Annotated in this window: 50 protein-coding genes and 1 tRNA gene (2 of these 51 only partly in view); 28 read left to right on the top strand and 23 right to left on the bottom strand. The window is 71.3% G+C overall.

What is annotated here, in order from left to right; translation table 11 throughout:
• Together OG285_RS24015 and OG285_RS24010 are read left to right on the top strand one after the other, a co-directional pair.
• Window positions 1-181 carry the final stretch of a hypothetical protein gene (locus OG285_RS24015; RefSeq protein ID WP_371792166.1) on the top strand. The gene continues 1,193 nt to the left of window position 1, outside the view, so 181 of the gene's 1,374 nt are visible here — the last part of the coding sequence; its start codon lies off the left edge, out of view; its stop codon occupies window positions 179-181.
• Entirely contained in the window at window positions 178-801 is a 624-nt protein-coding gene (locus OG285_RS24010; protein WP_371792165.1) for a hypothetical protein, read from the top strand. The genes OG285_RS24015 and OG285_RS24010 overlap by 4 nt, the downstream gene beginning before the upstream one ends.
• Window positions 802-859: 58 nt before the next feature.
• On the opposite strand, the gene OG285_RS24005 is transcribed toward OG285_RS24010, so the two are convergent.
• Entirely contained in the window at window positions 860-1,396 is a 537-nt protein-coding gene (locus OG285_RS24005; protein WP_164265239.1) for an HNH endonuclease, read from the bottom strand.
• A 339-nt stretch (window positions 1,397-1,735) separates the two neighbouring features.
• Between OG285_RS24005 and OG285_RS24000 the strand changes: the two genes are divergently transcribed.
• The 14 genes from OG285_RS24000 (at window position 1,736) to OG285_RS23935 (ending at window position 21,247) form a co-directional block, all read left to right on the top strand.
• Entirely contained in the window at window positions 1,736-2,788 is a 1,053-nt protein-coding gene (locus OG285_RS24000) for a mechanosensitive ion channel family protein (RefSeq protein ID WP_371793599.1), read from the top strand.
• 224 nt (window positions 2,789-3,012) lie between these two features.
• Entirely contained in the window at window positions 3,013-4,221 is a 1,209-nt protein-coding gene (locus tag OG285_RS23995; RefSeq protein WP_356826011.1) for an ROK family transcriptional regulator, read from the top strand.
• A 123-nt stretch (window positions 4,222-4,344) separates the two neighbouring features.
• Window positions 4,345-5,673: an ABC transporter substrate-binding protein gene (locus OG285_RS23990; protein WP_371792164.1), complete on the top strand. Its 1,329-nt coding sequence runs from the start codon at window positions 4,345-4,347 to the stop codon at window positions 5,671-5,673.
• Between the two features lie 7 nt (window positions 5,674-5,680).
• Window positions 5,681-6,622, top strand: a complete 942-nt coding sequence (locus OG285_RS23985) for a sugar ABC transporter permease (RefSeq protein ID WP_356825868.1) — start codon at window positions 5,681-5,683, stop codon at window positions 6,620-6,622.
• A gap of 5 nt (window positions 6,623-6,627) precedes the next feature.
• Window positions 6,628-7,527: a carbohydrate ABC transporter permease gene (locus tag OG285_RS23980; RefSeq protein ID WP_356825870.1), complete on the top strand. Its 900-nt coding sequence runs from the start codon at window positions 6,628-6,630 to the stop codon at window positions 7,525-7,527.
• A gap of 5 nt (window positions 7,528-7,532) precedes the next feature.
• Window positions 7,533-8,798 (top strand): 6-phospho-beta-glucosidase, encoded by a 1,266-nt coding sequence (locus tag OG285_RS23975; RefSeq protein WP_371792163.1) that lies wholly within the window; start codon window positions 7,533-7,535, stop codon window positions 8,796-8,798.
• Entirely contained in the window at window positions 8,789-9,844 is a 1,056-nt protein-coding gene (locus OG285_RS23970; protein WP_371792162.1) for an N-acetylglucosamine kinase, read from the top strand. Before OG285_RS23975 ends, OG285_RS23970 begins: the two co-directional genes overlap by 10 nt.
• A gap of 472 nt (window positions 9,845-10,316) precedes the next feature.
• Window positions 10,317-11,741 (top strand): hypothetical protein, encoded by a 1,425-nt coding sequence (locus OG285_RS23965; RefSeq protein ID WP_371792161.1) that lies wholly within the window; start codon window positions 10,317-10,319, stop codon window positions 11,739-11,741.
• A 92-nt stretch (window positions 11,742-11,833) separates the two neighbouring features.
• Entirely contained in the window at window positions 11,834-12,784 is a 951-nt protein-coding gene (locus tag OG285_RS23960; protein WP_356826013.1) for a glutamate ABC transporter substrate-binding protein, read from the top strand.
• 204 nt (window positions 12,785-12,988) lie between these two features.
• A complete protein-coding gene (locus tag OG285_RS23955; protein ID WP_371792160.1) occupies window positions 12,989-14,326 on the top strand; it encodes a hypothetical protein in 1,338 nt (445 codons plus the stop codon).
• A gap of 10 nt (window positions 14,327-14,336) precedes the next feature.
• On the top strand, window positions 14,337-17,084 hold the full coding sequence (locus OG285_RS23950) for a tetratricopeptide repeat protein (RefSeq protein ID WP_371792159.1): 2,748 nt from the start codon (window positions 14,337-14,339) through the stop codon (window positions 17,082-17,084).
• A 4-nt stretch (window positions 17,085-17,088) separates the two neighbouring features.
• Window positions 17,089-18,429 carry a protein phosphatase 2C domain-containing protein gene (locus OG285_RS23945; protein WP_371792158.1) on the top strand — a complete coding sequence of 447 codons (1,341 nt, stop codon included), beginning with the start codon at window positions 17,089-17,091 and terminating at the stop codon, window positions 18,427-18,429.
• 75 nt (window positions 18,430-18,504) lie between these two features.
• Entirely contained in the window at window positions 18,505-19,878 is a 1,374-nt protein-coding gene (locus tag OG285_RS23940) for a VWA domain-containing protein (RefSeq protein ID WP_356825884.1), read from the top strand.
• A gap of 76 nt (window positions 19,879-19,954) precedes the next feature.
• Window positions 19,955-21,247: an FHA domain-containing protein gene (locus OG285_RS23935; protein WP_371792157.1), complete on the top strand. Its 1,293-nt coding sequence runs from the start codon at window positions 19,955-19,957 to the stop codon at window positions 21,245-21,247.
• Here the strand turns inward: OG285_RS23935 and OG285_RS23930 are convergent.
• On the bottom strand, window positions 21,225-22,211 hold the full coding sequence (locus OG285_RS23930) for a methyltransferase domain-containing protein (RefSeq protein ID WP_371792156.1): 987 nt from the start codon (window positions 22,209-22,211) through the stop codon (window positions 21,225-21,227). The genes OG285_RS23935 and OG285_RS23930 overlap by 23 nt on opposite strands.
• Before the next feature lie 91 nt (window positions 22,212-22,302).
• On the bottom strand, window positions 22,303-23,733 hold the full coding sequence (locus OG285_RS23925) for a hypothetical protein (RefSeq protein WP_371793598.1): 1,431 nt from the start codon (window positions 23,731-23,733) through the stop codon (window positions 22,303-22,305).
• Window positions 23,734-24,085: 352 nt separating this feature from the next.
• On the opposite strand from OG285_RS23925, the gene OG285_RS23920 reads away from it, so the two are divergent.
• Window positions 24,086-24,490, top strand: a complete 405-nt coding sequence (locus tag OG285_RS23920; protein WP_356825890.1) for a globin — start codon at window positions 24,086-24,088, stop codon at window positions 24,488-24,490.
• A 106-nt stretch (window positions 24,491-24,596) separates the two neighbouring features.
• Here OG285_RS23920 and OG285_RS23915 read toward each other — a convergent pair whose 3' ends face one another.
• The 8 genes from OG285_RS23915 to OG285_RS23880 form a co-directional block, all read right to left on the bottom strand.
• On the bottom strand, window positions 24,597-25,331 hold the full coding sequence (locus tag OG285_RS23915) for a hypothetical protein (protein ID WP_371792155.1): 735 nt from the start codon (window positions 25,329-25,331) through the stop codon (window positions 24,597-24,599).
• On the bottom strand, window positions 25,328-25,750 hold the full coding sequence (locus OG285_RS23910) for a thioesterase family protein (RefSeq protein ID WP_356825894.1): 423 nt from the start codon (window positions 25,748-25,750) through the stop codon (window positions 25,328-25,330). Before OG285_RS23910 ends, OG285_RS23915 begins: the two co-directional genes overlap by 4 nt.
• 2 nt (window positions 25,751-25,752) lie before the next feature.
• Window positions 25,753-27,417 carry an energy-dependent translational throttle protein EttA gene (gene ettA, locus OG285_RS23905; protein WP_356825896.1) on the bottom strand — a complete coding sequence of 555 codons (1,665 nt, stop codon included), beginning with the start codon at window positions 27,415-27,417 and terminating at the stop codon, window positions 25,753-25,755.
• A gap of 287 nt (window positions 27,418-27,704) precedes the next feature.
• Window positions 27,705-28,283, bottom strand: a complete 579-nt coding sequence (locus tag OG285_RS23900; protein ID WP_356825898.1) for a Type-2Aa cytolytic delta-endotoxin — start codon at window positions 28,281-28,283, stop codon at window positions 27,705-27,707.
• Between the two features lie 275 nt (window positions 28,284-28,558).
• Window positions 28,559-29,932: a Cys-Gln thioester bond-forming surface protein gene (locus OG285_RS23895; protein WP_371793597.1), complete on the bottom strand. Its 1,374-nt coding sequence runs from the start codon at window positions 29,930-29,932 to the stop codon at window positions 28,559-28,561.
• Window positions 29,933-30,236: 304 nt separating this feature from the next.
• Window positions 30,237-30,638, bottom strand: coding sequence for a single-stranded DNA-binding protein (locus OG285_RS23890; RefSeq protein WP_356825902.1), 402 nt, complete (start codon window positions 30,636-30,638; stop codon window positions 30,237-30,239).
• Between the two features lie 196 nt (window positions 30,639-30,834).
• A complete protein-coding gene (locus tag OG285_RS23885) occupies window positions 30,835-32,583 on the bottom strand; it encodes a GTPase (protein ID WP_356825904.1) in 1,749 nt (582 codons plus the stop codon).
• A 326-nt stretch (window positions 32,584-32,909) separates the two neighbouring features.
• Window positions 32,910-34,511, bottom strand: coding sequence for a dynamin family protein (locus tag OG285_RS23880; RefSeq protein WP_356826017.1), 1,602 nt, complete (start codon window positions 34,509-34,511; stop codon window positions 32,910-32,912).
• Between the two features lie 337 nt (window positions 34,512-34,848).
• On the opposite strand from OG285_RS23880, the gene OG285_RS23875 reads away from it, so the two are divergent.
• From OG285_RS23875 to OG285_RS23860, 4 genes are all read left to right on the top strand, one after another.
• Window positions 34,849-34,921 (top strand) — tRNA-Arg (locus OG285_RS23875).
• A gap of 345 nt (window positions 34,922-35,266) precedes the next feature.
• Window positions 35,267-35,497 carry a hypothetical protein gene (locus OG285_RS23870; RefSeq protein WP_371792154.1) on the top strand — a complete coding sequence of 77 codons (231 nt, stop codon included), beginning with the start codon at window positions 35,267-35,269 and terminating at the stop codon, window positions 35,495-35,497.
• Window positions 35,498-35,610: 113 nt separating this feature from the next.
• Window positions 35,611-35,868: a hypothetical protein gene (locus OG285_RS23865; protein ID WP_371792153.1), complete on the top strand. Its 258-nt coding sequence runs from the start codon at window positions 35,611-35,613 to the stop codon at window positions 35,866-35,868.
• Window positions 35,844-36,278 (top strand): SPASM domain-containing protein, encoded by a 435-nt coding sequence (locus OG285_RS23860; RefSeq protein ID WP_371792152.1) that lies wholly within the window; start codon window positions 35,844-35,846, stop codon window positions 36,276-36,278. The genes OG285_RS23865 and OG285_RS23860 overlap by 25 nt, the downstream gene beginning before the upstream one ends.
• Before the next feature lie 83 nt (window positions 36,279-36,361).
• On the opposite strand, the gene OG285_RS23855 is transcribed toward OG285_RS23860, so the two are convergent.
• On the bottom strand, window positions 36,362-36,667 hold the full coding sequence (locus OG285_RS23855; protein ID WP_371792151.1) for a hypothetical protein: 306 nt from the start codon (window positions 36,665-36,667) through the stop codon (window positions 36,362-36,364).
• Window positions 36,668-36,981: 314 nt separating this feature from the next.
• Here OG285_RS23855 and OG285_RS23850 point away from each other — a divergent pair, with 314 nt between their 5' ends.
• On the top strand, window positions 36,982-38,439 hold the full coding sequence (locus OG285_RS23850; RefSeq protein ID WP_371792150.1) for an NF041680 family putative transposase: 1,458 nt from the start codon (window positions 36,982-36,984) through the stop codon (window positions 38,437-38,439).
• Window positions 38,440-38,601: 162 nt separating this feature from the next.
• On the opposite strand, the gene OG285_RS23845 is transcribed toward OG285_RS23850, so the two are convergent.
• A complete protein-coding gene (locus tag OG285_RS23845) occupies window positions 38,602-39,012 on the bottom strand; it encodes a hypothetical protein (RefSeq protein ID WP_371792149.1) in 411 nt (136 codons plus the stop codon).
• A 331-nt stretch (window positions 39,013-39,343) separates the two neighbouring features.
• On the bottom strand, window positions 39,344-40,540 hold the full coding sequence (locus OG285_RS23840; protein WP_371792148.1) for an acyl-CoA dehydrogenase family protein: 1,197 nt from the start codon (window positions 40,538-40,540) through the stop codon (window positions 39,344-39,346).
• 115 nt (window positions 40,541-40,655) lie between these two features.
• On the opposite strand from OG285_RS23840, the gene OG285_RS23835 reads away from it, so the two are divergent.
• Window positions 40,656-41,315, top strand: coding sequence for a TetR/AcrR family transcriptional regulator (locus tag OG285_RS23835; RefSeq protein WP_371792147.1), 660 nt, complete (start codon window positions 40,656-40,658; stop codon window positions 41,313-41,315).
• A 349-nt stretch (window positions 41,316-41,664) separates the two neighbouring features.
• A complete protein-coding gene (locus OG285_RS23830) occupies window positions 41,665-41,952 on the top strand; it encodes a hypothetical protein (protein WP_356833909.1) in 288 nt (95 codons plus the stop codon).
• A gap of 55 nt (window positions 41,953-42,007) precedes the next feature.
• On the opposite strand, the gene OG285_RS23825 is transcribed toward OG285_RS23830, so the two are convergent.
• Window positions 42,008-42,496 carry a MarR family winged helix-turn-helix transcriptional regulator gene (locus tag OG285_RS23825; protein ID WP_371792146.1) on the bottom strand — a complete coding sequence of 163 codons (489 nt, stop codon included), beginning with the start codon at window positions 42,494-42,496 and terminating at the stop codon, window positions 42,008-42,010.
• Window positions 42,497-42,698: 202 nt separating this feature from the next.
• On the opposite strand from OG285_RS23825, the gene lgt reads away from it, so the two are divergent.
• Window positions 42,699-43,598: a prolipoprotein diacylglyceryl transferase gene (gene lgt / locus OG285_RS23820; RefSeq protein ID WP_371792145.1), complete on the top strand. Its 900-nt coding sequence runs from the start codon at window positions 42,699-42,701 to the stop codon at window positions 43,596-43,598.
• A 56-nt stretch (window positions 43,599-43,654) separates the two neighbouring features.
• Here the strand turns inward: lgt and OG285_RS23815 are convergent, their stop codons facing one another.
• The 4 genes from OG285_RS23815 to OG285_RS23800 all read right to left on the bottom strand — a co-directional run bounded on the left by OG285_RS23815 (window position 43,655) and on the right by OG285_RS23800 (window position 49,787).
• A complete protein-coding gene (locus OG285_RS23815) occupies window positions 43,655-45,049 on the bottom strand; it encodes an MFS transporter (RefSeq protein WP_371793596.1) in 1,395 nt (464 codons plus the stop codon).
• 268 nt (window positions 45,050-45,317) lie between these two features.
• Window positions 45,318-46,787, bottom strand: a complete 1,470-nt coding sequence (locus OG285_RS23810) for a cytosine permease (RefSeq protein ID WP_371792144.1) — start codon at window positions 46,785-46,787, stop codon at window positions 45,318-45,320.
• Window positions 46,788-46,897: 110 nt separating this feature from the next.
• Entirely contained in the window at window positions 46,898-48,565 is a 1,668-nt protein-coding gene (locus OG285_RS23805; RefSeq protein WP_371792143.1) for an amidohydrolase, read from the bottom strand.
• Window positions 48,566-48,887: 322 nt separating this feature from the next.
• Complete coding sequence (locus tag OG285_RS23800; protein ID WP_371792142.1) at window positions 48,888-49,787, bottom strand: Lrp/AsnC family transcriptional regulator; 900 nt, start codon at window positions 49,785-49,787, stop codon at window positions 48,888-48,890.
• A gap of 170 nt (window positions 49,788-49,957) precedes the next feature.
• Between OG285_RS23800 and OG285_RS23795 the strand changes: the two genes are divergently transcribed.
• On the top strand, window positions 49,958-50,602 hold the full coding sequence (locus tag OG285_RS23795) for an HAD family hydrolase (RefSeq protein ID WP_371792141.1): 645 nt from the start codon (window positions 49,958-49,960) through the stop codon (window positions 50,600-50,602).
• Window positions 50,603-50,701: 99 nt separating this feature from the next.
• A complete protein-coding gene (locus OG285_RS23790) occupies window positions 50,702-51,157 on the top strand; it encodes a TerB family tellurite resistance protein (RefSeq protein WP_356833895.1) in 456 nt (151 codons plus the stop codon).
• A gap of 67 nt (window positions 51,158-51,224) precedes the next feature.
• Here the strand turns inward: OG285_RS23790 and OG285_RS23785 are convergent, their stop codons facing one another.
• Complete coding sequence (locus tag OG285_RS23785; protein WP_371792140.1) at window positions 51,225-52,340, bottom strand: DUF1152 domain-containing protein; 1,116 nt, start codon at window positions 52,338-52,340, stop codon at window positions 51,225-51,227.
• Between the two features lie 265 nt (window positions 52,341-52,605).
• Here OG285_RS23785 and OG285_RS23780 point away from each other — a divergent pair, with 265 nt between their 5' ends.
• Window positions 52,606-53,988, top strand: a complete 1,383-nt coding sequence (locus OG285_RS23780; protein ID WP_371792139.1) for an STM4012 family radical SAM protein — start codon at window positions 52,606-52,608, stop codon at window positions 53,986-53,988.
• Window positions 53,989-54,013: 25 nt separating this feature from the next.
• On the opposite strand, the gene OG285_RS23775 is transcribed toward OG285_RS23780, so the two are convergent.
• From OG285_RS23775 to OG285_RS23765, 3 genes are all read right to left on the bottom strand, one after another.
• Complete coding sequence (locus OG285_RS23775) at window positions 54,014-55,075, bottom strand: EamA family transporter (protein ID WP_356833890.1); 1,062 nt, start codon at window positions 55,073-55,075, stop codon at window positions 54,014-54,016.
• Window positions 55,076-55,499: 424 nt separating this feature from the next.
• Entirely contained in the window at window positions 55,500-56,390 is an 891-nt protein-coding gene (locus tag OG285_RS23770; protein WP_356833888.1) for an ABC transporter permease subunit, read from the bottom strand.
• Window positions 56,387-57,395: the final stretch of an alpha/beta fold hydrolase gene (locus tag OG285_RS23765; protein WP_371792138.1), read on the bottom strand. 1,604 nt of this gene lie beyond the right edge of the window; only the last 1,009 of its 2,613 coding nucleotides appear in the window; the start codon falls outside the window, past its right edge; the stop codon is at window positions 56,387-56,389. Before OG285_RS23765 ends, OG285_RS23770 begins: the two co-directional genes overlap by 4 nt.

Raw genomic sequence — 57,395 nt, 5'->3', positions numbered from 1 at the left:
CTCGGACGAGTCGGCCGCGCGCCGGCGGGGCACGGCGGCCGATGTGGCCCGCGACAAGAAGGACCGTGCGGCTCTCGGCCGGCTGACGTCCATGGAGCCCGGGGCACGGCGCGGCTGGCTCGCCCGCTACTTCGCGGCCACCCAGGGGGCCTGCGACAGGAACGGGGTGCCCGCACTGTGAGCGGCACACCGCACGACCTCGACCCCAGGGCCCTGTACGCCCGTTCGCACGGGCTGCCGCTCACCGCGTACACGCTCGCTGGTACGGCCGTGCTCGCCGCCTGGGCCGCGCACGCGCTGCACGCCTACCTCGGCCCCGGCCGTCTGGTGCCCGTCGTGGCGCTGGCGCCGATGCTCGCGGCCGCCGCGATCGGCACCGCACTGCACGAGCACTCGGCCGAGCTCAACCGCACGGCCGTGCGCCTCTGGTGGCCGCGGCGGCTGGCCGTCCTGCTGGCCCTGACCGCGCTCGCGGCCGGCTCGCTGGCACTCGCCGTGCCGGGAGGTGCCCAGGAGTTCGGCGCCCCGGCCGTCGTCCGCAATCTCCTGGGCGCCGAGGGCATCGCGGCAGCGTCCGCCGCCGTGATCGGCGCCCGGCTCAGCTGGCTGCCCGTGATCGCCTTCCTCAGCTCGGCGTATCTGGCGGGCGGGGGCCCTGCGGGGCGGGCGGTCCTGGTGTGGGACTGGCCGGTGCGGCCCGGGGCACAGCCGGGCGCCTGGGTGACGGCCTCGCTGCTGTTCCTGGGCGGCGCCACGCTGTACACGGTGCGCGGCGCCCGCCGGGACGACTCCGACGGCTGACGCGGCGGATCTCCGGGGGCGGCACCCGCGTCCGCCCCCGGCGCCACCGCCCGGGCCGTCAGGCCGATACGCCGTCGATCCGTGCCATCGCGTCCTCCGCGCCGAACGGCTGCAGATACGGCAGCCAGCGCGGGTCCCGGTGTCCGGTGCCGATGATGCGCCAGGCGAGGCCGCTCGGCGGGGCCGGCTGGTGGCGCAGGCGCCAGCCCAGTTCCAGCAGGTGCCGGTCGGCCTTGACGTGGTTGCAGCGGCGGCACGCGGCCACCACATTGTCCCAGCGGTGCTGCCCGCCGCGGCTGCGCGGAATGACATGGTCGACGCTGGTTGCGACGCCACCGCAGTACATACAGCGGCCGCCGTCACGCGCGAAGAGCGCACGGCGGGTGAGCGGGACGGGCCCCCGGTAGGGGACGCGCACGAACCGCTTCAGCCGGACGACACTGGGCGCGGGGACGATGCGGGTGGCACTGTGCATGAAGGCGCCGGATTCCTCCAGGGAGACTGCCTTGTTCTCCAGGACGAGGACGAGCGCGCGACGGAGCGGTACGACGCCGAGCGGCTCGTACGACGCGTTGAGGACCAGGACGTGCGGCACGGTGGATGCCTCCTTGTACGCCGGCGGCGCGTGGCTCGCGCCGGGACGATCTGCTCTCAGTCTCTCCTCATGCCTGGTGGAAGCGCCACCAACGTCAGGTAACGGGCTCGGAGTGTTTTCGTCCACACCTGACCGTTCCTGAGCGTTCGCGCGCCGTTCCCGCCAGTTTTCAGCGGCTGCGAGCGGTTCCCAGCCGTTCACGCCGGTTCCCCGCGTGGGATACATCTCTCCGCCGAACAGGTCGGCGGATGCAGCCGTGATGCGCCGTTAGTGTGGAGGTTCTGCCCGCTTCTCCTGGAGGTTTCCGCTGTGAACGCCGTGCATGCTGTCACCTGGTCCCTGGCGACGGGCGGCAGCTCTCGGCCCGGTACGGCCGACACGCTCGACGACGCTCAGAAGTCCGCGACGAATGCAGCCGACTGGGTGCAGCAGAACTGGTCCACCTGGCTGTCGATCGGACTGCGGATCATCCTCATCCTGGTCATCGCCACCGTGCTGCGCGCCCTCGTCCGGCGCGCGCTCACCCGGCTGATAGAGCACATGAACCGCAGCGCGACGGCCGTCGAAGGCACCGCGCTCGGCGGCCTGCTGGTCAACCAGGAGCGCCGCCGCCAGCGCTCCGAGGCGATCGGTTCGGTGCTGCGCTCGGTGGCGTCCTTCGTGATCCTCGGCACCGCGGCACTGATGGTGCTCTCCACCCTCAAGATCGATCTGGCGCCGCTGCTCGCGTCGGCCGGTGTCGCGGGTGTCGCGATCGGGTTCGGTGCGCGCAATCTGGTCACCGACTTCCTCTCCGGTGTCTTCATGATCATGGAGGACCAGTACGGCGTGGGGGACAACATCGACGCGGGGGTGGCGACCGGCGAGGTCATCGAGGTCGGCCTGCGGGTGACCAAGCTCCGCGGCGACAACGGCGCGATCTGGTACGTGCGCAACGGTGAGATCAAACGGATCGGCAACCTCAGCCAGGGCTGGGCGACGGCCGCCGTGGACGTCCAGGTGAAGCCGACCGAGAACCTGGAGCGGCTGCGCGAGGTCATCAGCGTGGTCGCGCAGGACCTGGCCAAGTCCGAACCGTGGAACGAACAGCTCTGGGGCCCGGTCGAGATCCTCGGCCTGGACTCGGTGCTCCTGGACTCGATGGTCATCAGGGTCACCGCCAAGACGATGCCGGGCAAGGCCCTGGGCATCGAGCGGGAGCTGCGCTGGCGGCTCAAGATCGCACTCGACGAGGCGGGCATCCTGGTCGTGGGCGGCCCGGTCACGGTCGACACGGAGGAACCGCCGGTCGATTCGGCGGCCTCCATGTCGGCCCCTTCCGCCCTGGCCAGCCCGACATCCCCGCAGTCGCTCGCCGCGTCGCCGATCCCGCCGCAGAACCTCTCGAAGTAGCGGCCGGGAGGGGCGGGACGCCCGGAGCCCGTACCACCGCCGTTCACCCTCCGTACGCACGAGCGCCCCGCAGGACACGCGGGGCGCTCATTTCGTGTGCCCAGGTAACGCTTTGGTTGCCGGACCGGGACAGACCATTGACGCCCGGCTGACCTGCGGCCTACGTTCCTCACACCGAATTGGAAACTTTCCTAACAGTGGCGCGAGGGGCAGGTGCGTACGACGTGGCCGGTGGCACGACTCCAGGAACCCCGCGCGTGCTGCGGGCGATGAACGACCGCGCCGCACTCGACCTGCTGCTTGAGCACGGTCCGCTCTCCCGCACGAAGATCGGCAAACTGACCGGTCTCTCCAAGCCGACCGCCTCCCAACTGCTGGCGCGCCTGGAGGCCGCCGGGCTCGTGGTGGCGACCGGCACCAGTGAGGGCCGCCCCGGACCGAGCGCACAGCTCTACGCGGTCAACGCCGGGGCCGGCCACGCCGCCGGGATCGACGTGAACCCGCAGCGCATCCGGGCCGCCGTCGCGGACCTCACCGGCCGCACCGTCGGCGAGTTCCGCCTCGCGACCCCCGGCAGGCGCGGCACCGGCGTCGTCCAGCAGGTGACCGACGCCCTGGACGGCGCCACGAAGGCCGCAGGACTGGTGCGGGCCGATCTGCGGCGCGTGGTGGTGGGCACCCCGGGCGCCTTCGACCCGAACACCGGCCGGCTGCGGTACGCCTCCCACCTGCCCGGCTGGCACTCCCCCACGCTGCTCGACGAGCTGGCGGCGGCGCTGCCGATGCCCGTCGAGTACGAGAACGACGTCAATCTGGCCGCCGTCGCCGAGCAGCGGCTGGGCGCCGCCCGCGGCCACGAGGACTTCGTACTGCTCTGGAACGAGGAGGGTGTCGGTGCCGCCGTCGTCCTCGGCGGCCGGCTGCACCGCGGCTTCACCGGCGGCGCGGGCGAGGTCGGCTTCATGCCGGTGCCCGGCGCCCCGCTGGTGCGTCAGGTGACCAAGGCCAACGCGGGCGGCTTCCAGGAGCTCGCCGGCTCCCAGGCGCTGGCCAGGCTGGCCAGGGAGCTGGGCGTCGAGGGCGTCGGCAGCGGTTCGCACACCGAGGTCGCGAGCGCGCTGATCGCCGAGGCCGCGCGGGCCGACGGAGGCCCGTACCGCCGTCTCCTGGAGGTCTTCGCCACCGCGGTGGCCACCGGCCTCGCCTCGCTGGTGGCCGTGCTCGACCCCGAACTCCTGGTGCTCTCCGGCGATCTGATCGTCGCGGGCGGCGAACCGCTGCGTGAACTCGTACAGCGCGAGCTGGCCGAGCTGGCAGCTTCCCGGCCCCGGCTCGTCCTCGGCTCCGTACGCGAACAGCCCGTCCTGCGCGGGGCGCTGGAGAGCGCACTCGCCACCACCCGCGACGAGGTCTTCGACACCTCGGCCCACTGACCCCCCGCTTCCCCCAGCAGCGCCCGGCCCCGTCCCGTACCCCTTCGCTTCCCCCCAGCGCCCCCGCAAGCAGCTCCGCGAGTACCCCCGTACTGCCCAGATCCGCCAGAGGGAGATTCCGTCATGCCCAGAAAACGCCGACTGGCCGCGGCCGCCGTCGCATCCATGTCCCTGCTCGCCTCGGCCTGTACGGGCCAGAGCTCGGGCGGCGCGAACGACGACGTGAACGCGCGGACCACCATCACCTTCTGGCACGGCTGGAGCGCCGCGAGCGAGGTCAAGGCGATGCAGGCGGACGTCGACCGCTTCGAGAAGATCCACCCGAACATCAAGGTGAAGGTCGTCGGCAACATGACCGACGACAAGATCAACCAGGCGCTGCGCGGCGGCGGTTCGGACGCCCCCGACGTGGTCTCCTCCTTCACCACCGACAACGTCGGCAAGTTCTGCTCGTCCGGTGCCTTCGCGGATCTGAAGCCGTTCCTCGCCAAGTCGAAGATCGATCTGGACAAGACCTTCTCCAAGCCGCTCCAGGACTACACGCAGTTCGACGGGGTGCGCTGCACCCTGCCGCTGCTCAGCGACGCGTACGCGCTCTACTACAACAAGGACGCCTTCAAAGCCGCGGGGATCACCTCACCGCCGAAGACCTGGACCGAGTTCGACCGGGACGCCGTCAAGCTGACGAAGCCCGAGGGCGACTCGTACCGCCAGCTCGGCTTCATGCCGACCTTCCACGGCTACGAGTCGACGCCGAGCCACATGGTGGCGCAGTGGAGCCCGGCCTACGTCGGCGAGGACGGCAAGTCCGACGTCGCCAGGGACCCGGCCTTCGCGAAGATGTTCACCTGGCAGCAGGGCCTGGTGAACAAGCTGGGCGGCTTCGGCAAGCTGGAGAAGTTCCGGGCCACGTTCGGCGACGAGTGGGGCGCCAAGCACCCCTTCCAGACCGGCCAGGTCGCCATGCAGGTCGACGGCGAGTGGCGGCTCGGGATGGCCCAGGACGCCAAGTCGAAGGTGGACATCGGCATCGCGCCGCTGCCGGTCCCCGACGACCAGGCCGCCTCGTACGGCAAGGGCTACATCACCGGCACGATCGCCGGTATCGCGTCGACCAGCAAGAAGCAGAACGCCTCCTGGGAGTTCGTGAAGTACATCACCACCGACACCGACGCTGTCGTGGACTTCGCCAACGACATCCACAACATCCCGTCCACGCTGGCCGCGCTGAAGTCGCCGAAGCTGAAGTTCGACCCGCGGCTGAAGACGTTCCTGGACATCGCGCGGAACCCGGCTTCCAGCACCACGCCCCCGTCGGTCAACGGCGGCACCTACCAGGTGACCCTCCAGGACTTCGGATACGACTTCGAGTCCGGCAGGACGAAGGATCTGAAGGCCGGTCTGCGCAGGACCGCGTCGCAGATCGACAAGGACAACGAGAAGGCGAAGTAGCCTCGCCATGACCACGTACACCCCGCGTTCGAAGCGCCGCCGGGCGGCGGTGCGCACGGCGGCCTTCATGTCGCCCTGGCTCATCGGCTTCTGCGTCTTCTTCGTGTACCCGCTGGTCTCGACCGTCTACTTCTCCTTCACGAAGTACGACGGCTTCAGGGCCCCGGCGTTCAACGGCCTGACGAACTGGACGTACGTCTTCACCGAGTACCCGGACTTCTGGCCCGCGATGCGCAACACGCTCTGGCTCGTGGTCGTGATGGTCGCCTGCCGGGTGGTCTTCGGACTCGGCATCGGGATGCTGATCACCAGGATCAAGACGGGTGCCGGGATCTTCCGGACCCTGTTCTACCTGCCGTACCTCGCACCGCCGGTCGCCGCGACGCTGGCCTTCGTCTTCCTGCTCAACCCGGGAACAGGGCCGGTCAACTCGATCCTCGGCGGCATCGGACTGCCGACGCCCGGCTGGTTCACCGACGCCACCTGGTCGAAGCCCGCGCTCACGATGCTCGCGGTGTGGGGCATCGGCGACCTGATGGTGATCTTCATGGCCGCGCTCCTCGACGTACCGAAGGAGCAGTACGAGGCGGCGGAGCTGGACGGCGCGTCCGCGGTGCAGCGCTTCCGGTTCGTGACGCTGCCGAACATCTCGCCGATCATCATGTTCGCCGTGGTCACCGGGATCATCCAGGCGATGCAGTACTACACCCAGCCACTGGTGGCCGGGAAGGTCGCATCGGGCATCATCGGCGGCTCCGGGCAGCAGTTCTCGCCCGGCTTCCCCGACAAATCCACGCTGACCCTGCCCCAGCTCGTCTACACACTGGGCTTCCAGCGCTTCGACTACGGCTCCGCGTGCGTGGTCGCGCTCGTCCTCTTCGCCCTGGCCATGGCGTTCACCGCACTGCTGATGCGGCGCCGCAGCGGGCTCGTACAGGCAGGTGACTGACCGTCATGACACAGCTCACCCAGGTCGCCGACAACCCACCGGCCCGGATCGTGGCCGACGGCGCCCGGCGGACCGCCCGCCGCAGGACCCTGCTGCACTGGATCGCGGTGCACGCGCTGGGCGTGGCCGCCGCGCTCTTCTTCGTGCTGCCGTTCGTCTTCGTGATCCTCACCTCGCTGATGAGCGACCAGCAGGCACTCACCCGCGACCTGTGGCCGCACACCTTCGAGTGGTCCAACTACCGCAAGGTCTTCGACACCCCGGGCTTCCTGTCCTGGTGGCGGAACACCCTGCTGTACGCGGGTCTCGGCACCGTACTGACCGTGGTGTCCTCGCTGCCCGTGGCGTACGCGCTCGCCAAGTTCCGCTTCCGCGGCCGGCATCTGTCGCTGATGCTCGTCATCTCGATGATGATGCTGCCGCCGCAGGTCGTCATCATCCCGATGTACCTGTTCTGGGCGAAGCAGCTGGACCTGTCGGGCACGCTCTGGCCGCTGATCATCCCGATGGCGTTCGGCGACGCGTTCTCCATCTTCCTGCTGCGGCAGTTCCTGCTGACCATCCCCGACGAGTACATCGACGCGGCCAAGGTCGACGGCTGCGGCGAATTCCGCACGCTGCTGAAGGTCATCGTCCCGATGGCCAGGCCGGGGATCGCCGCCGTCGCGCTCTTCCAGTTCTTCTACGCCTGGAACGACTACTTCGGCCCGCAGATCTACACCTCGGAGAACCCGGCCGCCTGGACGCTCTCCTACGGCCTGGAGTCCTTCAAGGGCGCACACCACACCGACTGGAATCTGACCATGGCCGCGACCGTCCTGGTCATGGCCCCCGTGATCCTCGTCTTCTTCTTCGCACAGAAGGCATTCGTCGAGGGCGTCACACTGACCGGAGTGAAGGGTTAGCTGAAATGAAGCTCGCAGTAGTGGGGGGCGGGTCCACCTACACGCCCGAACTCATCGACGGTTTCGCACGGTTGCGGGACACACTGCCGATCAGTGAGCTGGTGCTCGTCGACCCGGCGGCGGACCGTCTTGAACTGGTGGGCGGTCTCGCCCGCCGGATCTTCGCCAGGCAGGGGCACCCGGGCACCATCACGACGACGTCGGACCTCGACGCGGGCGTCGAAGGCGCCGACGCGGTCCTGCTCCAGCTGCGCGTCGGCGGCCAGGCCGCCCGGCAGCAGGACGAGACCTGGCCGCTGGAGTGCGGTTGCGTCGGGCAGGAGACGACGGGCGCGGGCGGCCTCGCCAAAGCCATGCGCACGGTGCCGGTGGTACTGGACATCGCCGAGCGCGTACGGCGCACCAACCCCGACGCCTGGATCATCGACTTCACCAACCCGGTGGGCATCGTCACCCGGGCGCTGCTCCAGGCCGGGCACAAGGCCGTAGGGCTCTGCAACGTCGCCATCGGCTTCCAGCGGAAGTTCGCCGCGCACCTCGATGTCGCACCGTCGGACGTGTTCCTCAACCATGTCGGGCTCAACCACCTCAGCTGGGAGCTGGGTGTCCGCCTGGGCGGCCCCGACGGTGCGGACGTCCTGCCGAAGCTGCTCGGCGAGCACGGCGACGCGATAGCCGACGACCTGCGTCTGCCGCGCTCGGTCGTGGACCGGCTCGGCGTGGTGCCCTCGTACTACCTGCGCTACTTCTACGCACACGACGAGGTGGTCCGGGAGCTGGGCAGCAAGCAGTCGCGGGCCGCGGAGGTCGCCGCGATGGAGAAGGAACTGCTCACCATGTACGGCGACCCGAAGCTGGACGAGAAGCCCGCGCTGCTCGCCAAGCGCGGCGGCGCCTTCTACTCGGAGGCGGCCGTCGATCTGGCGTCCTCGCTGCTGGGGTCGGGAGGCTCCCGCTACCAGGTGGTCAACACGTACAACAACGGCACGCTGCCCTTCCTCCCCGACGACGCCGTGATCGAGGTGCAGGCGACGGTGGACGGCAACGGCGCGACGCCACTGGCCGCGCCCGCGCTCGACCCGCTGTACGCCGGTCTGGTCGCGAACGTCACGGCGTACGAGGACCTCGCCCTGGAAGCCGCGCTGCGCGGCGGCCGGGACCGGGTGTTCCGGGCGCTCCTGGCGCACCCGCTGATCGGGCAGTACGCGTACGCCGACGAGCTGACGGACAAGCTCGTCGCGCACAACCGGGAGCACCTCGCGTGGGCCTGACAGCAGGTGTGCTGGCGATCGACGCCGGTAACAGCAAGACGGACGTGGCCGTCATCGCGGCGGACGGCACCGTCCTGGGCCGGGGCCGCTCCGGCGGTTTCCAACCGTCGGTGGTGGGGGTCGGGGCGGCGGTGGACGTACTGGCCGTCGCGGTCGGGGCGGCGGTCGCGGAGGCGGCGGCCGCGGCACCCGCCGCGGCCTGTGCTGGTGTTGGTGCTGGCGGGGTCGGTGCTGGTGCTCGTGGCGGTGCTGATGGGGCCGGTGTTCCGCCGTACGCCTCGTTCGTCTCGGCCTGTCTGGCCAACGCCGATCTCCCGGTCGAGGAGCGGGACCTGACCGTCGCCATCGAGGCACGCGGCTGGGGCCGGGCGGTCGAGGTCCGCAACGACACCTTCGCCATCCTGCGCGCGGGCGTGGACGAGCCGCGCGGGGTGGCCGTCGTGTGCGGGGCCGGCATCAACTGTGTCGGGATGACGCCCGACGGGCGGACCGCCCGCTTCCCCGCGATCGGCCGCATCTCCGGCGACTGGGGAGGCGGCGGCGGCCTGGCCGACGAGGCGCTGTGGCATGCGGCGCGCGCCGAGGACGGACGCGGGGGGCGCACCGAGCTGATGCGGACGGTGCCCGCGCACTTCGGGCTGCCGACGATGTACGCCGTGATCGAGGCGCTCCACCTGGGCCGGATCCCGGCGGAGCGCAAGCACGAGCTGACGCCGGTCCTCTTCGCGACGGCGGCGGCCGGTGACCCGGTCGCCCGCTCGGTCGTCGACCGGCAGGCGGAGGAGGTCGTCGCGCTCGCCGCGGTGGCCCTCGGCCGGCTCGGCCTGCTCGACGAGGAGACCCCGGTGCTGCTGGGCGGGAGCGTACTGGCCGCCCGGCACCCACAGTTGGACGGCCGCGTACGGCAGCTGCTGGCCGACCGTGCGCCGAAGGCCGTGCCCCGGGTGGTGTCGGCCTCTCCGGTGCTCGGCGCCGCCCTGCTGGGTCTTGACCGGATCGCGGCCCCCCCGGAGTCGTATGCGTGGGTGCGGGAGCAGTACGCCTGAGGGGCGGCGTCCGCGGGGCCGAGGGGCCCGAGGGGGGTTGTGGTCCGCGTGGAGCGGAGCACAACCCCCTTTCCGTACGCCCCTGATGTGCGGATTCCGCCTGGATGGGGCCCTGGTGACACTCGAACGGCAGGGCGTGAAGGGGAACCGAATGGGGCCGGGCGGCGTATTCAAGGTGGGGGCGGATCGGGGCGGACGCGGGGAGGGGCATGCGACAGATCGATCAAGATCCGGCCAATCCTGGTGTGCGTACCGGGCCCCGGCGGCCATACTGCTGGCCGGGCATTGGTCTTCCTGTTCCCGGACGTTCATGAACGTCCGGGGAGTTCGTGAACGGTCAGGGGGTTCATGAACGGGTCAGGCGGACCATGAACTCCAGGCGGTTCACGGACGCCAGGCGGTTCGTGGCAAGGAAGTTCATGGCGGCATCGTGACAGCGTGAAGGACAGCGTGAAGGACAGGGGGAGGTCGAGTGGTACACCCGCCGAACGGGGGCACAGCGCAGGGTCCACCGCCCGCGCAGACGCCTCCGCCCGCGTCACCCGTGCGAGTGCGCGTGCCCGCGCAGGGTCCCGTTCCACCGGCGCGAGGCAGCGCCTGGGAGGGGTCCCGGGACCGGTTGCGCGCCGCAGCGACCACGGAGCCGGGCCGACTGTGGATCATGGGAACGCTGGTGGCCGCGCTGGTCGTGGTCTTCGGAGCGGTGACCGCCTTCGAGATCTCGGACCGGGCGGCGTCCGCCGACGACGTGGTCAGCCGCAGTCAGCCGCTCAGCGCGGACGCCGCGAACATCTACCGCTCGCTGGCCGATGCGGACACCGCGGCGGCGAGCGGCTTCCTCGCGGGCTCCGTGGAGCCGGCGGACGTGCACGCACGGTACGACAGCGACATCGCGACGGCGTCCCGGCTGCTGGTGAAGGCCGCTTCCCACACCGACGGTTCGTCCGAGTCCGGACGCCAGATCGCCGAGCTCAACGAGCAGCTCCCGCGCTACACGGGGCTGGTGGAGCGTGCCCGCGCGAACAACCGGCAGGGGCTGCCGCTCGGCGGCGCCTATCTGCGGTACGCCAACCAGCAGATGAGCACGCGGCTGCTGCCCGCAGCGGAGAAGCTCTACGAGGCGGAGACGGGCCGGCTGTACGACGACTACGACTCGGCCACGCTCTGGCCGTACTTCGGCACCGCCGTGGGGGTCCTGGCCCTTGTCGGCCTCGGCTACGTCCAGCGGCGCAACTACCTGCGGACCAACCGGGTGTTCAACCACGGCCTGCTGGCCGCGTCGGCCGCCTCCGTCGCGGTGCTGCTGTGGCTGGTGACCGGACACCTGGTCGCGGCCTCTGATCTGCACACGTCGCGTACACACGGCCAGGAGTCGCTGAAGGTGCTCAACGACGCGCGCATCAGTTCTCTGAAGGCCCGTTCCAACGAGAACCTCACCCTCGTCTCGCGCGGTTCCGTGCTGACCAAGGACGGCAAGCACGACCAGTACGAGTCCGACTACACCAAGGACATGGCCGCCCTGGTCAGCGGGCTCGGCAGGGCGAAGAGCCTGGCCGGTGACGACGAGGCGGGCAGCGGTCCGGTGAAAGCAGCCCAGGACGACGTGACCACCTGGAAGCACCGGCATGCCGCGGCACGCCGTACCGACGACAGCGGCGACTACGAGGGCGCGCTCACGGAGGTCATCGGCAGGAAGGGCTCGACCGGCCAGTCCTTCGACCAGGTGGACAAGGCGCTGGACCGGGCGCTCGGCCATGAGCAGCAGATGTTCACCCGGGCCGCGTCGGACGGACGGGGCGCGCTGACCGGGCTTCCGGTGGGCGCCGCGGCGCTGGCCGTGCTGGGTGCGGCGGGCGCCGGTCTGGGCATCAGCCGCAGGCTTTCGGAGTACAGGTGAGCGGGGGCCAGGTGAGCGGGGGCCAGGTGAGGAGCGGCAGCGTGCTGAAACCGAGGACCGGCAGGCTCCGCGGCTGGGGCGGCGTCACGGCGATGGCCGTGGCATGCGCGCTGACCGCGGCCGCGACCGTGCTCCCGCTCGTCCTGGACAGCGGCTCCGGCGGCGGCGCGCCGTCCGGCGGGCAGCGGGTGGCGCAGGCCGCGCCCGCGAAGGCCGAGACCTGTACCGACCCGGAGGCGAGCCTCACACCGTCCGGCGCCGACGGACCCACCATCGACCGGATCAAGAAGGCCGGCCACCTGGTCGTCGGTGTCGACCAGAACAGTTACCGCTGGGGCTACCGCGACCCGGCCAACGGCGACAGGCTGGACGGCTTCGACATCGCTCTCGTCCGGGCCATAGCGAAGAACATCCTGGGCAGCGAGAACAAGGTCACCTACCGCGCCATCCCCACCAACGAGCGGATCGAGGCGCTGCAGGAGAACAAGGTCGACATCGTCGTACGGACGATGACGATCAACTGCGAGCGGGTCAGGCAAGTCGCCTTCTCCACGGCCTACTTCCAGGCCGGCCAGCAGGTACTGGCGCCCAGGGGCTCCACGATCACCGGATACAACGACACGCTCAAGGGCAAGAAGGTCTGCACGGCGACCGGCTCGACGGCGTACGACGCCCTGAAGGCCAAGTCGTACGGCGCGGTCTTCGCGGACACGGCGACCGAGCAGCGGACGGTACCCAACCAGCTGGACTGTCTGGTCAAGCTCCAACTGGGCCTGGTCGACGCGGTGGTCACGGACAACGCGCTGGCGGCCGGCCAGGCGGCGCAGGACCCGGCCGTCGACCTCAAGGGCCATCCGTTCACCACCGAGTACTACGGCGTGGCAACGAAACTGGGGAACGACGATCTGGTGCGCCGGATCAACCAGGTGCTCGTCGACTACCGCAGGGGCGGCGACGAAAGCCCCTGGATGAAGGCGTACAGGACGTGGCTCGCGGCGGATCTGAAGGGAATCGAGGGGCCTCCCGCACCGAAGTACCGGTAGCCGGCCGCGTACCGGAAGAGCCGAGTACCGGTAGAACAGCACGGTCATGGGCAGAACTTGACACTGTAGGCAGCACAGAACAGCGGCACAGCACACCAGCACTGGACAGCGGCACAGGACAGCGCTGGACAGGACAGCACGGCACAGGACAGCGCGGCACAGAACGACAACACCGCACAGACCGGTGGAGCGGAGAGGTGATCGATGGGCGTCACGGGTTCCGTCCCCAGCCCCGGCGGGCCGGGAAGCGCCCCCGGACCGGTGATGGACCGGGACGAGGTCGACCGTGCGCTGGCACGGCTCGGCGCCGAGCACGAGGCCATCGAGACCTCGCTCCTCGCTCTGCAGGACCATGCCGGACGCCGGCTCCTCGAAGGCGCCGAGCTGACGGGGGTCACCAAGGACCGCTGGGCCGCCACCGAGCAGTCGATCACCGTGCTCTGGACGTACTTCGACGCGTACGCGAAGGCGCTGGAGGAGGCCCGTACGCTGCGTTCCCGGCGGCGCTGGCCGGGCCGGGAGGACCTGGTCGAGCTCACCGACGTACTGCGCGGCCGGGGTGTCACCCTGGCGAGCACCGCGGCCCAGCTCCCGGCCGCCCTCACCGGACCGGCCGGGCTCACCGAGCGGTTCTCGCTCGAAGAGCTGGTGACCCGGATGAACGGGCTGTACGCGCAGTCGCTGGACATGGTCGTCGCGTCGGACTCGGTGTGGTCGGCGCTGCCCGCCCGGATCGACCTGCTCGCGGCGGAGCTGGCGCGCACCCGTTCGCTGGCGCACTCGGTCGGCGTACGCCCCGGTGAACACCCGGCGGGCGACGACCTGGAATCGATCACCCAGGAGCTGGCCGCGCTGCGCGCCGGGGTGATATCCGACCCGCTGGCGTACTGGGTTCCCGCGCAGGGGAGTTCGGCCCCCGGCGGCGGGCGGGCCGACACCGGGCGCTACGACCGGGCCGCCCGCGCCCTGGAGGAGATCCGCCGCGAGATCGACGCGGTGCTCACCGTCCGGCAGGACGCCGAGCAGCGGCTGCTGCGGCTGCGGGACGTGCTGACCCGCGCGGACCGCACCCTCACCGAGGCCAGATCGGCGCGCGGTGAGGTGCTGGCGAAGATCGCCGCGTCCGAGGTGCCCGCGGTGAGCGGCCCTTCGACGGGGCTCCAGGAGCAGCTGCGGGCCGCCGCCGAGTACCGCAGGCACGCCCAGTGGCACCGGCTATCCCCGCTCCTGGAATCCCTCGAACGGGAGGCCGACGACGAGCTGCACCGCGCCCGTGACTCGCTGTCCGCGGTGACCGCGCCGCTCGCCGTCCGCGCGGAGCTGCGCGGCCGGCTGGACGCGTACCGGGCGAAGGTCGCCCGGCACGGGATGGCGGAGGATCCCCTGCTGATCGAGCGGTACGACGCGGCCCGCAGAATGCTGTGGAGCGCGCCGTGCGATCTGCGTGTCGCCGAACAGGCGGTGCTCCGCTATCAGCAGGCCACGGCGGAGGTCCTGGTCCCGAGACAGTCCGGGCCCACCGACCACAGGGGGAACGCGTGAGGGATGCGGGATGAGCGAACAGCAGGAGTGCCAGCGGCCCGGGTGCGAGGGCAGCTATGAGGACATGGGCGGCGGCGAGCTGTACTGCGGCACCTGCGGCCTGGCGCCGGTGGTGTCGCCCACCGGCCTGGTGAGTTCGCCGCCGACGGGAATCGCGGGCGGTGGCCGCGGGAGCGGCAGCGGTCGCTCCGGCAGCGCTTCGGTGCGCGGCGGTTCCGGATCGTCCTCGCGGTCGTCGCATGCGTCGTCGCGTTCGTCGTCCCGGTCGTCGTCCCGGTCGTCGACGTCGCGCAGGTCGGTCTCCGGGCGGCTGTCGCGCGCTCTGTCGGGAGAGGGGTCGGGGCGTTCCGTCTCGGTACGCAGCTCCGGGGCTTCGGCGAGTTCGTCGAGCCGCAACCGGCTGGGCGCGGGTCTGGTGTCGATCCCCGATGTGCCGCGCCCCGATCCGCAGTCCGCGGTGATGGCCAATCCTGAGGTGCCCGAACGGAAGCGGTTCTGCTCGCGTTCCGACTGCGGTGCCCAGGTGGGCCGTTCGCGCGGTGCGCGGGCCGGGCGCACGGAGGGGTTCTGCACCAAGTGCGGCCACCCCTACTCGTTCGTACCGAAGCTGACCACCGGCGACGTCGTGCACGGGCAGTACGAGGTGGTCGGCTGTCTGGCCCACGGCGGTCTGGGCTGGGTCTATCTCGCCGTCGACCGTGCGGTCTCCGACCGGTGGGTGGTGCTCAAGGGCCTGCTCGACACCGGCGACCAGGACGCGATGGCCGCGGCGATCTCGGAACGGCGCTTCCTCGCCGAGATCGAGCACTCCAACATCGTGCGCATCTACAACTTCGTGGAGCACCTCGACCAGCGCACCGGCTCCACGGACGGCTACATCGTCATGGAGTACGTCGGCGGCAAATCGCTCAAGGAGATCGCCAACGAGCGGCGCGGGCCGTCGGGCAGGCGGGACCCGCTGCCGGTGGAGCAGGCCTGTGCGTACGGGATCGAGGCCCTGGAGGCACTCGGCCATCTGCACAGCCGGGCGCTGCTGTACTGCGACTTCAAGGTCGACAACGCGATACAGCAGCAGGACCAGCTGAAGCTCATCGACATGGGCGCGGTGCGCCGGATGGACGACGCCGAGTCGGCCATCTACGGCACGGTCGGCTACCAGGCGCCCGAGGTCGCCGAGGTCGGGCCGTCGGTCGCCTCCGATCTGTACACGGTGGCGCGGACCCTCGCGGTGCTGACCTTCGACTTCCAGGGCTACACGAATGTGTTCGCGGACAGCCTCCCGGACCCGGACAACATCGAGGTGTTCCGGCGGTACGAGTCGTTCTACCGGCTGCTCGTACGGGCCACGGACCCCGATCCGGCCCGGAGGTTCGCGTCGGCCGCGGAGATGGCGGAGCAGCTCACCGGTGTGCTGCGGGAGGTCGTCGCCGTCCAGACGGGGCGCCCGCGGCCCGCGCTGTCGACGCTGTTCGGGCCCGAGGTACGGGTCACCGACACCGCGCTCTTCGCCGAGCTGACCGGGGACGCGTCCCTGCTCGGTGCACGCGAACTGCCCGTCGGCCGCCGGGGAACCAAGGGGATCCGGAGCAGCCGGGGCAGCGGGGCCGGCCGGGGCCCCGGCGAGAACAACCGGGGCGCCGGGTCCGGCGTCCACGGCTCCGCACCCGCCGTCGCGCCGAGTACCCCGCCCACCACCGCGTATGTGCCCGCCCAGGCAGGCGTTCCCGCACCGCGTCCGCCGGAGCCGCCCGCGCCGCCTGCCGCAGACCCGGCAGGGCACCCGGCAGGAGGGCCGCCGGGGGGCCCGTCGGCGGGCGGGTCCGGCGGGTACCTCGCCGGGCTTGAGACGGGTGCCACCGCGCTGGCACTGCCCGTGCCGCGCATCGACCCCCACGACCCGAACGCGGGTCTCCTGGCAGGTCTGATGGCCGCGGCGCCCGGCGAGCTGATCATCGCGCTGGAGTCCGCGACCACCCCCTCGCTCGAACACAGTCTCCGCCGGGCGCGGGCCCTGCTCGACAACCGTGATGCGTACACCGCGGCCGAGCTGATCACGGCGCTGGAGACCGAGTACCCCTACGACTGGCGGGTCGTCTGGTACCGCGGTCTGGCTTCGCTGGTCACCGGCGACCGGGAGACGGCCGCGCTCTCCTTCGACGCGATCTACGACGCGTTCCCCGGCGAGCCGGCGCCGAAGCTGGCGCTCGGCGTCTGCGCGGAGGTGCTCGGCCAGCTGGACAACGCGGCGGAGTACTACCGCCTCGTGTGGACGACCGACCCCAGCTACGTGAGCGCGGCGTTCGGTCTCGCCAGGGTGCAGCTCGCGGCCGGTGACCGTATGGCGGCCGCACACACCCTGGAGTCGGTCCCCGAGGCGTCGATCCACTACACGGCGGCGCGCGTCGCCGCGGTGCGCGCCCGGCTGCGCCGCCGGGCCCCGACCGACCCCCTGGCGGACGACCTGCGCTCGGCCGCGGACCAGGTGGCTGCGCTCCAGCAGTTCGGCCTAGACGCCGTACGGCGGGAGCAGCTCACCACCGAAGTACTGGGCACCGCCCTGGACTGGGTACTCTCCGGAGGCCGGGGCGGCCAGGTGGTGCAGTCCACCACCCTGCTCGGCAGTCCACTCGACGAGCGTGGCCTGCGCTTCGGACTCGAACGCTCGTACCGGGTACTCGCCCGGCTCGCCCAGCGCGGCGAGGAGAGGATCGACCTGGTGGAACGGGCCAACCGTTTCCGCCCCCGGACGTGGGTGTGAATTGATGTCCCAGACGAATCTGACCGTGTGCCCCAGCTGCGAGGAGCCGCTGGAGCCCGGCGACTTGTTCTGCGGCGTGTGCGGGCACGACCTGTCGGCGGTGCCCGAGCCGCCGGACGACCGCCCGGCGAACGCCGTCGGCGGCACGAACCCGGCGGGTGCCCCGCACGCCGCCTGGCCGGCCGCCGCCGACCAGGACAGCTCCGGCCGCCCCGCCCCCGTCCAGGCGGGGTCCGACCTGCCGGGTGTCGCGTCGGACGGCGGTGAACTGCCCGCGGGCGTACGGCTCGACGGTCCGCAGGCGCCCGACGAGTACGCACTGTCGGCGCCGGACCCGCGGGCCGCTGAGGCCGTTCCGCAGGCCTCCGCAGTGGCGGGCACGGCCGAGACCACGGCCGGGGGCACGAAGGTCTGCGTCGCCTGCCGTACCGGCCGGATCGACGGCGACGGCTACTGCGAGAACTGCGGCCACGCCCAGCCACGCGAGCGTGACCACATGGAGCAGGAGTTGGACGCGGTGGCCGCGGTGAGTGACCGCGGGCTGCGCCACCACCGCAACGAGGACGCGTTCGCGGTCGCTTCGGTGGGCCTGCCGGACGGTTCGGCCGCCACCGTGGCGATCGTCTGCGACGGAGTGTCGTCGGCCACCCGCCCCGACGAGGCCTCAGCCGCGGCGGCTGCGGGGGCCCATGAGGCGCTGCTGGCTTCCCTGCCCGCGGGCACGCATCCCCAGCAGGCGCTGCACGAGGCGATCGTCGCCGCGTCGGAAGCGGTCAACGCCCTCGCCGCCGAACCGGCCGGGGCCAGGGAGCACGACCCGCACCGCCATCAGAACGCCCCGGCCTGCACCCTGGTCGCCTCCATCACGGTGGGCGGGCTGCTCGTCGTCGGCTGGGTGGGCGACAGCAGGGTGTACTGGGTGCCCGACGACCGCACAGCTCATCCGTCCCGGCTCACCGAGGACGACTCCTGGGCGGCGCAGATGGTCGCCAACGGGCTGATGGGCGAGGCACAGGCGTACGCGGACGAACGGGCCCACGCCATCACGGGCTGGCTCGGCGCGGACGCGTACGAACTGGAGCCGCACACGGCGTCCTTCAAACCGGACCGCTCGGGTGTGGTGGTGGTCTGCTCCGACGGCCTGTGGAACTACGCGGAGTCGGCGGAGCAGATGGCGCGGATCGTCCCGCCGGACGCGGCCACGAGGGCCCTGCACAGCGCGCAGGTGCTCGTCGGCCACGCGCTCGACGGCGGGGGCCACGACAACGTGACAGTGGCTGTCGTGCCGTTCACCGTGCCACCCCTGACGGCAGGGTCCGCCCACCCTGAAGGCGTGAAGGCGTGAAGGCGTGAAGGCCGTTCTGTCTCGTTCCCGTTAACTCTGTTGAAATTGCCGCGTTGTCGTCAAGGAGCCCCTCAGATGGCCAACTTCTCCAAGTCCAACGTGCCGCAATTCTCCGTCGACGTGTACCAGAACGAGTTCCTGCCCGAGGGCGGACGCGAGGTGAACGCGATCGTCACGGTCACCTCGACCGGGGGCGGGACCAGCGGCTCCGCACTCGCCGGTGCGGACGCCGCCTCCGCGCCGCTGCCGGGACGAGCACCGGCGGCCGCCGTGGTGATCATGGTGGACTGCTCGGGGTCGATGGACCATCCGCCCACGAAGATGCGCAACGCCCGGGAAGCGACAGCGGCGGCGATCGGCGCCCTGCGGGACGGCACCGCGTTCTCCGTGGTGGCGGGCACTCATGTGGCGAAGGACATCTATCCGGGCAACGGCCGGCTGGCCGTCGCCGACCGGCGGACGCGCGCCCAGGCCGGGGAAGCGCTGCGCAAGCTGAGCGCCGGCGGGGGTACGGCGATCGGCACCTGGCTGCGCCTCGCCGACCGGCTGCTCAACACCCCGGAGGCGGCGGGCGGCTCCGTACCGCAGATCCGGCACGGCATCCTGCTGACGGACGGCCGTAACGAACACGAGGCGCCGGAGGATCTGCGTGCCTCGCTGGCCGCCGCGGCGGGCCGCTTCACCTGTGACGCCCGCGGGGTCGGTACGGACTGGGAGGTCAAGGAGGTCACCGGTATCGCGTCGGCGCTGCTGGGAACGGCCGACATCGTGGCCGACCCCTCGGGCCTCTCCGCGGACTTCACGCGGATGATGGAGAACGCGATGGGCAAGGAGGTCGCCGACGTCGCGCTGCGGCTCTGGACACCGGTCGGCGTGGAGATCAAGTTCGTCAAGCAAGTGGCGCCCAGCGTCGCACAGTTGACGGACCGTCGCACCGAGGCCGGACCGCGCGCCGGGGACTACCCGACCGGCTCGTGGGGGGACGAGTCGCGCGACTACCACGTGTGCGTGCAGGTGCCGGAGGCGGGAATCGGCCAGGAGATGCTCGCGGCGCGGGCCTCGCTCGTCCTGCCCGACCCCGCGGGAGGTGCGCCGCAGACGCTTTCACAGGGCCTGGTACGTGCGGTGTGGACGGACGACGTGGCCGCATCGACCTCGATCAACCCGCAGGTCGCGCACTACACCGGCCAGGCCGAACTGGCACAAGTCATCCAACAAGGCCTGGATGCTCGCAAGTCAGGCAATCTGGACGGAGCGACGGCGAAGCTCGGCCGCGCGGTCCAGCTTGCGGCGGCTTCGGGGAACGCGGACACTGCGAAACTGCTCGCCAAGGTGGTGGACGTCGTCGACGAAGCGACCGGTACTGTGCGACTGAAGGCAAAGGTGGCGGAGGCGGACGAGATGACCCTCGAAACGCGCTCCACCAAGACAGTTCGCGTCAAGAAGTAGCAGAAAAAGCACCACAAGCAGCAGAATTGACGTTTTGCGGCCTCCGGGCCGGATGAGGAGAGGGGGAAGCGACTCCATGCCGACCTGCCCGAACGGACATCAGTCGGGATCCGACGACTGGTGCGAGGTCTGCGGCCACCGCATGGGCGCCGTGCCGCCGCCTCCCCCGCCGCCCCCGCCGTACGCAGGCGGCGGCGCGCCCCAGCAGCCTCCGCCGGGCAGGAGCCCGGCAGCCGGTTACGGCTACCCGCCCGGCGCCACCGCCCAGGCGGAGATCTGCCCGCAGTGCCGTACGCCGCGCGAGGCCGGGGCACCCTTCTGCGAGGAGTGCCGCTGGAACTTCCTCACCAACACCGCGACCTCGTACACCCCGGTGGCCCCGAATCTGCCGCCGGGCCTCCAGTCCCAGCAGCCGCCGCCCAGGCCGCCGGACGCGTTCGACTACCAGAGTTCTCGGCCCTCGCAGATCAACCGCCCCGCCGAGCCGCTGACGAACGCACCCACCGGCCGGCCGGTCCCGCCGCCTCCACCCCCGGCGTACCAGCAGCAGTCCGCCCCGCCGCCCCCTTCGTTCGCCCAGCCGCCGAGGGCACCGCAGGCCCCGCGGCCTGCCGAGCAGCCGAACGCGGACGACTGGCTGCTCCCGCCGCCGTCCCAGACCCAGCCGCCGGGCCAGGGCCGGCCGCAGGGGCCCGGACAGCAGGACCCGGGCCAGCAGGGACCAGGACAGCCGCACGGGCCGGGCCGGCAGGGCCCCGGTCGGCAGGCACCCCCGCAGCACCAGCCGCCGCAGCAGTTCCAGCCCCCTCAGTCCCAGCCGCACCAGCCCCAGCCGCACCAGCAGTCTCAGCAGGGGCCAGGCCACCAGGGATCCGGACCGCAGGGGCCCGGTCAGCAGGCGCCCGGCCAGCAGAGCCACCCCGGCCGGCCCGGTCAGCCGGCTGGAGAGGCGCAGGCCCCGGCGGGCTGGTCGGTCACGGTCGGCCCCGACCATGAGTACTTCATGGCGATGATGCAGCGCAGCGGCCCCGAGGCCACCGGGCTCAATCTGCCCGCCTACTCCCCCGAGCAGCGCCTTCCGCTCACCGGCAACCAGATCACCATCGGCCGCCGCCGGCACTCCACGGGCGAGTCACCCGACATCGATCTGTCGGTCCCGCCCGAGGACCCCGGGGTGTCGCACCAGCACGCGGTCCTGGTCCAGCAGCCCGACAACTCCTGGGCGGTGGTGGACCAGAACTCGACCAACGGCACCACGGTCAACGGCGCCGAGGACCCGATCCAGCCCTACGTACCGATCCCGCTCGCAGAGGGCGACCGAGTGCACGTGGGCGCCTGGACCACCCTCACGGTCCACCGGGGGCAGTAGCCACCGGACGGTGAGTCGGGGGGACGAGCGGCCATGCGTACGGCCCTTCGGGGTCGTCCAGCCAGGCCCACTCGTGCTCCCCGCTCACCGTCACCCCGAATCGCTCCCGCTGCGGACGCCCCTCGCGTTCCCACAGGGCGAACGCCTCGACCGGATCCAGGCTGCCGCCCGTCAGGGTGAGGACGAAGCGGAAGAGCGCGTCGTCCAGCACGCTGGGCGGCAGCCCGCCACCGCGCAGGACCGGCTCGGCCCCCTCCGCGCCGCGCAACGGCACGAAGTAGGCGGGCGTCTCCAGGAACCGCCCCTGCGCGTGCTGGTCGTCCCGCACCCGCAGCACGATCAGCCCGGTCGCGAGCGGCGCGAGGATCCGCGCCCCGGGCCGGCACTGCGCGAGCCAGGCCCTCGGTACGGAGGGGAGCGCACAGGTCACGATGATCGCGTCGAAGGGCGCCCGCGCGGGGCAGCCCAGTGCCCCGTCGCCGGTGACGACGGCGGGGGCGTAACCGGCGGCCACCAGATGGGTACGCGCCGATTCGGTGATCTCCGGGTCGAGGTCGACGGTGGTGACCAGCGAGTCACCCAGCCGGTGGGCCAGCAGAGCCGCGTTGTACCCGCTGCCCGCCCCGATCTCCAGCACCGCGTCGCCGTCCCGTACCGCGAGCCCGTCCAGCATCCGCGCCATCAGTGAGGGCTGGCTGCTGGACGAGATCAGCTCGCCGTCCCGGATCCGGGTGGCCAGCGGCTGGTCGGTGTAGACCCCCTCCAGCCAGCGTCTGCGCTGCTCGGGGTCCGGGTCCTCGCCCCACAGCCGCGTACGCCGCCCCACCCCGTCCGCGAAGTAGTACGGGACGAAGAGCTGCCTCGGCACCTCGGCGAACGCCTTCCGCCAGGCCGGATCCGCCAGGGCGCCGCTCTCCGCGATCTCCCGCACCAGCGCCGCCCGCAATGCCTGGTCTGCACCCATAACTCCACTCTGCTGCGTTCGGCGCCGGGAGGCGAACCCGAAACGGCGGAGGAAAGCGGGAGGTGCGGGACGGACGGCTCCCGGTCCGCTCTCAGTCCGCGGTGATCCGGAGGACGCCGGTGACGGTGCCCTGCAAGTAGGCGCCGTCCGGTGCCACGGTGCCTGCCATCTGCAGGGTGTCGTACAGGGCGCCGATTCCGATCAGTTTGCTGCGGAGCACCTTCCCGGTGGACGGGTCGATCTCCGCGTACCGGTAGGGGTCGAGCAGGCTGGTCCCCGTGGTGCCGGGGATGAGCGGATCACGCAGCACCGTGTGCAGTTTTCCGTCCGCGGTGGAGAGCTTCGGCACTGCTGCCGAGCGGACCGTGTTGTCCCAGACCAGGTCGCAGCCCGATCCGTCGGGCCGCACGTCCACCCGGCTGAGTCCGCCGGCGAAGGGTGCGGAGGCAGGCACGCTGTCGCCCGCGCCTTCGGGTACGGCGGGGTAGGGATATCCGTAGGTACCGGCGACGTAGACGCTCCGGCCGGCTCCGATCGGGGAGTTCTCGCTGCCGGGTCCGTGGGAGGCGAGCAGCACGGGGACCGAGCAGACGCTCTCGCCGGTCGATGTGCGGTAGACCTTCAGCGCGACCGAGGAGTCGGCGTTGTCGACGATCGTCACGTAGTCCGTACCGTCGGTGGGCCCGAAGAAGGTGGGGGTGGACCCACTGCCCCAGCTCAGCATGCCGGGTTTCCGCGCCGAGCCCCGGTCGTACGGCTGGCGCCAGGAGACCCGCGGGGTGCCGTCGGCGGCCGCGGTGAGCAGGTAGGTGGCGTGGGTGGTGGTCACGGCGGTGCCCTGCGGCGCGGTCGAGATGCTGTTGGCGATCCGCTCACCGGCGGGAAGCCGTGTGGACCGCACCGTCGAGGTGGTGTCGTCCGCGGTGCCGACCACACCGCCCCCGGTGGCGAACCAGACGCGGCCCTGCCAGTCCGGCGAGAGCCCGGTGACGGCGTCGTCCGCGGGCACTGCCGCGGCGAGCGAGAGGCTCTTGTCGACGGTCAGCCGCCAGGCGCCGGCGTCGTCACGGTGGTGCCCTATGCGCAGCAGGGAGCGGCTGCCGTCGACGACGACCAGCCGGTCCTGGTGGTCGATGTAGGCGTAGACACCGCCGAGCAGTGAGCCCTTGGTGAGTGTGAGCGAGGCGAGGGAGGCGCCGCTGTGCGGATCGAGGAGATGGACGGTGGGCACCTGGCCCAGGATCGGCGTGCAGAGGGCCACGGGGTAGTCGTCGGACCCGACGAGGACAGTGGGGCAGGCGGACAGCAGCCCGTTCAGCTTGCTGGAGAGCCTTCCGGCCCCCGGACCGGCGAGCGGAGTGGTGTCGGAGGAGCCGGTGTCGCCGTGCATGGTGGCGGTCCCGGGCGGACCCGCGTACGGGTTGGCCGGGAACACCGATGTGGCGGGGGCCGCCGGGGCCGCGTCGGCGGTCGTGGCCCCGGACACCAGCAGGGCCGCGGCGAGCAGAGCGGCGGGCGGCATGAGGCGCCGGACGCCGGAACGTCTCGGGTGGGAACGCCGGATGGTCAAGAGCACGGATTGACTCCATTCGGTCGGCCCGGTCGGCAGCGGACCGGCCGGTCCGGCCGGTCCGGGCCGGGCTGACCAGCTTCTGACCGTGAGCGGCGATTCACCGTACGCAAGGCCGCCCCCGGGCACAATGGCCGGGGCGGCGCCCCCGCGCAGTGCTGCCATCATCGGGTGGGGCCCGGCCGGCGGACCATGCACAGAGGATGAAGAACGTGTGACAGCGAGCGAGTTCGCTCTGCCGGGCTCGCCATCCTCGCGACCTAGGACCGCAGACCTCCGCCGTGCCGTCTGCGACCATGGAGGGGTGACAGAGATCCCACACGGCACGCTTCAGGAGCAGACCTTCTACGAGCAGGTCGGCGGCGAGGAGACCTTCCGGCGCCTGGTCCACCACTTCTACCAGGGGGTCGCGGAAGATCCCCTGCTGCGGCCGATGTACCCGGAGGCGGACCTCGGCCCGGCCGAGGAGCGGCTCGCCCTCTTCCTCATGCAGTACTGGGGCGGCCCCCGCACCTACAGCGACAACCGCGGCCACCCCCGGCTGCGTATGCGGCACTCGCCCTTCCAGGTGGACCGTGCCGCGCATGACGCCTGGCTGAAGCACATGCGGGCGGCGGTCGACGAACTCGGCCTGGCGGAGGAGCACGAGCAGCAGCTCTGGAAGTACCTCACCTACGCGGCGGCCTCCATGGTGAACACCGAGGGCTGACCGAGAACGCCACCCCGCCCCGCCCGGGGCCGGACCGGAGCGGGCGCGGTGGCTGAACGGGGCAGAGAGGGCGCGGCCCGGCCGGACCAGGGCGGACCCGTGGCCCCTACGCGGGTGTGACGCTCAGCCCGCCCAGCGCGGACGCCTCGCGGACGGCGGTCGAGCCGTACGGGGTGCGCAGCCGGAGCCAGGAGCCGGCGCCGAGCAGCGTGTAAGGAGCGGGGTGGCCGGTACGAGCACCGGTACCGCTGGTGAGATCGGGGACGGCGACCCGGGCCGGGCGGAGGAACCCGAGCGACTGGGCGGCGTGTGCCGCGCGGACCGGGAGGTCGGTGTCGCCGACAGGCCGGGACCAGATCTCCCGTCCGATCCGGTCGAGTTCGGTACGGGTGCGCCGGTCGGCCGGCAACTCCTCGGTACGCACCCGGAATTCGGCGACGACGGCTGCGACCGCGGCGTGCAGCGCGTCGGGCGAGGGCAGCCCGGGCAGCTGTCGCCAGCCACTGCGGGGCGGCAGCAGGCCGGCCCAGGGAGGACCGGTGACAGCAGCGGGGACGGTCGCCGCCGCGCTCTGCTCGTCGATGGATTCGAGCAGTTCACCAGCCGAGACGGTGAGGTCCAGTACGGCCGGGGCAGCCAGCCGCGCCGTCCGGACAGCCAGCACCTCGAACGAGGGCGGGCGCCCGAACACGGCCAGGCTCTGCTCCGTACCGCCGTCCGCCCTGGCCTGTAGCCGGACCGCCGCCGCACGGTCGTAGTGGATCAGCCGGGCCAGGAAGGCGGCGAGATCGGCCGCCTCCCCGGCGTCGGCGAAGGCCAGCCGCAGCGGGAGCCCCGTCATGCGGCGAGCACTCCCGGCTGGTCCAGATACTCCAGGAGGAAGGACTTCTCCTCCGCGGTGATCCGCCGCGGCCGCTGTGCCTCCAGGTTGTACGGGACGACGACCGTCGACGCCCGGACATACACCTGGTCCTCGTCCTTCACCTCGTAGGCGATGGTCAGCGACGCGGCGCCGATCTTCGTGACCCAGGACTCGACGGTGACCGGCGCGTGCCGGTGCACCAGCGGACGCACGTAGTCGATCTCGTGACGGGCCACGACGGACCCGCCGGAGAACGACGGCGAGCCGTCCCCCGGCGCCAGCCGGAACATGAAGTCGATCCGCGCCTCTTCCAGGTACCGCAGGAAGACGACGTTGTTGACGTGCCCGAAGGCGTCCATGTCCGACCAGCGCAGGGGGCAGGAGTAGATGTGCCGCACGGTCAGCCTCGCGTCAGCTTCTTGTACGTGGCACGGTGCGGGCGGGCCGCGTCGGCACCGAGGCGCTCGATCTTGTTCTTCTCGTACGACTCGAAGTTGCCCTCGAACCAGTACCACCGGGAGTCACCCTCGTACGCCAGGATGTGCGTGGCGACGCGGTCGAGGAACCAGCGGTCGTGGGAGATGACCACGGCCGCACCGGGGAATTCGAGCAGCGCGTTCTCCAGCGAGGAGAGCGTCTCGACGTCCAGGTCGTTGGTGGGCTCGTCGAGGAGCAGCAGGTTGCCGCCCTCCTTGAGCGTCAGCGCCAGGTTGAGGCGGTTGCGCTCACCACCGGAGAGGACCCCGGCCGGCTTCTGCTGGTCCGGGCCCTTGAAGCCGAACGCGGAGACGTATGCCCGCGAGGGCATCTCGACCTGGCCGACGTTGATGTAGTCCAGCTCGTCCGACACGACGGCCCAGAGGGTCTTCTTGGGGTCGATGTTGGCGCGGCTCTGGTCGACGTACGAGATCTTGACCGTGTCGCCGACCTTGATGGCGCCGGAGTCCGGCGTCTCCAGGCCCTGGATCATCTTGAACAGCGTGGTCTTGCCCGCGCCGTTCGGACCGATGACCCCGACGATGCCGTTGCGCGGCAGCGTGAAGGACAGGTCGTCGATGAGCACCTTGTCGCCGAAGGCCTTCGAGAGGTTCTCGACCTCGACGACGATGGAACCGAGCCGCGGGCCCGGCGGGATCTGGATCTCCTCGAAGTCCAGCTTCCGCATCTTGTCCGCCTCGGCAGCCATCTCCTCGTAACGGGCGAGGCGGGCCTTGGACTTGGTCTGGCGGCCCTTGGCGTTGGAGCGGACCCACTCCAGCTCTTCCTTGAGCCGCTTCTGACGCTTCTCGTCCTTGCGGCCCTCGACCTTGAGGCGGGTCTGCTTCTTCTCCAGGTACGTGGAGTAGTTGCCCTCGTAGGGGAGCGCACGGCCGCGGTCGAGCTCAAGGATCCACTCGGCGACGTTGTTCAGGAAGTACCGGTCGTGGGTGACGGCCACCACAGCACCCGGGTACTTCGAGAGGTGCTGCTCCAGCCAGTTCACCGACTCGGCGTCCAGGTGGTTGGTGGGCTCGTCGAGGAGGAGCAGGTCGGGCGCCTCGATCAGCAGCTTGCAGAGCGCGACGCGGCGCTTCTCACCGCCGGAGAGGTTCACGACGGGCCAGTCGCCGGGCGGGCAGCCCAGGGCGTCCATGGCCTGCTCCAGCTGGGCGTCGAGGTCCCAGGCGTTGGCGTGGTCCAGGTCCTCCTGGAGCTTGCCCATCTCGTCCATGAGCGCGTCGGTGTAGTCGGTCGCCATCAGCTCGGCGACCTCGTTGAAGCGCTTGAGCTTGCCCATGATCTCGGCGGCGCCGTCCTGCACGTTCTCCAGGACGGTCTTCGACTCGTCGAGCTCGGGTTCCTGCATGAGGATGCCGACGCTGAATCCGGGCGAGATGTACGCCTCGCCGTTGGAGGGCTGCTCAAGGCCCGCCATGATCTTGAGGACCGTGGACTTACCGGCACCGTTGGGGCCCACGACACCGATCTTCGCGCCGGGCAGGAAGTTCAGGGTGACGTCGTCGAGAATCACCTTGTCGCCGTGCGCCTTGCGCGTCTTGCGCATGGTGTAGATGAACTCAGCCAAGAGAAACCGTCCGGCATTAGATGTGTGGGCAGATACACCCCATCTTGCCTGACGGCCACCGCAGGGCGGAAACCCGTATGGTCACCGGTCCGTGACCTGGACGTTCGTAGGCCGCGACGTAGCGGGGCGGTCACGGGGTGTCGCCGTCGGCCGCCTGTCCGGGCCTCATCCGCGCCGCTCGTAAGTCGTGATCGTCATCGTCATCGTCGGCTCAGCCGGCCCGGGACGGCGGGCCGGACGGACAGCTGGACCACTGCCCTTCAGGAAGGCGGCCTCCAGGAAGGCGGTCAGGCAGCCGGCTGCAGTTCCTGACGTACCACGATCGCATTGAGCCGCACCGCGAACGGGGCGACATCCGAGATCTTCAGGGCACCGACCCGAGCCTTGTCCAGGCCGATGGTGGCGTCCACGCAGAAGGCGATGGCGTACACCCCGGTCCCCGTCTGCTCGTCCTGGAGGGCGAAGAACAGGTCCCGGTAGAAGCTGGTGCGGTCCATGCCGTCCTCGTAGTACGAGAGCCCGGACTCGCCCTCCTGCGCGGCGAGGCCGGTGAAGGCGCGCACCAACTCCTCCTCGATCGTGTGCCAGAAGGACGCGTCGGCCAGCGCATCCGGCAGGGCCTGGCGCACGGCCTCCTTCAGGGAGAGGACGATCACCCCTATCTCGGCGTGCTCCTGGAGCCCCCAGCCGCGGACCATCTTGACGATGGCGCCGTCGGGTATGGCGGCGGCGGCCTCCCGGATGTTGTCGAAGTCGAAGTTGACGGTCGCCGGGGCAATCGCCTCCTGGAACACGCGGTCGATGGCTCGGGCCTGGTCGAGATGGTCCGGGCCCACGTCGATGACGGTTTTGAAATTGCCGGCCATAACTCCTCCTGAGTGTCGCGGTGATCTGGCGGAGGCAGTATGCCGAGCGGAGTTCACCCGGTGCGGCGGCGTCCCGGTGTGCGGACGGCGCCGCACCGCCCCCCCCGGCCGGGGCCGGCGTACGCAGACGGCCCCGGTACGCCGAGGCGTACCGGGGCCGCTGCACCGTGGCCATCCCTGTCCGGTGACCACTCACTCACTTCACTCACCGCTCACGGTCCGGCCACTGAAGTACTGCTCCTCGGTGGCTGGTTCTCCGGTGACCGGTCCGGGGGTCACTGACCCGCGGTGCCGTTCTTCCTGCGGAGCATGAAGACCGCGCCGCCACCGAGCACCACGAGGGCGATCGCGACACCGGCGATCACCGGGGTGGAGCTGGAGCTGCCGGTCTCGGCCAGGCCGCCGCCGTTGGTACCCGAGGTGCTGCCGCCGGCCGAGGCCGCGCTGGGCTTCGGGGTCGGGGTGGCGCTGTGGGTGGGGGTGCTGCCGGCCGTCTTGCAGTCGAGGACGCCCTGGAAGCGCTTCTCGAAGCCGTTCGGGCCCTTGATCGTGAAGTCGTAGGCCTGGTCCTCGGCGACCGGGACGGTCACCGTCTGCGACTTGCCGGCCTCGATCGTGTGCTTCTGGCCCGCCAGCTCGAAGGTGAACGCCTCATCGCCCTTGTTGCTGGCGGTGATGTCCACGCCGCCCTTGGCGCAGTCCTTCTTGGCGGAGAGGGCCGGGATGGCGCCCTTGCTGGCCCAGTTGGCGGTGGCGACCGCGCCGACCGAAGCCGTGCTGGTGCCCGCGAGGATCTGCGTCTGGCTCTTGGAGTCACTGACGAAGGCACGGCCGATCGGCACCGTGGTCTGCGCGGTGACGTTCAGCTTGGCCGAGCCGGGCTGTGTGCCGGCCGGGACCTTGAAGAACAGCTGCGTGCCGTTGACCGCGCTGGTGACGGGCTTGCCGTCCTTGCCGACGACGGTGACACCCTGCGGCGCGTCGGGGGCGAGGGAGACCTCGGCCTTGGCCGCGTTGGTGGAGACCGTCACCGGGCCGAGCGACCCGCCCGGGTGACCGGCCACGTCGGCGGGGCCGAGCGAGAGCGAGGCGGCCGGCTCGGCCACGTTGGCCGCGGACTTCTCCAGGTACTCGGTCAGCTTCCGGGCTGCCTCGTCCTTCGGCACCGCGTCGACGTGGTCCGAGAAGTGCCAGATCGCGGCCTGGGTGGCGGCGGCGGCCGTGGCGTCGGTCAGCGTGACGTTGAGATTCGCCCCCAGGGACGCGGGCGTCACCTGCGGGTAGGAGTGCTCAAGGATCCAGCGGATCTTGCCCGCTTCGGTGTTGTTCGCGAGCGAGGACTGGGCCCACGTGACCTCACGGTAGGAGGTGTTGGCCTGAGTGTGGTTGAACAGGTCGATGCAGTACGTCTTGATGGAGCCGCCGCCGTCGACCTTGAGCTCGAAGAGCCCGGCCGTCTCGTCCTTGCCGTTGATCACGACCTGGCCGCCGACCGACACCCCGGGGTTGTCCAGGGTGGCGGTGACGCCGGAGGAGTTGGTGGGAGCGTCATCGGCGAAAGCAGGTGCGGCAGTTGCCATCGCACCACCGGCGACCAGCCCCGCAGTCAGGGCCGCGGCGGCCAGCCGGGAGGTGCCCGGCCGCCGTATGCGAGAACCAGACCCCACAGAAAACACAGAAAACGCAGAAAACACAGAATTCCCCTTCGGGCAAGGACTCTTCGCGCGATGCGCCTCGTGGCGCGCGTGGGGGAAGTTCCTCGCCGGCAGACTCAAATGCCCCGTGAGTATCTGGGAATCCTAGAGACGCAGGAGCAACACAGTCTCCACACATGGCGTCTGATAACCATTCCGAATCGGAATCGTTACCGTGAATCCCCGCCGCGACCCGACCATATCGACAAATCGCCGCCTCTCAGGGCCTGATGACCCTTCGGTGCCCCTCCTGCCCGCATCAGGCCACCAGGTCCTTGGGGCGCTCCGTCAGAGACGGATCGGCCCTGGCCACGCGCTTGAACGCGCTGGTACCGCGCGTCAGATCGTGGCCCACGGCCAGCGCCTCGATGTCGGCCGAGAATCTGCGCCGGCCGTCCTTCTCCTCCTCGCGCACCTTCAACCTGCCATGGACGACGAGTGGTTCACCGACCGACACCGAACCGGCCAGATTCGCGGCCAGCGCCCGCCAGGCCCACACCGTGTAGAAGCTGGTCGGCCCGTCGGCCCAGGACTGTTTCTGCCGGTCCCAGCGGCGCGCGGTGACCGCGAAGCGAAATCGCGCCATTCCCCCGGTGACCGAATCCCGGTATTCAGGCTGCGTCGCCACATTTCCCACCAATGTCACCAAGGTGTCGTTCATGAGCCCTGCCTCCCCCGTCCCGCCGTGGTCCTGCGGGGCCGTCCCGTAACGACCCCGCGGATCAACCCGGCTGCCCGGGCCCGGCGCCCCTTCGGCTGCCGCCGATTACTGACCCGGGCGCCCGTTCGGCTGCCGCCGGTTGCTGATCCGGTTCCCATGCTGGCCCGGCGAGGCCCGTTCCGCTCGCGCCTGTGGACTACTTGCCGGTTGTGGACAACCCGTTCACCGTCACGTACTGCTCCCGCACCTCCCGGTAGCGCACCAGCTCGGCGGCGACGGGATCGAGCACCTTCGCCCTGCCGCACGCGGCGGCCGCCTCCCGCAGCCTGCGCTCCACCTCCTGTCCGTACCGGTGCGCGGGCCCCCGTACGGCCATCGCGCACGCCCACTCCACGAGCGGTCCACCCACGGTTCCGGCCACCATCACCAGGACAGGGGTCAGCGGAGCGACGTCGAGCGCGCCCACCCACACCCCCAGCAGCCAGAGCACCCCGAGGATCTGGTGCACGGTCATCATCACCTGGGCCAGCACGGCAGCCGGCCACCAGGCGGGGCGCCCCGAGCGGCCACCCGGATCCTGACCGACGGTGGTCACGGCCAGCTCGTCCAGGGCCTCGGGCAGCCCATCGGCGCCTCGTGCGGCCGCTTCGCGCACCGCCTGCGCCCAGGGTGCGGGAAGCCCGTCGGCCGCGTCGGCCGCGACCGTACGCACGGCCTGCTCCACCTCCTGCCGGGCGGTGGCCTCCGTACCCGCGGGCTCCGGGCCGGTCTCCGCCGGCATCGGTTCCGGGCCGCCGGGCGCGCGCGTGGACTCGTACCAGCGCCAGAGCCGCAGCCACGGTGTCCCGCACGCCTTCACCGCGTTCCGGCTCCACTCGCGCTCCGCGGCCTCACCGGCGGCCAGGGCGCCGACCGCGTCGCCGAGCCGGTCGCCGAACTCCTCGCGCGCCGTCTCTCCGAGCCCGGCGTGCCCCTCGGCCACGTACACCGGGCGCAGGCTGTCCGCCGCCGTGTCCACATCGGCGGACAGCCGTCGCGCCGGTGCGCCCCGCTCCCGGACGAACCGGCCGACCAACTCCCGCAGTTCGCCCACCCCTTCGCCGGTGAGCGCCGACAGTGCGAGCACCGTCGCGCCCGGCTCGCCGTGCTCGCCCAGCGCCATGCCGTCCTCGTCGAGCAGCCTGCGCAGGTCGTCGAGCACCTGGTCGGCGGCCTCACCCGGCAGCCGGTCGATCTGGTTGAGCACCACGAAGGTGATCTCGGCGTGGCCCGCGAGCGGCTTGAGATAGCGGTCGTGGAGTGCGGCGTCCGCATACTTCTCCGGGTCGACCACCCAGATCACCGCGTCGACCAGCTCCATCGCGCGGTCCACCTGGTCGCGGTGCGCAGTCACGGCCGAGTCGTGGTCAGGGAGGTCGATGAGGACCAGTCCGTGCAGCTCGTCGCCGGGGCCCGCGCTCATCCAGGGCCTGCGGCGCAGCCGCCCCGGGATGGCGAGCCGGTCGAGCAGCCCGGCGGCGCCGTCGGTCCAGCTGCAGGCGAGGGGCGCGGAGGTGGTGGGCCTGCGCACCCCGGTCTCGGAGATCGCCACCCCGGCAAGGGCGTTGAAGAGGGTCGACTTGCCGCTGCCGGTCGCGCCCGCGATGGCGACGACGGTGTGCTGCGAGGAGAGCCGCTGCCGGGCCGAGGCCTCGTCCAGCACCCGTCCGGCCTCCGCCAGCGTCGGGCCGTCGAGGCGCGTACGGGAGAGGCCGACCAGTTCCCGCAGGGCGTCCAGCCGGGCGCGCAGTTCGGCGCCGTACGCGACGGAGCGCGGGAAGTCCTCGTACGACTCGGGCAGGGGGCCCAGGCTGAAGTCTCGGGCGCTGCCCGGCGCGCTGTCCCGGTCGGCCGCGCGCCGGGCGATGAACCCGTCGTCCCAGCGGTGGCTTCCCTGTTCGGGCATTCTGGCCTCGCCGGATACCCCTGCCGCCCGGGACGGAGCGGAGGCCCCGGAAAGGCGCCCGGAAGGGGCAGCTGCGTGCACGCCCTGCGACTCCTGGCTCCCCCGCTCCCCCGGCCGCTCGCCCCCCGCCTCCGCACCAGCACCCGGCGCGGAGGTCGCATACGCCCCAGCGGTCTCCTGCGTACCGTCTGACGCTCCCACCTCTCCAGCGGCACCAACGCCGCCACCCCCTTCAGCCGCCACAGTTGCGTCTGCCACCGCATCCACCTCCACCGCTCCGGTCACCCCGGTCACGTGTGTCACCTCGGTCGCCTCGGTCCCCTCGGTCATCGCGGGTACTTCTCCTTCTGCAGTACGGACAGCGCGGCGATCAGTTCGGCCTGCGACTCGGGGCCCACGTCGAGGGCCTCCAGCGGCGCCAGCCGACGGTCGCGCTCCGCGCCGAGCACGTCGTCGATGTACGTCCTGACCAGCTCCGCGCCCCTGTCCCGCAGCCTCAGCGCCCCTTGCGCACCGATCAGTTCGGCCAGCCGCTCCCCCGCCTTGCGGGTCCGGCGCCCGCCCAGCAGTGCGGCGGCCAGCAACGCGGCGACCGCCTCGGGGTCCGGCGCGGCCGACCGCTCCAGCTCCCCCACCTCTTCCTCGGCCAGCTCCTCCAGAACCCGCCGCCAGCGCCGCACGGCGAGACCGACCCGCTCACCGGCCTCCCCCGCCTCGGCTTCGAGCCCGGACGCCGCCGGCTCGCGCCCCCAGCCCTCACGGACCCGCTCGTCGGCAGCGGCCACCGCGCACCGGAGCAGCACCGTCAGGCTCTCCGAGAGCGCGTCGAGCAGCTCGCCCGACGAGCTGTCCAGCGGATAGCCGCGCCATCGGGTCCTGGCATCCCCGGCCAGCACGGCGCCCGCCCTGAGACGCGCCCGTACGCGCTCGCCCTCCCCCGCGTACGCCGCCTCGACGGTGCCCGTGAGCCGTACCGCGGCGGAGTACTGGATGGCGACGGCCGCGGCCAGTTCGGGCATCCGCGCACCGAGCGAATCGATCACCCCGCTCGCCGTGCGGTCGAGCGCCTGCTGTCTGGCCGCCGGATCCTGCGCACGCTGGGTCAGCCAGGCGCGCAGCGGTGCCACGGCGGTGGTGGGCAGCAGTCCGCTGCCGCCGCCCGCGGACTCGGGCAGTTCGGGGATGGTGAAGCGCGGTGCGTCCCCGAGCCCGGCCCGGGTGAGCAGCGCTCCGTACTGCCGTGACACCTCGCCGACGACCTGGTGGGGCACCCGGTCGAGGACGGTGACGAGCGTCGCGTTGTACTCCTTCGCGGTACGCAGCAGATGCCAGGGCACGGCGTCGGCGTACCGGGACGCGGTGGTCACCATGACCCATACGTCGGCGGCGCAGATCAACTCGGCGGCCAGCGCCCGGTTGCCCGCGACGAGCGAGTCGATGTCGGGGGCGTCGAGCAGTGCGAGCCCGCGCGGCAGGTTCGCCGCCGTTTCCACCCGCAGCGCACCGCTGCCGGCCCCGTGCGGCTCCGGGGGCCCGCCGTCGCCGGTGTCGTCCTGCTGCGGAAGCCATACGCGGGTGAGGCGCGGCAGCACGCGCAGCCCCGAGAACCAGTGGTGGTCGTCGGGATGGCAGACCAGGACCGGGGTCCGTGTGGTGGGCCGCAGCACTCCGGCCTCGCTGACCCGGCGCCCGACCAGCGAATTGACGAGCGTGGACTTCCCCGCACCGGTCGACCCGCCGATCACGGCGAGCAGGGGCGCTTCCGGGGCTCTGAGCCTGGGCACCAGGTAGTCGTCGAGCTGCGCGAGCAGCTCGGTCCGCGTCCGGCGGGCGCGCGGTGCGCCTGGCAAGGGGAGCGGAAGGCGCACGGCGGCGACTCGGTCACGCAGGGCGGAGAGTGCGTCAATCAGCTGAGGCCGTACATCCAAGGTCACCACATGCGAAGAATGCCCAATTTGATTGGCTTTTTGAAGCGTATAGCCACTTCTGCGCGCCAATCGGTGGCTATCAGGGCCGTTCGGACACCCGGGACACTCGGGACGAGTGGGACGCAGGCATAACGACTGCACAACACCCGGCATCCGATGGGCCAAAAGCGGTGCGCGATCCGCGGCCGCCTGCGATTATCAGTTCGCTTCACTGAACCTCCACATCGTGCCACGGAGGTGAAGCAACGGGGAGCAGGTGAATGGAGCCCTATCCTGGTCCCCGGCATGGTCACGCACCCGTACAACCGGGGCTCCAGGCCGCCGAGGCCACGATCCGGCCCCCGTAGCTCAGTGGATAGAGCAGGCGCCTTCTAAGCGCTTGGCCGCAGGTTCGAGTCCTGCCGGGGGCACTCTCGCCGCACCGCGGCCGGGCCCTCCCACCGGGAGGGCCTTTTTCGGGTCTGTGGTTCAGGTCTGGGGAACGTAGCGAGAACGACGTAGTGACGGCGTAAGGATCCGGGGCGGCGCCCCGGCACCCGATCAGCCATCGCCGAGCACGAGGGTGCTCGGGGCTGCTGCCTGCCGGGCGTCGGCACTTCTGACAGCACGACCTCCCCTGCCTGGCCCCGCGGCCGGGCGGGGCTGATTTCGTCATGCCTGGGATCGACTGCACGGATCACCGGCCATACACTCCGCCGCCTCTCCACCCCCGCTCCGGAGTAGCGTAAAAATCCAACCTTCTGGCGGGGGTACGCATGGAAACAACCATTGGCGACCGCGTTCGTGAATTGCGCGAGTTCCGCGACGTGACGCACGCGCGGGCGACGGCTCACCCTTCACGTAGCAACATGGGCAGGATCCCGGACAGCCGCGAGCAGTCGCCCTGTCAGTACGTCGACGTCGCCGCGACGGAGTCCATCCATACGTCGGTTCGGGAATCTCTTGATCGCGACAGCGACACCGGCCGCTCGTCGCGGTCACCGTGATGAAGCCAAGGCGCTGTTGCGGACGGCTGAGTCCGCGGCAACGCAGTCCGGACCGGTGCGGGTCTATGGCAGTGCGTTCTCGGTTGTCGATGTCCGCACGCAGGTGTGTGAACGTGGCGCTCGCCGGTGACGAGCCCGAGCCTGCCGAGGCACTTTCACTGTCCGGCCGGGTCGACCTGGACGACATCAGTCGCCCCGTCCACTCCGCCGCGTACGTCGACGACTTATCGCGGGCGCGGTATCAGTCGGGAGACTGCGAGGGCACGCTCGACATGTTGCTCGAAGCCGAAGCCGATCAACCAGAACGGATCAAGTCTCAAGCTCTCGCCGCGGTAACGGTGCGGAAATGCTGGAAGCCGAGCGCTCGCTGACCACACAACCCAGGAGGCGGCCGGCCACCTGTCCGAGGAAAACCGGTAACCGACGAGAGGAACCTCGCCATGAGCACTGCTGCACACTGTCCGGACCGAAGGTCCGGGTGCGCGCCGCTGGACGGGCGGCGCCGGATGCGGCCACCGCGCCTGATGTGAGTGAGCTGTGCGGGCGGTGCTTCCACGTACGCGTCGCCGTCTCGCCGGACGGCGACGTGTACGCCTGCATCCTGTCCCGGCACCTGCGCACCGGGAACGTCCGCACCACCCGCCTGCGGGACGTCATCGCCTTGGGCGCTGCGGGCCGAGGCCCGGTCTGCAGTACCCAAGGCGATGACGGACGCGTGCCCGCCCCACGTCGGCGGCGACTGCAGCCCCGCCAGCACCCCGCACGTGACCCGAAGTACTAGGACGGCGCCTCAATCCCCACCTGGCAGGAGTTGATGAGATCGATTGAGACCGGCTCGTACTCGACAACTCAACTTCGGCGCGGTCAGATGGCGAAGCGGCTCTTGTTGAACTTGGGCGGCTCCGCGGGCTGTACGGGCTGTGGGGCGACCGGCTGCTGCGCACCCGCGGACGGGGGCTCCGGCGCGGACGGGGCCCCTGGCTCGGACGGGGCCCCGCCGAAGTTGTTCACGTTCTCGATGACCGACCTCCCGTAGTTCCTGGTGAACGAGTTGGCGTTGCCGCCCTTGATCAACTGCTGGGAGTTGAGAACGTCAGTGGCGGCCGCGGTGGGGACGAGGGTTCCCATAACGGCGGCAGCAGCCACGAGCACGACAGCGATGCGGCGCAAGGTCTTCTCCTGAGCATCGACGGACCGGGATACCCACTCCTTCGGCATCGACCGGCAGGCGCCTTACCTCAGTCACCCTCATGGCCGTCGTCACTCTCGCCACCTCGCCGCCCACGTCCTGGCACGACCAAAGCGACCGCCTCCCGCCGCCTGGTGAAATGCGACAAACCCTAAGCTTGATCTTTAACCTAGAGATCCGAACGGCTCGTCGTACTTGATCACTCGGAGTGGTAACTGCCGTACGTGCGGGCGGCCTTCGGCTGAGCATGTGATCCGACCAAGGAACACACAAGCTCAGCGCGAAGGCCGTGGGGATGAGTCTGTCGCATCATGCTGTCCGGCAGGATCCGTTTGCAGGACTGTCACGCTTCCGGGGTGAGTTCTACTCCTGTCTGACCAGGCGTGCGGACGCGTTGTTCGAACTCGCGGACGCGGTGTTGTGCGCGGACGGTCCGGTCCGCTCCCTGGTGGAGCTGTCGCTGGTGGGTGAACACCGTCGCGGGCACGGCGGGCTCTACGATGCCCTGTCCGCGGGCCGGGTCGATGTGGCCCGCCTGCGGCGGGCCCTGGCCGCGGTGCCGCTGCCGCGGGCGGCGGACGGCCGGCTGGTCCTGGCCGCCGACCTCACCTGCTGGCTGCGGCCCAACGCGCACACCTCACCGCAGCGAATCCTGTGCCATACCTATGGGCGGGGCAAGGACCAGCACATTCCCGTTCCCGGCTGGCCCTACTCGGTGATCTGCGCACTCGAGACAGGTCGCAGTTCCTGGACCGCACCGCTGGACGCACTACGTCTGGCGCCGGGCGAGGATGCCGCCACTGCCACGGCCCGGCAGATGCGCGAGCTCGTCGAGCGACTGGTCGCGGCCGGGCAGTGGACGGACGGCGATCCGGAGATTTTGGTCGTGGTGGATGCCGGCTACGACGTTCCCCGCCTGGCCTTCCTTCTGAAAGATCTCCCGGTGCGGGTACTGGGACGCATGCGCTCGGACCGCGTCCTGCGACGCGCGGTCCCACCCCGCGAGCCCGGCACCCACGGCCGCCCGCCTCGTCATGGCGGCGAATTCGTCTTCGGCGACCCGGCCACCTGGGGCACACCCGACGCGCAGACGGTGACCACAACCCGCCTCTACGGAACGGCCACCGCCAGGGCCTGGGACCGGCTTCATCCTCGGCTGACCCACCGTTCGGCCTGGACTTCCCAGCTCGGGACACTTCCGGTCATCGAGGGCACCGTGATCCGCCTGCAAGTCGAGCACCTGCCCAGCGGTGCCACACCGAAGCCGGTCTGGCTGTGGTGGTCAGACACCGACGCCTGTGAGACCGACGTGGACATGCTCTGGCAGACATTCCTGCGGCGCTTCGACATCGAGCACACCTTCCGCCTGTTCAAACAGACACTCGGCTGGACCTGCCCGAAGATCCGCACCCCCGAAGCAGCCGACCGCTGGACCTGGCTGATCCTCGCAGTCTTCACCCAGCTTCGGCTCGCCCGCCCACTAGCAGCCGACCTCCGGCGACCGTGGGAAAAACCGACCCCGCCCGACAGGCTGACCCCGGCCCGCGTCCGCCGCGACTTTCGGCACCTCCGCCCGAAGGCCCACTGCCCAGCCGGAGCACCGAAACCCTCCCACCCCGGACCTGGCCGGCCACCCGGAAGCAAGAACATCCGGCCCACCCCACGCCACGACGTGCACACGGTCGGCAAACCAGGCTCCGCGAAACGACGAACGAAGAAGTCAACGGACCCACGTCCGCGCCGCACAGGTTAAAGATCAAGCTAAGGGAAATGGGCGCATTGGGGGCCATACGCCGCAGCGACGGCGGTCGGCGTCGCCCCCGTCGGGTCGCGGTGGCGTGCACCCCTCGCATCGCTTCCCCGGGACCTCTTCACTCCCTGCTGGTGGGCAAAGCGACGCCGTCAACTCCGGTCGCTACCGTGCTTTCCTTTGCAGCCGGTACCAGACGATCCCGGCGACGACGGCACCCGAGGCGACATAGAGCCAGCGCAGTTCGGAGGTGTTCGAGCTGTTGAGGGACGATGTCGAGAGGGCGCCGGCGGCGACCACAGTCGTGATCCAGGGCGCCGCGGAAACGGGCCGCCTCGGCGCGCCCTGGCGAGCGCGGATGGCCACGATCAGCGCATAGGCGCCGAGGGCGAGGGCGAGGCCGATGAGGGGAGCCGTCAGGCCCGACATGCCGCCGTTGGGACCCTGGAGGACCACAGCCGCGCCGAACATGACTCCGCACACCAGTGGCACCCATCGGGGTAGGGGTGGGCGCGCCGAAGCGCGGTCGATGTGGCGGGTTTGTCCGAGGCTGCTCCCGGCTTCTGCTGCGTCCATGCCGGCCATTGTGGCAGCCGGACGCCGGCGCCCCCCATCCGCCGTCGCCCTCAGCGCGAACACGTGGCAGGGTCCGCCCGATATGCACCTTCACCCGGAAGGCGCCTCTCCCTCGCGGCCAACAGGATCCTCGCAGCCAACAGGGCCCCAGGGCCCCAGGGAGTACTGCCGTCGTGGTGCAGGGCACTTGGCCGCTGAGTGCCCCGCCTCGCCGGCTACGGCCCCGTTGCGGCGCGCGTGGATGTGCGTACGCAGGGGCAGCGGAAAAGGCGGCCCGCCCGGCCGAAGGGCCGAGCGGGCCTGCCGGTCCGAAGCCGGCCGTGGCTGATGCTCAGAAGCGGATGATCGTGGAGAGCGGCGGGAGGTTGTTGCCGAGTTCGTAGCCGCCGATGTACACGTTCTTGGCGTCGATGGGGTCGTGGGAGGCGAACGTGCGGGCGTTGCGCCAGTAGCGGTCGTACCGGTACGCGTTGGAGGTGCTCCGCGCGCCAGTGATCTCGTGAATCCCGGCGGTGGCTTCGAGCGAGGCCTCGACGGCGGCGACCTTGGCCCGGAAGCAGTCGACGATGACGGCGTCCATGTCCTCGCCGTCCCGGACGGCGTCCAGTCCGTCCGCCGAGCTGTGCAACAGGGCGCGGGAGGCGGCCAGCTGGCTGGAGAGGGCGCCGATGCGGCGCAGGATCAGCGGGTCCTCGGCCGGAGTGGGGAACTGGGGCAGCGACCCGCGCTTCATGGTGCGCGTGTGCTGGACGAGCGCGTCCAGAGCGCCCTCACCGATGCCCTGCATCAAGCCGGCGTGCAGCAGCATCGCCGCGCCCAGGAAGACCGGGGAGAACTGCCCGGCCGTGGGCTGATGCCAGCCGTCGGGCACGAAGACGTCCTGGTACGTGACCGTCTGGCTGCGGGTGCCGCGCTGGCCCATGTTGTCCCAGTCGTCGTGCGACACGACCTGGGCGTGGTTCAGGTCCACCAGGACCTGGTGGTGCGCGGACCGCTCGCCCTCCAGTACGCAGCGGACCAATGCCATGCCCCGTCCCCCGCTGTTGGTGTTGAAGGACTTCGTACCACTGAGTACCACCCCGCCCTCAGCGGGCCGTGCGGTCGTCCTGCCCGTCACCCCCGTCTCCGCGACAGAGGAGACGAACCTGAGGCCGTCGTCGAGTATCCGGCGCGCCAGTTCGCCGCGAGTCGGCTCCGCGAATCCGCTGCCCGGCTCGAACAGCTCGCGGGCCACCAGAACGGTGGTGAGCCAGTTCTGCCCCGTGGGGCCGTCGCCCGCACTGACCTCCCTCAGCGCCCGGATGATCGCGCCCCACCCCCCGCGTTCCGCGCCGTCCCACAGCCCCCCGTACTCGGTGGGAACGGCCAGCCGAGCCGCTCCGAGCTCGGCCAGCAGTGCCAGGTTGGCGGTGGGGTCCGCGTTGTCACGGTCGCTGACGAACCCGCCTTCGGCCAGTCTTTCCCGGCTCTCCCGGATGGCGGCGATCAGGGCGCGGGCTTCCGCCGCGCTGTTCAGCTGCGTTGGCATGAGTGACTCCTCGACGCGGCCAGTACAAGAATGTGAACTCGCATTCGCATCCTAGGGATGGGAGCACACGCCTTGTCAAGGGTGCTGCCGAGCCACCGCCGTTACCATGCGGAACATGACTGACGAGCCGAACCGCCGAGCGCACTACCGGGAACCCCGGCAGGCTCGCAGCGCGGCGACACTGGCTCGCGTACTGCAAGCGGCCGAGGAAATCGCCTCCTCGGCCGGCCTGGAGGAGATGACGATCACCGGCGTCGCGGAGCGCGCCGGTGTCTCGGTCGGTTCGATCTACCGGCGCTTCGAAGGCAAGGAGCAACTGGTCGCCGCCCTGACGGAACGGATGCTGGAACAACGCGAGGAGTACGTGGCCGAGCACCTGCGCACGGCCGAGCCGTCACTGCCCGGCGTCCTGGACGCCTACGCGCACGCGCTGCTCCAGTCCTTCGCCGACACCAGCAACCTCTTCCCGGAACTGCTGCGCGCGCGGGGGACCGATGCGCTGGAGCGCGGCGCCCGCACCATCACCGAGATCCACCGTCTCCTCCTCGAAGCCGCGGCCCCGCACGCCGGCCGGATCCGGCGCTCCGACCCGAAGGCAGCGCTGGACACCGTGGCCCGGGCCGTCCTCGGCGCCTGCTTCCACAACTCCGTACGCCCCGACCGCCGCGCAGGCGACGCCCAGCGGATGTACGCGGACGAGCTCAGCGACATGGCCATGGCCTACCTGCTCACTCCCGACCGCCGTCGCACCGAACGGCCGCCCGCGCACACCTGAGCCACCGACCACCCGCCACCCCGGCCGCCGAACCTGAAGACGCCTTCAGGTTGCTTCAGGTCAGCTTCAGGATGCCTCCGGCAGTGTGGAACCCATCGGCACAGACGGTGCCGGAAGGTCCACGGGAAGGAACCATCGTGAAGCGCCACGTCAGCACGGGGAACAAGCCATTCAGGACTTCCTGACGTATCGATCACGCTGAGTGCACTTAAGGTCACAGCATGGATTCGACCGGCCATCAGTTGATGCCGTCGGCCATGTACGGGACGGGGACCTCATAAGCCTGGAACTTCCGGCACCGGCACGGAACGCCGCGCCACCGGAATCCAACTGATCGGCAGGAGAAGTCATGAGCAACGCGACGTCAACGTATTCCCCGACGGACTCCAGCGACCTGTGGACGAGCGGAGGGCAGCTCGAACTGCGCACCGTGTCGCTCGACCCCAAGGTGATAGCGCAGCTCGCCGAAGTACGGGTGCCGACCCCCCAGTCCACCCTCCTCGGCTGGGTGGACGCGCCCCCCGGGGACCCTCGCGGGGCGACCAACCACGCGCTCTACCTCACCCCTGGCGGCTACGCCTACCGGGTCACGACCTACCGCGGCGACCGGCCCGCCGGTGGTGCGAGCTCCAACTGAGCTTGCCTTGCAGGCCGTTGGGGCGGTTGAGCACGGCAGCGGCGCGGCCCGCCGGTCACTCGCCGGTGTCGTCCAGGTGCTCGGCGATGCGGAGCAGGGCGGGCAGTGCCGCGCGGACCGTGTCGCGGTCCGTGTCGCCCAGGGCCGCGAGGGCGGCGCCCAGACGGCGTTCGTGGGCCTGGGCCCAGGCGGTGAGCTGGGCGCGGCCCGCGTCGGTGAGGACGACCACGGAGGCCCGCCGGTCGGCGGAGTCGACATCGCGGGTCACCAGACCGGCCGTGATCATCTGTCCGATCAGGCCCGACACCGTGCTGGCCGCCAGATGCTGGCGGGCGGCGAGGTCGCTGATACGGGCCGGGGAGTGTTCCGCGAGGACCTGGAGCAGTTCGACCTGGGCCATGGGCAGGGTCTCCCAGGGGTAGTCGGTGCGGATCGACGCCCGGAGGGAACGGCGCAGGCGTGTGACGGCCTCGGTGAGCAGCCGCGCGTCGGACGTGTGGTCCTTCGGCGGCTTACGGGTCCCGGATCGGGGCTGGGGTGGCATACGCGAACTTTACTGACCGCCCGGACCGGGGCCGCAGGGTCGGGGGGCGCAACGGGGACCCGCCACGAAGCCCGGACCGGGCACCGCGACGGCACCGGCCGCAACGACAGGGGTCACAGGCGAAAGGTTCGGTGTCCGAGGTAATCTCGTTCGGGTTCCTCCGGCCCCGGTCGGCAACCTCACGTCGAGAGCGGTCCCGCCGATGAACCTGGCGTACCTTCCCAGCCCCTCCCAGGGTGTCTGGCATCTCGGGCCCTTCCCGATCCGGGCGTACGCGCTGTGCATCATCGCCGGGATCTTCGCCGGGGTGTGGCTGACGGGCCGCCGCTGGGCGGCCCGTGGCGGCAACCGGGACCACATCGCGGACATCGCGCTGTGGGCGGTTCCCTTCGGTGTGCTGGGCGGGCGGCTGTACCACGTCATCACCGACCCCGAGCTGTATTTCGCCGCCGGGCGGCAGCCCATCCGGGTGCTGTACATCTGGGACGGCGGGCTCGGCATCCCCGGCGCCGTCGCCCTCGGCGCGGTGGGCGCCTGGCTGGGGTGCAGGCGCCGGGGGATCGCCCTGGCGGACTTCGCGGACGCCGCAGCTCCCGGGCTGGTGCTGGCCCAGGCGATCGGCCGGTGGGGCAACTACTTCAACCAGGAGCTGTTCGGCGGCCCCACCCATCTTCCCTGGGCCCTGCTGATCGATCCCGCGCACCGGCCTGCCACCAGCCCGACCGTGGCGTTCTACCACCCGACGTTTCTCTACGAGTCCCTGTGGGATCTCGGCGTGATGGCCCTGCTGCTCTGGCTCGACCGGCGCTACCGGCCGCGCAGGGGGCGGCTGTTCGCCTGCTACGTACTGGCGTACACCGCCGGGCGGGCCTGGATCGAAGCCTTGCGGATCGACCACGCCAACCACTTCCTGGGCCTGCGGCTGAACGACTGGGTCTCTGCTGTCCTGTTCGCGGGGGCTCTGGTCTATCTCGTCGCCACCCGCCGTCGCACGGGCACCAGCACCGGCACCGGCACCGGCCATGGCACCGGCCATGACTCCGCCCCCGACGCCTCTCTTCCCGACACGTCCGCCCCCGACCGCGACCCGAAGGACGGGTGACACGCGGGACGACGAGCGGTACTCCAGCCGCCGCCGCCCCGCCCGCGTACCCGCGCTCACGTACGCGGCCGTGCCCCCGCCCGGGGCCCCGAACACGCCGCGTACACCGCGACCAGCGCCGCCGCGAGCAGGACGAGGACGGCCCAACGCGGACCGTCCGGGACTCCGTGCGGCGGGGCGAGGTGCAGGGCCAGGGTCACCAGGGCGACACCCAGGGCCGTACCCAGGCCGCGGGCCATGTTGACCAGTCCCCCGCCGGTGCCCGACGAACGTGCCGGGATCGCCCCCATGATCAGCGTGTTGTTGGCCGGGGTGAAGATGCCCAGGCCCAGTCCGAGCACCGCGAGGAGCAGCACCAGCGGGCCGGGGGTCAGCGGCGCCAGCGACAACGCCACCAGCGCGGCCACGCAGATCAGCGCGCCCAGGACACAGCGGCCCCGGTCGCCCAGCGCGGCGGGCAGGGCCCTGTCCGCCGCCGTGGCGGCGACCGCGAAGCCGACCGGCAGCGCGGTCAGCACCAGGCCCGCCGCCAGCTCCGAAGAGCCACTGCCCGTCAGTACGATCGGGACCAGCACCAGGGGCCCGAAGAGCACCAGATAGCCGGAGAGCGCGCCGATCAGCCCGGACGACACCGCCCGCACCCGCAGCAGCGCCAGGTCGAGCAGCGGCACCGCGGCCACCCGCTGCCGTACCGCGAATGCCCAGCCGGCCCCGGCGGCCAGGGCGAACAGCGCGCCGACGCCCCAGCCGGGCACCGGCAGTCCGGACGCGGCCGAGACCCCGAGCAGCCCGCTGGTCGTCGCCACGACCAGCAGCGCGAGGCCCGCCCAGTCGAAGCCGTCGGACCGCAGCCGGCTGCGCGTCCTCGGCAGCAGGTAGTGGCCCGCGACCAGCGCGAAGAGCCCGATCGGCACGTTGATGCCGAAGACCCAGCGCCAGCCGAGCGTCGCCACGAGTGCGCCCCCGACGGTCGGGCCCAGTGCGAGCCCGAGGGCCTGGGCCGCGGCCTGCACGCCCAGCGCGGTCCGCATCCGCTCTCTCGGCGCGCTGGTGGCCACCAGCGCCACGCTGTTGGCCTGCATCATCGCCGCACCCGCCGCCTGCACCACCCGGAAGGCCACCAGCGTCGCCAGCGACGGAGCGAGGCCGCAGGCCGCCGAGGCCGCGGTGAAGACCACGAAACCGTAGAGATAGAACAGCTTGCGACCGTGCGCGTCCGACAGCCGGCCGACCGGGACCAGCAGCGCGACCAGCGTCAGCAGGTACGCGAGGGACACCCACTCGACGGCGGCCAGCGACGCGTGGAACTCCGTACGCACACTGCCGTACGTCAGCGTCACGATGCTCGCGTCCAGCTGCCCCATGAAGGCGCCGAAGCACACCGTGCCCACCGCGAGCCACCAGGCGCCCGGCCGCAGCCGGATCCGGTCCGGCCGGGCACGCTCCCGCAGGAGGGCGGCCGTCCACGAGGGGTGCCGTCCGCCGGAAAGCGCCTTGCGCCTGCTCACATCTCCTCCACTCGCACGCCGGGTGCCGGACCGTGTCACCGCGGGCACGACGACAGGAGCCGCCGTCCGCGCATCCGTCCCACAGGAGAAGATTACATCGGTTACCGAAATACTTTGTTGCCGATACGTGTGTGCCCCGGGAGGCGGGCATCGCCCGTCTCCCGGGGCAACCGCCGCGGTCACACCCGCGGCCACCCGCCACGGCGGTCCGCTACGGGCGGCTCACCTGCCCGTCCCGCTCCCGCTCGCCGCGCACCCGCCGCCCCGCCAGCAGCAGGTAGACCGCCCCCGAGACCAGGATGGGCAGGAACCAGGACAGGTCGGCGCCGCCCAGCCGGCCGCTCAGCCAGCTGTGCAGGAGGGGCGAGTTGATGGTGAGCAGGCCGGTGGCCATGCCGCAGACGAGCGCGATCAGGCCCTGGACGTTGACACCGCCGACACCCCAGTAGCGGCTGCTGCGGTCGCTGGTGTGGATGTCGTGCTGGTCGTAGTGCCAGCGGCGCAGGATGCCGTCCATGATCCAGACGGCGGCGAACGGGCCGGCCCAGACGTTGACCAGCGAGAGGAACTCGTTGAGCGCGGTCTCGAAGTCGTACACGAAGAGGATCAGCAGCACCGCGGCCAGCGCCAGGGTGGCGTCCAGGGCCGTGGCCAGCCAGCGCTTGAGCGGGATGCCGATGGCCTGGATGGCCAGGCCGGACGAGTAGAAGACCGAGGCGTTGTTGGAGATCGAGCCCAGGAAGCAGGCGGCGATGTAGAGGACGTAGAGCCAGCCGGGCACCAGCGGCTGCACGCCCGCCACCGGGTCGGTGAGGTCCGTACGCGTCGCGACCAGGACTCCCGCGATGCCCAGGTAGACGGCCATTCCGGCACCGCCGCCCAGCACCCGCGGGAACACCTTGCGGACCGGGGTCTCCGAGGGGAGGTAGCGGGCGTAGTCCGGCGAGACCACCAGGTACGACAGCGACCCGGAGGCGATCAGCGCGGCTGCGGAGACGACCAGGGCGAGCCAGTTGCCGCCGCCTCCCGCGTGGTGCGGCGGGTGCCAGTTCCAGTCCACCCCGCCGACGGTGAAGCAGAGCAGCAGCGCGAAGACCACCGCCACCGCCACGGCGAAGTACGGCTGGACCCTGACCAGCAGCCGGTGCCCGGTGACCGCGATGACGATGGCCACCCCCAGCACGAGCAGGGTCGCCAGGACCTTGCCCGGCGCGCCGGAGTGGTGCCAGCCGAGCCGGTCGAAGAGGGCGAGGACGGCGAAGACCCCGAGGAGGCCGTTGACCGTCTTGAAGCCCAGGGACATGGCCCAGGTGAACAGCGCGTTGATGCGGTTGCCGAACACGCCGAACGGCGCCCGGCTCAGCGTCAGCGCGGGCAGCCCGGCGCGCGGCCCGGCGATCGAGCCGTATGCGACGAGACCGAACAGCGCGTTGCCCGCCACCACCGCGACCAGCGCCTGGACGAGGGAGAGGCCGAGGGCGACGGCGCCCGCGCCGAGCACGAAGAAGAACTGGTACGAGTTGATCCCCGCCCAGAAGAAGCCCAGTTGGCGCGGGGTCATATAGCGCTCGGACTCGGGGATGAAGTCGTAGCCGTGCTGTTCGACCGCGCCCGCTGCGGGGCCGCCGGTGCGTTCGGCCGTACCGGTCCCCGGCCGGTCCGGCTGTGCGGTGGTGCTCATCGGTGGTGCTCCTTCACGGTGGCGGCCGCCGGACGGGCGGGCGCGGTGTGCCGTAATCGGTGAACAGCCTGGGTTCAGTGTGGGCGCCGGACCGGCGGGCGCCGGGCCCGTCAGACCAGTCCGGCAGCCGCGGACCAGACCTGACGGGCGCCGATCCAGGTCTCGTCGACGCCGGTCCTGGCGAGCTGGGCGAGGTCGTCCATCCGGTACGGGTCGGCGGCCGTGATGACGAAGTCGGCGAACGCTCCGGCGCGCAGGCTGCCCACCTCGTTCTCACGGTGCAGCGCTCGCGCTCCGCCGAGCGAGTGCGCCCGGATGCCGTCCGCGACGGCGAGCCGCATCTCCGGGGTGCCGAGCCGGGTACCGAGCACGGTCTCCCGGCTCGCGGCGGCGGCGACCGCCTCGAACGGCCGGGGCGGGGCGACGGGAGCGTCCGAGCTGAACGCGAACTCCGTGCCCGCGGACTGGAGCAGCCCGGCCGGGTTGTAGCGGTGGCCCATCTCGCCGATCGCGGTGAGCGTGCCGTCGCCGGTACGGAGGTGGTGCTGCGGCTGGAGCACCGCGTGCACGCCCAGCTCCCGCATGCGGGTGATCTCGTCATCGGTGGGCAGCCCGCAGTGCTCGACACGGTGCCGGGCGTCCGCGCGGGGCGTGTCGGCGAGCGCCTTCCCGACGGCGTCCAGGACCATGCCGATGGCGTACGGGGACTGCGCGTGGGTCGCGGTCTGGAAGCCGGCCCGGTGGGCTCGCAGCACCAGGTCCGCGTACTCGGCGGGGTCGTGGTAGAGCTGCCCGTGGTTGCAGCAGTCGGCCGCGTACCCCTCGGGGAAGTACGCGGTCCAGCCGCCCAGCGTGCCGTCCGCGTAGAGCTTGACACCCTGGATCCGCAGCTGGTCGTCGCCGAGTTCGCTGCCGAGACCGAGGTCGAGGGCGGTGTCGAGCAGCGCCGACGTCAGGTAGACGGAGGTGCGCATCCGCAGGTCACCGGCGTCGCGGGCGCGCAGGTACGTGGAGAGCTCGCGGCGGGACGCCTGGGCGTCGCCGATGGTGGTGACTCCGGCGGCGAGGAAGGTCTGCTGGGCGCGGAGCAGATGGCCGCGCATGACGTCGGCGGGGTCGTCGAGGTGGAAGTTCGGGCCGTGGTTGGTGATCTTCACCCCGTCGGGGCCGGTCAGCAGGTCGCAGGCGCCGTCCCACAGTTCGCCGTTGGGCTCACCGGATGCCGTGCGGCCGATGCGGCCGCCGAGCGGGTCGGGGGTGCCGGCGGTGATGCCGTACTTGCGCAGGGTGTAGGTGTTCACGACACCGCCGTGGCCGGACGCGTTCATCACGTAGACCTCGCGGTCGGTGGCGACCCGGTCGAGGTCCTGGCAGGTGGGGTGGCGGCCCTCGGCCAGCCTGCGGTGCTCGTAGCCGAAGCCGCGCAGGGCGGCGTCCGGGCGGAGCCCTTCCGCGTGCCGGCGGAGTGCGGCGACCAGACCGTCGATGTCCGCGACGGTCTCGGGGCGCACGTCGGCCCAGGCGAGGTTCTGCCCGTACATCACCGGGTGGCAGTGCGCGTCGACGAAGCCGGGCATCAGCTGCCGTCCGCCGAGGTCCAGCCGCTCGTCCACGCGCCCGTCCAGTGCGGCCCGGCACTCCTCGGCCGTGCCCGCGTGCACGATGCGCTCGCCGCGCACCGCGAGGGCCTCGGCACGGCCCGCCGGGGTGAGGGTGTGGACGGTGCCGCCGGTGATGAGGAGGGTGCGGTCCTGGTGTGCTGCGGGCGTGGTGGCCATATGGGTGCTCCGGTAGTACGGGGAGGGGCGTGCGGCTCCCGGTGGGCGGGCGCTGTTGCCGGGGCCGGACGTCGGCGCATGCGGTTCGGCGGGCGCCGGGCGACCCAGCGCCACGGAAAACGAATCGACGCCTGAGATGGGCATGTGCGAGCGATCCGCTGACTGAGACAGTACGACGCAAGCGAAAGATTATCCAGAGGGGCGAATGGAGAAGTTTTCGCTTGCGCTGGAGGGTGTGCGCGAGCGAAGCGCGTGCGGCCGACAGAAGAAAGGAGGGGAGGAGGGGAGGAGAGGGGAGGAGAACGCAGGGAAGACGCTGCGGTCAGCTCGTCAGTGAGTCGTAGCGTTCCTTGACCAGCTCAAGGTGGAGCCAGCTCTCAAGACCGTGCACACCGTCCAGGGCGCGCAGTTTCTCCAGCGAGGCCAGCACGTCGGCGAGCGTCTCGCCGCCCACCGTGCCGATGACATCCGCCCGGCCCACACACTCCGCGGCGAACTGCACCTGCTCGGTGGCCAGCAGACCGCCCACCGCCGCCGTGCCGTGCCCGTCGCCCGAGCGGCGCATCGAGAAGCCCGCGAGGTGGCCCATGCCGAGGGTTCCCGGGCGGACCAGGGCCGCGACCCGGAAGACCCCGGCGTCCAGCAGCCGCAGCGAGCGGGCCCGCGCCGCGGCGGCCGACATGGCGATCCGGTCGGCCAACTCCGCGTAGGACATGCGCCCGTCGGTCTGGAGCGCCCGCAGGATCGCGTGGTCCGTCTCGTCGAGACTCACCGTGTCGGGCGAAGTGACCGGCAGATAGGGGTCCTTGAGCACGCGTGTGTACGGGGTCGTGTCGACGCCCCGTACACCGGGCAGCCGCGCGACGCGCGCCACCAGGGCGCTGAGCGCGTCGAAGTCGGACGTCCGCAGCTCCGCGATGACCGGGCGCCGGCCTGCGGTCAGGGTCACGAAGACCGCTTCGGACAGCCCGGCCACGGTCCGCGCCACGGGTTCGGCAGGCCCGACGACGTCGATGGCGACATGGGCACTGACCGTGCGGCCGAGCACCGCGGGGTGGATGACACCGACGATCCGCAGCACTCCGACCTCGGTCAGCCGCAGCGCCCGTGCGCGGGCGGCGGCACGGGAGAGACCGACGCGTGCGGCAAGCGTCTCGTAGGACGTGCGGCCGTCCTCCTGGAGGAGGTGGACGAGCGCGAGGTCGGTGGAATCTAGGTTCATCGGACAGCCAGTCTGCCACGCGCACCGGAACCGCCACCTGCCGTCCGGGCCCGGCCCGCACCCGGCCCCGTACCGGCCCGCACCCGAACGCCCCGTACGAGAACCTGGATCCGTATCCGCGTGTTCTCCGCCGCAGCCCGTCGGCGGCTCCCGCGCACCGTACTGTGCGCATGGTGATTGAGACGATCGTGTTCGACGTCGGCGAGACCCTCACCCGGGACGACCGGTACTGGCGCTCCTGGGCGGACTGGCTCGGAATCCCCTCCCACACCGTGTCCGCGCTCGTCGGCGCGGTCACCGCCCAAGGACGTGACCACACCGACGCCCTGCGACTGCTCAAACCCGGCATGGACATCGCGGAGGCCTACCGGGCGCGGGAGGTCGCGGGCCGCGGCGAGCACCTCGACGAGAGCGATCTCTACCCCGATGTACGCCCCGCCCTCTCGGCACTGCGCGGGCTCGGCTTCCGGGTCGTCGTCGCGGGGAACCAGACGGTGAAGGCGGGTGAGTTGCTGCGCGGTCTCGACCTGCCCGCCGACCTCGTCGTCACATCGGAGGAGTGGGGTGTGAGCAAGCCGGACCCGGCCTTCTTCGAACGGGTCGTCGCCGCATCGGGCGCCTCTCCGGAAGCCACCGTGTACGTGGGCGACCATCCGCAGAACGACATCTTTCCCGCCCGCGCGGCCGGGCTGCGCACCGCGCATCTGCGGCGCGGGCCGTGGGGACACATGTGGGCCGACGACCCCGAAGTGGTGGCCGCGGCGGACTGGCGGGTCAACAGTCTGACCCGGCTCGCGGCGGCCCTCGCCGAGTGACACCGGTGACACCGCGGCGGGCACTTCCTGACGGGTCCGGCCGTTGTCCTTCCGTAAAGAGTGACCAAAATGGTCACGTGGTGAACGAGGAGACGGCTGATGGCCCTGTGGGACCGCTTCAAGGACTCTGCGAAGACGATGCAGACGCAGCTCGACGCGAAGAAGAACGACCTCAAGAGCGGCGGATTCCGGGATGCCAGCATGGCCATGTGCGCGCTGGTCGCGGCGGCCGACGGCTCGATCGATCCCGCGGAGCGGCAGCGCGTCGCCGCGCTGATCGCCACCAATGACGTCCTGAAGAACTTCACGGCGGACGACCTCCAGACGCGTTTCAACGACTACTGCCAGAAGCTCACCGCCGACTTCGACTTCGGCAAGGTCAGCATCCTGCAGACCATCGGCAAGGTCAGCAAGAAGCCCACCGAGGCACGCGCCGTCATTCAGATCGGCATCGTGATCGGCGGCGCCGACGGAGACTTCGACAAGTCCGAGCAGGCCGTGGTCCGCGAGGCGTGCTTCGCCCTGGGAATCGCCCCGACCGAGTTCGACCTGTAGCACCTGGAGCCGCCACCGCGTGCCTTCCGCACAGCGCCGCACCACCGCGGCGCTGTGCGGCCGCGGGCTACCCCTCCGTCGCCAGCCGCCACAGCGGCGGGACGTGCCGGGCCGGAAACGCCGTGCGGAGGTGGTGGCGCAGTTCTGTCAGTTCGGCCGGGTCCAGGGCCAGTTCCTCGGCGATGCGCCGTGTGGTGACATAGGCGACCCCGCTGCGCGCGGTCCGGCGCTCCCACTCGGCGAAGCGCTCGGCCAGGGGCGGCTGTTCACCGAGGGCGGCGCCGGCCTCGGGTGACGCGTCCGCGCCCTGGCCGAGTGAGGCCGCGCGGGCGCGTTCCCTGGCGATCTCGGAGAAGCCGCAGACCCGTTCGCTCGCCCGCTCCGCGTCGTCGAGGCTCGCGCTGCCCTTCAACTCCCGGGCCAGCGGGTTGATTTCGAGAGCCCGGGCCAGGGCGAGCCGGTAGACATGAGGGCTGGCCTCGCCGAGCGTGACGGGGCGCGGGGCGTCCCGGGTGCCGCAGACTCCACGTATCCCCCGGGCCGCGGCGACCAGCAGTGCGCCGGCCTCCGACGGGTGCCAGTCGAAGACGGCCTGGACGGACAGCGTGTCGGCGTGGGTCAGGGTGTGCAGCGGGTCGCCCAGCAGGGGCAGCAGAGCGGCCTCCGGCACCTCGGAGTCGAGCCCCGGGCCCGCGACATGCACCGAGGTGGGGATCCCGGTGTGCGCACAGCCGGCGAGGACCAGCGCGTCCCCGAGCGGGCTGCGCAGGGTGGGTTCGGTGCCGTCGGCCAGGATGTCGCCGCCGACGTCGACGACATCGACCTGGCCGGCCTCGCAGTACGCGGCGGCCTCCTCGATCTGCCGCGCGAGCCCCGACGCCCCCTCGTAGGGATCGAGCAGGCCCAGTTCGGGCCGCAGGTCGGCCGCGAGCCGGGGCAGGAGTGACCCGGCCGGCGGCCGGGGTGCGGAGCCGGGGGTGACCAGCCGCAGAGTGGGACCGGCCGGGACGGTTCCGGTGAAGTCGGACGGCCGGCGCGGGCCCGGCACCGGGTCGACGACCAGCCGCTCCCAGGCGTACGTCAGCACGAGGGCGGGCTCGTCGGGCCCGTGCAGAGCGGCGTGCACCATCGCCGTCGCGATGGCGTCACCGCCACCGCCGGCCGCTATGAGTAGTCGCTTCATGGACGACATGGTTACCGCAGAGGGGCCGGACTTTCAGCCCAACTCCCCTTCCCGCCATGGCCTCCGGCGCTCCCATCGCAGAGGCACGGAATTTCGGCAAGTCACGGAAACATCCAACTCGGGCAAAGGGAAAGCCAAATACTTTGGCGCTTCACCTCATGCTTCCCGTGACGCTCCGTCGACCATGCTGTCACGTGGCGCGACCACCTGTTGGGATCCGATCGACTTTGGGATCCGATCGACTCCGGAAGGAAGCATTACGGAAGTGACATCCTCTGTACCGGTCCACATCTCCCGTTCCGTTCCCGATGAACCGACCACACCGTACAAACAGTACGTGTACGCCTACCCGCATCAGAAGGCGTACCGGCTCGGAGAGAAGAGGCCCCTCCTCTCCGATCTGTGGGCAGGGGAACGGCTCGACTCGCTCTCCCTGTACGTCCACATCCCGTTCTGCGAGATGCGCTGCGGCTTCTGCAACCTCTTCACCCGCACCGGCGCACCCGAGGAGGTCACCCGCAACTTCCTCGGCACCCTGGAGCGGCAGGCCCGTGTCACCCGTGAGGCCCTGGAGGCCAACGGTGCACCGGGGTTCACCCTCGCGGCGTTCGGCGGCGGCACCCCGACGTATCTCACCGCGGACGAGCTGGTCCAGCTCTGCGACATCTGCGAGAACGTGATGGGCGCGGACCTCAAGGCGGTGCCGTGGTCGGTCGAGACCTCGCCCGCCACCGCCACCGCCGACCGCATCGCGGTCCTCTCGGAGCGCGGCGCCACCCGGCTCAGCATCGGTGTGCAGAGCTTCATCGACGAGGAGGCGCGGGCCGCCGTACGGCCCCAGAAGCGGGAGGAGGTGGAGGCGGCGCTGGGCCGGCTGAAGGAGGCCGCCTTCCCCATCCTCAACATCGATCTCATCTACGGCATCGACGGCCAGACCGAGCAGAGCTTCAAGGTGTCGCTGGACGCGGCACTCAGCTGGGAACCCGAGGAGATCTACCTCTATCCGCTGTACGTCCGCCCGCTGACCGGGCTCATGGCCCGGCACGACAAGAGCGGCGAACTCTGGGACGAGCAGCGGCTGCGGCTCTACCGCTACGGGCGCGAGTACCTGCTCGCCGCCGGCTACCGGCAGACGTCCATGCGGGTCTTCAGCCGTATCGGCACCGCCGCCGTCGACGGCGCGGACGACAGCAACATCAGTGAGTACAACCAGCAGGCCGGGATGGTCGGACTGGGTGTCGGCGCACGGTCGTTCACCACGGATCTGCACTACACGACCGACTACGCGGTCGCCGTGCCGGAGGTCAGGCGCATCATCGACGACTACATAGCGACGCCGACCGAGGAATTCCGGCGCGCGCAGTGGTCGTTCCGGATGGATGACGACGAGCGCCGCCGCATGCTCATCCTGCACATGCTGCTGGAGGCCGACGGAATGAACGTCGACCGCTACAAGCAGCAGTTCGGCACCCTTCCGCAGGAGGACTTCCCCGCCCAGTTCGCGCTGGTCACCGAGCGGGGCTGGCTCACCCAGGACGGTGGAGTGCTGCGGCTGACCCCGGAGGGGATGGCCTGGGCGGACGCGATCGGTCCGCTGTTCTTCTCCCCCAGGGTGAACGACGCCATGTCGTCCTACCAGGACCGCTGAGCAGCACGCCGGTCCCCTTGTACGGCTACGCCTCCTCGCGCGCCCCCGTCCGGGCAGCGCGGGAGGCGTGGCCTTCTCCGCTCTCCGTTCCGGCGCCCCGGCCCTCCCCGCTTCCGGCGCGGGAGGCGTGGCCCCCGCCGTCCCCCGGCGGACCGGCCGCCTCCGCTTCCCGGTGCCCGGCCGGACGGCCGCGCCGGCGGGCCGGGGCGGAGACCAGAACCAGCCCGCCGAGGAGGAGCACCGCGCCCGCCACTCCGGACGGGCTCAGCCGCTCCCCGAGCAGCGCGATCCCCAGCACCGTGGCGACCAGCGGTTCGGCCAGGCTGAGCGTGCCGGCGGTGGCCCCGCTGATCCGGGCCACGCCCCTGGTGAACAGCAGATAGCCCAGGGCTGTCGTGGCCAGGGCCAGCCAGCCGACCAGGGCCAGGGCCCGCGGTTCGGCGAGCCCGTCCGGCCGGGCGAAGACCCAGGGTGAGACCAGGATTCCCGCGCACAGCACACTCGCCGGGGCAGCCGCGGCGGTGTCCGCGCCCCGCTCACCGAGCCGTTTGGTCACCGAGATGTAGACGCCGAAGCTGGCTCCGGCGATGAGCCCGAGCAGTACGCCGACGCCGTCGGCCGAACCTCCGCCGGCCGGTACGAGGAGCAGCGTGATGCCGCCGATCGCGCAGACGGTGCCGCAGGACCACCGCCCGCTCAGCCGTTCACCGTTCAGGGCCCGCCCGCACATCCCCGTCACGACCGGGACCGTACCGAAGGTGACGGCGGTCGCCAGGGCGGCGCCGCTGCGGGACACCGCCTCCAGGAAGCAGGCCTGGAAGGCCGCGGTGACCAGGATGCTCACCAGCATCCACCACCGGGCCCCCCGCTGCCACAGGGTCCGGATTCCCGCTCGCCGAGCGGTGAACAGCCCCAGGACGAAACCCCCGAGGAGCATCCGGCACGCGCCGATCGCCACCGGAGACGCGCTGGTTCCGGAGAGGATCTCGGCGGGGCCGACCGTGCCCCAGAGGAAGGCGGCCGCCAGGACCGGCGGCACTCCGCCGTCGCGCACGGCATGCCCGAGCTTGCCCGTTGTGCTTGTCACGCACTCTCATTCCGCAGAGCCGGGCAGGATCCGTGGCACAGCACACCTCGGCGGCACACCCGACGATTCCTGGCCCCGACGCTAGAGGGTTCCCCGGCCCCGGCCCCATAGGGAGAACCCACCAACTCGGCACCCGGCAGGCGCGTGCGTTCCGGTGCTTCGCACAACACATGGTGCGGTGCCGGGAGAGCAGCCGGTCCGCCGCCACGCCGTGCGGAGCCGGTGACCCGGGCGAAGGCTGCTGTGGCACCGGTCTCGAAGGCGAACATGAGCCCGCTCGGAGGCCCGTGGACAGGATGGCGGGCGCGAGCAGCGCGGTGGCCATGCCTCACATCAAGATGAGGCGCGGATCACGGCGCAGCCCGGTTCCACGGAGATCACGCGGCTGGATTCCGTACGCCTCTCTCCCACCGCCGCGACCCCCCTACGACACGATGTCCTTGCGGGCGAATCCCCTGAAGGCCAGGGCGAAGAGCACGAGCGCGTACGCCACCGAGACGGCCGCGCCCTTGACCATGCCGCCCCATTCGAGCTGGGGCTGAAGCGCGTCGGCCCAGGCGAACTGCCAGTGTGCGGGCAGGAAGTCGCGCCAGGAGCCGAGCGCGGTCACGGCGTCCAGGACGTTCCCCACGATCGTCAGGCCCACCGCGCCGCCGACCGCCCCCAGCGGTGCGTCCGTCCTGGTCGAGAGCCAGAACGCGAGCGCCGCCGTGACCAGTTGGGACACGAAGATGAAGGCCACCACGAGCGCGAGCCGCGGCACTGCGTTCCCCGCGGCGAGCGAGCCCCCGGTGGGCAGCTCCAGCGGCCCCCAGCCGTACGCGACCGTGCCCACCGCGAGCGCCACCACCGGCAGCACCACCATCGCCGCCAGGCTGAAGACCAGCGCCACCGTGAGCTTGCTCCGCAGCAGCCGGGCGCGCGGCACGGGCGCGGCGAGCAGATAGCGCAGCGAGGACCAGCCGGCCTCCGACGCGACCGTGTCGCCGCAGAACAGCGCGACCGGAACCACCAGCAGGAAGCCCGCCGACACGAACAGGCAGGTGGCCGAGAAGTTCGCACCGGAGGCAGTGGCGGTGTCCAGGAGCGTCGGACCGTTGCGGGCGCTGCCGCTGGGGGTGCCGCCGACCGCGAACGCGGCGACCAGGATGAACGGCAGCGCGACGAGCACGGCGCCCATCGCCAGCGTGCGCCGGCGCCTGAACTGCCGTTTCGCCTCGACCAGCAGCGGCAGCGTGTGCCGTGCGCGGTATCCGGGCGCGGTGTCCCGCGCGGGGCCCGGGCGGGCGGGGTCCGGGAGGACGGTGGTGCTCATGCCGGTTGGCCTCCGATCAGGGTGAGGAACGCGTCCTCCAGGCGGCGGTGCGCTCCCACGCCGGTCAACGGCACGTCCAGGCGCAGCAGTTCGGAGATGAGCGCGGCCGGGGTGGCTCCGTCGAGCCGGACGAGCAGCCCGTCGTCGGTCCGTACGGCGGAGCCGATGCCGGGCAGTGCGGCCACCTTCCCGGCCAGTGCCTCGGTGATCTCCTCGGCGGCGGTGACGAGCAGGGTGTCCCCGCTGCCGGTGATCTCGGCGACGGGTCCGGCCTGTATGAGCTGCCCGTGGTCCATGACGACCAGGTGCGTGCAGGACTGTTCGACCTCCGCCAGCAGATGGCTGGAGACGATCACGGTCCGGCCCTCGGCCGCGTACCGGATCATCACGTCCCGCATCTCGCGGATCTGCGGCGGGTCCAGGCCGTTCGTCGGCTCGTCCAGGATCAGCAGGTCGGGCAGGCCCAGCATGGCCTGGGCGATGGCGAGCCGCTGCCGCATGCCCTGCGAGTACGTACGGACCGCGCGGTCCAGCGCGTCGCCGAGCCCGGCGATCTCCAGCGCCTCGGCGACGTGCGAGTCCTCGGTGGGGCGGCCGGTGGCCTGCCAGTACAGGTCGAGGTTGGCCCGACCGGAGAGGTGCGGCAGGAACCCGGCGCCCTCGACGAACGCGCCGACCCGCGAGAGGACGGGCGCACCCGGCCTGATCGCGTGGCCGAACACCCGGATCTCGCCGCCGTCCGGCGTGATGAGCCCCATCAGCATGCGCAGGGTGGTGGTCTTCCCCGCGCCGTTGGGCCCGAGCAGGCCGAGCACCTGGCCCTTCCCGACCTCGAAGGACAGGTCACGGACCGCGTACCGGTCGGCGGACCTGGCGTACTTCTTGGTCAGCCCGGTGATCCGCAGCGGCAGGTCCGCCAGCGCTGGGTCGGGTGTGGGCGCGGCCCTGCGCCGGGGGACGAGCAGCACGGCCGCGATCAGCGCGCTCAGCGCGGGAAGTCCCCAC

This window comes from Streptomyces sp. NBC_01471 (assembly GCF_041438865.1).
In the GTDB taxonomy this organism is placed as follows: Bacteria; Actinomycetota; Actinomycetes; order Streptomycetales; family Streptomycetaceae; genus Streptomyces.
This window is presented reverse-complemented; position numbering and strand designations above follow the sequence as displayed.

Bases quoted from the DNA above. Each gene is read 5' to 3' on its own strand.
- OG285_RS23990 (WP_371792164.1), top strand. From the start codon at position 4,345: ATGCCCAGAAAACGCCGACTGGCCGCGGCCGCCGTCGCATCCATGTCC.
- OG285_RS23985 (WP_356825868.1), top strand. From the start codon at position 5,681: ATGACCACGTACACCCCGCGTTCGAAGCGCCGCCGGGCGGCGGTGCGC.
- OG285_RS23980 (WP_356825870.1), top strand. From the start codon at position 6,628: ATGACACAGCTCACCCAGGTCGCCGACAACCCACCGGCCCGGATCGTG.
- OG285_RS23975 (WP_371792163.1), top strand. From the start codon at position 7,533: ATGAAGCTCGCAGTAGTGGGGGGCGGGTCCACCTACACGCCCGAACTC.
- OG285_RS23960 (WP_356826013.1), top strand. From the start codon at position 11,834: ATGGCCGTGGCATGCGCGCTGACCGCGGCCGCGACCGTGCTCCCGCTC.
- OG285_RS23955 (WP_371792160.1), top strand. From the start codon at position 12,989: ATGGGCGTCACGGGTTCCGTCCCCAGCCCCGGCGGGCCGGGAAGCGCC.
- OG285_RS23950 (WP_371792159.1), top strand. From the start codon at position 14,337: ATGAGCGAACAGCAGGAGTGCCAGCGGCCCGGGTGCGAGGGCAGCTAT.
- OG285_RS23945 (WP_371792158.1), top strand. From the start codon at position 17,089: ATGTCCCAGACGAATCTGACCGTGTGCCCCAGCTGCGAGGAGCCGCTG.
- OG285_RS23940 (WP_356825884.1), top strand. From the start codon at position 18,505: ATGGCCAACTTCTCCAAGTCCAACGTGCCGCAATTCTCCGTCGACGTG.
- OG285_RS23935 (WP_371792157.1), top strand. From the start codon at position 19,955: ATGCCGACCTGCCCGAACGGACATCAGTCGGGATCCGACGACTGGTGC.
- OG285_RS23930 (WP_371792156.1), bottom strand. From the start codon at position 22,211: ATGGGTGCAGACCAGGCATTGCGGGCGGCGCTGGTGCGGGAGATCGCG.
- OG285_RS23925 (WP_371793598.1), bottom strand. From the start codon at position 23,733: ATGCCGCCCGCCGCTCTGCTCGCCGCGGCCCTGCTGGTGTCCGGGGCC.
- OG285_RS23915 (WP_371792155.1), bottom strand. From the start codon at position 25,331: ATGACGGGGCTCCCGCTGCGGCTGGCCTTCGCCGACGCCGGGGAGGCG.
- OG285_RS23900 (WP_356825898.1), bottom strand. From the start codon at position 28,283: ATGGCCGGCAATTTCAAAACCGTCATCGACGTGGGCCCGGACCATCTC.
- OG285_RS23890 (WP_356825902.1), bottom strand. From the start codon at position 30,638: ATGAACGACACCTTGGTGACATTGGTGGGAAATGTGGCGACGCAGCCT.
- OG285_RS23885 (WP_356825904.1), bottom strand. From the start codon at position 32,583: ATGCCCGAACAGGGAAGCCACCGCTGGGACGACGGGTTCATCGCCCGG.
- OG285_RS23870 (WP_371792154.1), top strand. From the start codon at position 35,267: ATGGAAACAACCATTGGCGACCGCGTTCGTGAATTGCGCGAGTTCCGC.
- OG285_RS23860 (WP_371792152.1), top strand. From the start codon at position 35,844: ATGCTGGAAGCCGAGCGCTCGCTGACCACACAACCCAGGAGGCGGCCG.
- OG285_RS23850 (WP_371792150.1), top strand. From the start codon at position 36,982: ATGAGTCTGTCGCATCATGCTGTCCGGCAGGATCCGTTTGCAGGACTG.
- OG285_RS23845 (WP_371792149.1), bottom strand. From the start codon at position 39,012: ATGGACGCAGCAGAAGCCGGGAGCAGCCTCGGACAAACCCGCCACATC.
- OG285_RS23840 (WP_371792148.1), bottom strand. From the start codon at position 40,540: ATGCCAACGCAGCTGAACAGCGCGGCGGAAGCCCGCGCCCTGATCGCC.
- OG285_RS23835 (WP_371792147.1), top strand. From the start codon at position 40,656: ATGACTGACGAGCCGAACCGCCGAGCGCACTACCGGGAACCCCGGCAG.
- OG285_RS23830 (WP_356833909.1), top strand. From the start codon at position 41,665: ATGAGCAACGCGACGTCAACGTATTCCCCGACGGACTCCAGCGACCTG.
- OG285_RS23825 (WP_371792146.1), bottom strand. From the start codon at position 42,496: ATGCCACCCCAGCCCCGATCCGGGACCCGTAAGCCGCCGAAGGACCAC.
- lgt (WP_371792145.1), top strand. From the start codon at position 42,699: ATGAACCTGGCGTACCTTCCCAGCCCCTCCCAGGGTGTCTGGCATCTC.
- OG285_RS23810 (WP_371792144.1), bottom strand. From the start codon at position 46,787: ATGAGCACCACCGCACAGCCGGACCGGCCGGGGACCGGTACGGCCGAA.
- OG285_RS23805 (WP_371792143.1), bottom strand. From the start codon at position 48,565: ATGGCCACCACGCCCGCAGCACACCAGGACCGCACCCTCCTCATCACC.
- OG285_RS23800 (WP_371792142.1), bottom strand. From the start codon at position 49,787: ATGAACCTAGATTCCACCGACCTCGCGCTCGTCCACCTCCTCCAGGAG.
- OG285_RS23795 (WP_371792141.1), top strand. From the start codon at position 49,958: ATGGTGATTGAGACGATCGTGTTCGACGTCGGCGAGACCCTCACCCGG.
- OG285_RS23790 (WP_356833895.1), top strand. From the start codon at position 50,702: ATGGCCCTGTGGGACCGCTTCAAGGACTCTGCGAAGACGATGCAGACG.
- OG285_RS23785 (WP_371792140.1), bottom strand. From the start codon at position 52,340: ATGAAGCGACTACTCATAGCGGCCGGCGGTGGCGGTGACGCCATCGCG.
- OG285_RS23770 (WP_356833888.1), bottom strand. From the start codon at position 56,390: ATGAGCACCACCGTCCTCCCGGACCCCGCCCGCCCGGGCCCCGCGCGG.